The 57,671-nt window shown below is 43.8% G+C and carries 43 protein-coding genes, 3 tRNA genes and 2 other RNA genes (1 of these 48 running past the window's edge); 25 read left to right on the top strand and 23 right to left on the bottom strand.

Going from position 1 to position 57,671, the window contains the following annotated elements; translation table 11 throughout:
- Window positions 1-181 precede the first annotated feature (181 nt).
- The 5 genes from JMA39_RS08975 to JMA39_RS08955 form a co-directional block, all read right to left on the bottom strand.
- Window positions 182-2,641: an OmcA/MtrC family decaheme c-type cytochrome gene (locus JMA39_RS08975; RefSeq protein WP_237732741.1), complete on the bottom strand. Its 2,460-nt coding sequence runs from the start codon at window positions 2,639-2,641 to the stop codon at window positions 182-184.
- 519 nt (window positions 2,642-3,160) lie between these two features.
- On the bottom strand, window positions 3,161-5,320 hold the full coding sequence (locus JMA39_RS08970; RefSeq protein ID WP_202721538.1) for an OmcA/MtrC family decaheme c-type cytochrome: 2,160 nt from the start codon (window positions 5,318-5,320) through the stop codon (window positions 3,161-3,163).
- 87 nt (window positions 5,321-5,407) lie between these two features.
- The gene (locus JMA39_RS08965) at window positions 5,408-7,333 is read right to left on the bottom strand and encodes an OmcA/MtrC family decaheme c-type cytochrome (protein WP_202721537.1); all 1,926 of its coding nucleotides are present in this window, start codon (window positions 7,331-7,333) and stop codon (window positions 5,408-5,410) included.
- Window positions 7,334-7,462: 129 nt separating this feature from the next.
- A complete protein-coding gene (locus tag JMA39_RS08960) occupies window positions 7,463-9,583 on the bottom strand; it encodes an MtrB/PioB family decaheme-associated outer membrane protein (protein WP_202721536.1) in 2,121 nt (706 codons plus the stop codon).
- 15 nt (window positions 9,584-9,598) lie between these two features.
- A complete protein-coding gene (locus JMA39_RS08955; RefSeq protein ID WP_373316314.1) occupies window positions 9,599-10,561 on the bottom strand; it encodes a DmsE family decaheme c-type cytochrome in 963 nt (320 codons plus the stop codon).
- Window positions 10,562-10,981: 420 nt separating this feature from the next.
- On the opposite strand from JMA39_RS08955, the gene JMA39_RS08950 reads away from it, so the two are divergent.
- The 3 genes from JMA39_RS08950 (at window position 10,982) to glnS (ending at window position 15,351) form a co-directional block, all read left to right on the top strand.
- Window positions 10,982-11,221, top strand: coding sequence for a FeoA family protein (locus JMA39_RS08950; RefSeq protein WP_202721535.1), 240 nt, complete (start codon window positions 10,982-10,984; stop codon window positions 11,219-11,221).
- Window positions 11,214-13,508, top strand: a complete 2,295-nt coding sequence (gene feoB / locus JMA39_RS08945; RefSeq protein ID WP_202721534.1) for a Fe(2+) transporter permease subunit FeoB — start codon at window positions 11,214-11,216, stop codon at window positions 13,506-13,508. Before JMA39_RS08950 ends, feoB begins: the two co-directional genes overlap by 8 nt.
- Before the next feature lie 172 nt (window positions 13,509-13,680).
- Entirely contained in the window at window positions 13,681-15,351 is a 1,671-nt protein-coding gene (glnS, locus tag JMA39_RS08940) for a glutamine--tRNA ligase (protein ID WP_202721533.1), read from the top strand.
- 109 nt (window positions 15,352-15,460) lie between these two features.
- Here the strand turns inward: glnS and JMA39_RS08935 are convergent, their stop codons facing one another.
- A complete protein-coding gene (locus JMA39_RS08935) occupies window positions 15,461-16,057 on the bottom strand; it encodes a Yip1 family protein (RefSeq protein ID WP_202721532.1) in 597 nt (198 codons plus the stop codon).
- Window positions 16,058-16,263: 206 nt separating this feature from the next.
- Here JMA39_RS08935 and miaE point away from each other — a divergent pair, with 206 nt between their 5' ends.
- Complete coding sequence (miaE, locus tag JMA39_RS08930; RefSeq protein WP_202721531.1) at window positions 16,264-17,052, top strand: tRNA isopentenyl-2-thiomethyl-A-37 hydroxylase MiaE; 789 nt, start codon at window positions 16,264-16,266, stop codon at window positions 17,050-17,052.
- Window positions 17,053-17,081: 29 nt separating this feature from the next.
- Here miaE and JMA39_RS08925 read toward each other — a convergent pair whose 3' ends face one another.
- Window positions 17,082-17,798: a UDP-2,3-diacylglucosamine diphosphatase gene (locus JMA39_RS08925; protein WP_202721530.1), complete on the bottom strand. Its 717-nt coding sequence runs from the start codon at window positions 17,796-17,798 to the stop codon at window positions 17,082-17,084.
- Window positions 17,799-17,808: 10 nt separating this feature from the next.
- Window positions 17,809-18,303 carry a peptidylprolyl isomerase gene (locus JMA39_RS08920; RefSeq protein WP_202721529.1) on the bottom strand — a complete coding sequence of 165 codons (495 nt, stop codon included), beginning with the start codon at window positions 18,301-18,303 and terminating at the stop codon, window positions 17,809-17,811.
- A gap of 319 nt (window positions 18,304-18,622) precedes the next feature.
- Here JMA39_RS08920 and cysS point away from each other — a divergent pair, with 319 nt between their 5' ends.
- On the top strand, window positions 18,623-20,002 hold the full coding sequence (gene cysS / locus JMA39_RS08915) for a cysteine--tRNA ligase (protein ID WP_202721528.1): 1,380 nt from the start codon (window positions 18,623-18,625) through the stop codon (window positions 20,000-20,002).
- An 89-nt stretch (window positions 20,003-20,091) separates the two neighbouring features.
- Here the strand turns inward: cysS and folD are convergent, their stop codons facing one another.
- On the bottom strand, window positions 20,092-20,946 hold the full coding sequence (gene folD, locus JMA39_RS08910) for a bifunctional methylenetetrahydrofolate dehydrogenase/methenyltetrahydrofolate cyclohydrolase FolD (RefSeq protein ID WP_202721527.1): 855 nt from the start codon (window positions 20,944-20,946) through the stop codon (window positions 20,092-20,094).
- A 463-nt stretch (window positions 20,947-21,409) separates the two neighbouring features.
- Between folD and JMA39_RS08905 the strand changes: the two genes are divergently transcribed.
- The 9 genes from JMA39_RS08905 (at window position 21,410) to JMA39_RS08865 (ending at window position 30,450) form a co-directional block, all read left to right on the top strand.
- A tRNA-Pro gene (locus JMA39_RS08905) sits at window positions 21,410-21,486 on the top strand.
- 62 nt (window positions 21,487-21,548) lie between these two features.
- A tRNA-Arg gene (locus tag JMA39_RS08900) sits at window positions 21,549-21,625 on the top strand.
- Window positions 21,626-21,633: 8 nt separating this feature from the next.
- Window positions 21,634-21,709: transfer RNA gene (locus tag JMA39_RS08895), tRNA-His, on the top strand.
- A gap of 256 nt (window positions 21,710-21,965) precedes the next feature.
- Window positions 21,966-23,270 carry a trigger factor gene (gene tig / locus JMA39_RS08890; RefSeq protein WP_202721526.1) on the top strand — a complete coding sequence of 435 codons (1,305 nt, stop codon included), beginning with the start codon at window positions 21,966-21,968 and terminating at the stop codon, window positions 23,268-23,270.
- 89 nt (window positions 23,271-23,359) lie between these two features.
- Window positions 23,360-23,971, top strand: coding sequence for an ATP-dependent Clp endopeptidase proteolytic subunit ClpP (clpP, locus tag JMA39_RS08885; protein ID WP_012155907.1), 612 nt, complete (start codon window positions 23,360-23,362; stop codon window positions 23,969-23,971).
- An 84-nt stretch (window positions 23,972-24,055) separates the two neighbouring features.
- Window positions 24,056-25,333: an ATP-dependent protease ATP-binding subunit ClpX gene (gene clpX / locus JMA39_RS08880; protein WP_202721525.1), complete on the top strand. Its 1,278-nt coding sequence runs from the start codon at window positions 24,056-24,058 to the stop codon at window positions 25,331-25,333.
- A 149-nt stretch (window positions 25,334-25,482) separates the two neighbouring features.
- Window positions 25,483-27,828: an endopeptidase La gene (lon, locus tag JMA39_RS08875; RefSeq protein ID WP_202721524.1), complete on the top strand. Its 2,346-nt coding sequence runs from the start codon at window positions 25,483-25,485 to the stop codon at window positions 27,826-27,828.
- A gap of 269 nt (window positions 27,829-28,097) precedes the next feature.
- The gene (gene hupB, locus JMA39_RS08870; RefSeq protein ID WP_012155904.1) at window positions 28,098-28,370 is read left to right on the top strand and encodes a nucleoid-associated protein HU-beta; all 273 of its coding nucleotides are present in this window, start codon (window positions 28,098-28,100) and stop codon (window positions 28,368-28,370) included.
- Window positions 28,371-28,584: 214 nt separating this feature from the next.
- Complete coding sequence (locus JMA39_RS08865; protein ID WP_202721523.1) at window positions 28,585-30,450, top strand: SurA N-terminal domain-containing protein; 1,866 nt, start codon at window positions 28,585-28,587, stop codon at window positions 30,448-30,450.
- A 535-nt stretch (window positions 30,451-30,985) separates the two neighbouring features.
- Here the strand turns inward: JMA39_RS08865 and fabV are convergent.
- From fabV to pspF, 7 genes are all read right to left on the bottom strand, one after another.
- Entirely contained in the window at window positions 30,986-32,188 is a 1,203-nt protein-coding gene (fabV, locus tag JMA39_RS08860; protein ID WP_202721522.1) for an enoyl-ACP reductase FabV, read from the bottom strand.
- 222 nt (window positions 32,189-32,410) lie between these two features.
- Window positions 32,411-33,196: a peptide ABC transporter ATP-binding protein gene (locus JMA39_RS08855; protein ID WP_202721521.1), complete on the bottom strand. Its 786-nt coding sequence runs from the start codon at window positions 33,194-33,196 to the stop codon at window positions 32,411-32,413.
- Window positions 33,177-34,184 (bottom strand): peptide ABC transporter ATP-binding protein, encoded by a 1,008-nt coding sequence (locus JMA39_RS08850; RefSeq protein ID WP_202721520.1) that lies wholly within the window; start codon window positions 34,182-34,184, stop codon window positions 33,177-33,179. Before JMA39_RS08850 ends, JMA39_RS08855 begins: the two co-directional genes overlap by 20 nt.
- 4 nt (window positions 34,185-34,188) lie before the next feature.
- Entirely contained in the window at window positions 34,189-35,079 is an 891-nt protein-coding gene (locus JMA39_RS08845; protein ID WP_202721519.1) for an ABC transporter permease subunit, read from the bottom strand.
- Window positions 35,066-36,097 carry an ABC transporter permease gene (locus JMA39_RS08840; RefSeq protein WP_202721518.1) on the bottom strand — a complete coding sequence of 344 codons (1,032 nt, stop codon included), beginning with the start codon at window positions 36,095-36,097 and terminating at the stop codon, window positions 35,066-35,068. The genes JMA39_RS08845 and JMA39_RS08840 overlap by 14 nt, the downstream gene beginning before the upstream one ends.
- The gene (locus JMA39_RS08835; protein ID WP_202721517.1) at window positions 36,097-37,725 is read right to left on the bottom strand and encodes an ABC transporter substrate-binding protein; all 1,629 of its coding nucleotides are present in this window, start codon (window positions 37,723-37,725) and stop codon (window positions 36,097-36,099) included. Before JMA39_RS08835 ends, JMA39_RS08840 begins: the two co-directional genes overlap by 1 nt.
- Window positions 37,726-37,789: 64 nt before the next feature.
- Window positions 37,790-38,866 carry a phage shock protein operon transcriptional activator gene (gene pspF, locus JMA39_RS08830; RefSeq protein WP_202721516.1) on the bottom strand — a complete coding sequence of 359 codons (1,077 nt, stop codon included), beginning with the start codon at window positions 38,864-38,866 and terminating at the stop codon, window positions 37,790-37,792.
- 177 nt (window positions 38,867-39,043) lie between these two features.
- Here pspF and pspA point away from each other — a divergent pair, with 177 nt between their 5' ends.
- The 6 genes from pspA (at window position 39,044) to JMA39_RS08800 (ending at window position 44,631) form a co-directional block, all read left to right on the top strand.
- Entirely contained in the window at window positions 39,044-39,721 is a 678-nt protein-coding gene (pspA, locus tag JMA39_RS08825; RefSeq protein ID WP_202721515.1) for a phage shock protein PspA, read from the top strand.
- A gap of 22 nt (window positions 39,722-39,743) precedes the next feature.
- On the top strand, window positions 39,744-39,977 hold the full coding sequence (pspB, locus tag JMA39_RS08820; protein WP_202721514.1) for an envelope stress response membrane protein PspB: 234 nt from the start codon (window positions 39,744-39,746) through the stop codon (window positions 39,975-39,977).
- Between the two features lie 62 nt (window positions 39,978-40,039).
- Window positions 40,040-40,432 carry an envelope stress response membrane protein PspC gene (pspC, locus tag JMA39_RS08815; protein ID WP_202721513.1) on the top strand — a complete coding sequence of 131 codons (393 nt, stop codon included), beginning with the start codon at window positions 40,040-40,042 and terminating at the stop codon, window positions 40,430-40,432.
- A gap of 75 nt (window positions 40,433-40,507) precedes the next feature.
- A complete protein-coding gene (locus JMA39_RS08810; RefSeq protein ID WP_202721512.1) occupies window positions 40,508-41,953 on the top strand; it encodes a YcjX family GTP-binding protein in 1,446 nt (481 codons plus the stop codon).
- 20 nt (window positions 41,954-41,973) lie between these two features.
- A complete protein-coding gene (locus tag JMA39_RS08805; protein ID WP_202721511.1) occupies window positions 41,974-43,074 on the top strand; it encodes a TIGR01620 family protein in 1,101 nt (366 codons plus the stop codon).
- Window positions 43,075-43,449: 375 nt separating this feature from the next.
- Window positions 43,450-44,631 carry a trans-sulfuration enzyme family protein gene (locus tag JMA39_RS08800; RefSeq protein WP_202721510.1) on the top strand — a complete coding sequence of 394 codons (1,182 nt, stop codon included), beginning with the start codon at window positions 43,450-43,452 and terminating at the stop codon, window positions 44,629-44,631.
- 78 nt (window positions 44,632-44,709) lie between these two features.
- On the opposite strand, the gene JMA39_RS08795 is transcribed toward JMA39_RS08800, so the two are convergent.
- The gene (locus JMA39_RS08795; RefSeq protein WP_202721509.1) at window positions 44,710-46,104 is read right to left on the bottom strand and encodes an SLC13 family permease; all 1,395 of its coding nucleotides are present in this window, start codon (window positions 46,102-46,104) and stop codon (window positions 44,710-44,712) included.
- A gap of 387 nt (window positions 46,105-46,491) precedes the next feature.
- Here JMA39_RS08795 and JMA39_RS08790 point away from each other — a divergent pair, with 387 nt between their 5' ends.
- The 3 genes from JMA39_RS08790 (at window position 46,492) to JMA39_RS08780 (ending at window position 48,407) form a co-directional block, all read left to right on the top strand.
- On the top strand, window positions 46,492-46,809 hold the full coding sequence (locus JMA39_RS08790; protein WP_202721508.1) for a ComEA family DNA-binding protein: 318 nt from the start codon (window positions 46,492-46,494) through the stop codon (window positions 46,807-46,809).
- Between the two features lie 177 nt (window positions 46,810-46,986).
- Window positions 46,987-47,083, top strand: an RNA gene (ffs, locus tag JMA39_RS08785) — signal recognition particle sRNA small type.
- Between the two features lie 73 nt (window positions 47,084-47,156).
- A complete protein-coding gene (locus tag JMA39_RS08780) occupies window positions 47,157-48,407 on the top strand; it encodes a site-specific integrase (protein ID WP_202721507.1) in 1,251 nt (416 codons plus the stop codon).
- Window positions 48,408-48,445: 38 nt separating this feature from the next.
- Here the strand turns inward: JMA39_RS08780 and JMA39_RS08775 are convergent, their stop codons facing one another.
- Both JMA39_RS08775 and JMA39_RS08770 read right to left on the bottom strand, forming a co-directional pair.
- On the bottom strand, window positions 48,446-49,711 hold the full coding sequence (locus JMA39_RS08775; protein ID WP_202721506.1) for a DEAD/DEAH box helicase family protein: 1,266 nt from the start codon (window positions 49,709-49,711) through the stop codon (window positions 48,446-48,448).
- A gap of 847 nt (window positions 49,712-50,558) precedes the next feature.
- Window positions 50,559-51,140 carry a recombinase family protein gene (locus tag JMA39_RS08770; RefSeq protein WP_202721505.1) on the bottom strand — a complete coding sequence of 194 codons (582 nt, stop codon included), beginning with the start codon at window positions 51,138-51,140 and terminating at the stop codon, window positions 50,559-50,561.
- Between the two features lie 359 nt (window positions 51,141-51,499).
- Between JMA39_RS08770 and JMA39_RS08765 the strand changes: the two genes are divergently transcribed.
- Window positions 51,500-52,711, top strand: coding sequence for a hypothetical protein (locus JMA39_RS08765; protein WP_202721504.1), 1,212 nt, complete (start codon window positions 51,500-51,502; stop codon window positions 52,709-52,711).
- 852 nt (window positions 52,712-53,563) lie between these two features.
- On the opposite strand, the gene JMA39_RS08760 is transcribed toward JMA39_RS08765, so the two are convergent.
- From JMA39_RS08760 to JMA39_RS08750, 3 genes are all read right to left on the bottom strand, one after another.
- Complete coding sequence (locus tag JMA39_RS08760; RefSeq protein ID WP_202721503.1) at window positions 53,564-54,001, bottom strand: GIY-YIG nuclease family protein; 438 nt, start codon at window positions 53,999-54,001, stop codon at window positions 53,564-53,566.
- Window positions 54,002-54,016: 15 nt separating this feature from the next.
- Window positions 54,017-54,814: a DUF6602 domain-containing protein gene (locus JMA39_RS08755; protein WP_202721502.1), complete on the bottom strand. Its 798-nt coding sequence runs from the start codon at window positions 54,812-54,814 to the stop codon at window positions 54,017-54,019.
- A 124-nt stretch (window positions 54,815-54,938) separates the two neighbouring features.
- On the bottom strand, window positions 54,939-55,100 hold the full coding sequence (locus JMA39_RS08750) for a hypothetical protein (RefSeq protein ID WP_202721501.1): 162 nt from the start codon (window positions 55,098-55,100) through the stop codon (window positions 54,939-54,941).
- Window positions 55,101-55,365: 265 nt separating this feature from the next.
- Between JMA39_RS08750 and ffs (JMA39_RS08745) the strand changes: the two genes are divergently transcribed.
- Window positions 55,366-55,456, top strand: an RNA gene (gene ffs / locus JMA39_RS08745) — signal recognition particle sRNA small type.
- A gap of 652 nt (window positions 55,457-56,108) precedes the next feature.
- Here the strand turns inward: ffs (JMA39_RS08745) and JMA39_RS08740 are convergent.
- Window positions 56,109-57,671, bottom strand: partial view of a M4 family metallopeptidase gene (locus JMA39_RS08740; protein WP_202721500.1) — the 3' portion only. It continues 657 nt past the right edge of the window; only the last 1,563 of its 2,220 coding nucleotides appear in the window; its start codon lies off the right edge, out of view; it ends in the stop codon at window positions 56,109-56,111.

The following is a 57,671-nucleotide window of genomic DNA, read 5'->3' as shown; positions in this document are numbered from 1 at the left end:
GTTTTGTGCTCAGGTTTAAGCTCCTTTATTTAGATGTTTTTTCTTTATGCAGTACATACATAGTCGCTGCACTATTGACAAAAAACTCTAGCTTACTAGAGGCAAAAAAAGCGAGAAGATAATCTTCTCGCTTTTTTAAGTATCGCAAGGTGTAGCCGAGGTTTCCGACTAAAGTTTACACTTATTTGTAGTTAGTCGGATGCACCTTATCGACTCCGAAAGATTTACCTTCTGCGTGACAAGTTGCACAGCTTTCTGTGCCGTCATAAGTGCCAATAGGTGCACCGAAAACACCACCATTACTTTCTACATGGCCTCTCAGTGAATGACTATTTTTGGTATGACAGCCTGCACAGGTAGCAGCAATAGGTGAAAACTCGACGGCATCACCGCGCTCAGTCGCACCTTCTCTTGCTGTGATTGTTGCCGGTAAGCTATGCAGCTCATTCATCTCCAGCTGACCTTTATCATGACAAGTAGAGCAGTCACCATAGTGGTTAGGGAAAGTAATTGAGTCGACATCTTTATTACCATAAGATTTTGTACGCTTACTTGCATGCAGTGTATGTACAAGGTTGCGATAATCAAGGGTATTATTTAGCTGACGGAATGGCTGAATATCACCAGGCGTGTGCTTCGATGTTGCGTTTAGGTACATCGTCATATTGCTGTTATGACAGCTTGCACAATTTCCATCAGTAAAGCTGGTTGCTGTCACTGGTGAATGACATGCACCACACCCAGAATCTGATGGGTTGCTATTACGGTTATGAACGGCTTTGATATCGAATTCACCTTCGTGACAGCTAATACATTTAGCTTCAGAGGCTGCATCTCGACGAGTTTCAGTAGTACCAAACACGGTTCCTTCGGCAACTAAAGTGACCTCTAATAGCTCAATTTCACCTTCTTCACCAGCAGCCACTTCACAAGCTGTGAGTATTTGGCTCATTTTGTCGGTACATACCATCGCTTTCGCCATAAGCATGCCTGAATGAGCTACACCAAAGTCATTGGCATTGATATTAGCGATAGTGAAATCGGTAGCGAATGCAGACTCCTGTGCTGAAACATTGGCATTAGATATTAGATCCCAAACTTTGCGAGACTGGTTATTTGCTACCTCACTAGTGAAATCATTATCAACTTCACCTGCTGCTGTTAACCAAATACTGCTAACACTGTCGGCAAACACACTTTCCAAACCTTTATGGCTTAGTGTAAATGTCATAGAAGCTGTGTCGTCTTCAACTATCAGTGACGCATTGCTCAACTCTAACTCGATATCTGAAAGGATTTGGTCACGAGTGTTGGTATGTGCCATATGGAATAGAGCAGCGCCTTGTGGGTTACTATCGTCAGCATGGCAGCTTGAGCAAGATTGGTTTTCAAACACGCCACGTACATCTGCACCGGTAACGCCATCGATTTCAGGATCGGCATAATAGTGGAAGTAGTTGCCGACAAAGCCGCGATCTTTGCTTTCTCCTGGAGGGGTTAACCACTCAGCTTGATCGACAGGATTGAAGTCAGCCATGTGACAAGATGCACAAGCTTCTTGACGATGGAACTGGAAGTTCTCGGCTTGTGCTGGAGAGTGCTCTTCATTGATGTGACAGGTTTGGCAATTCCCCATATCGGTAGGGAAGGTGGTCTCTGTGTAATCATGTACACTGCCGCCGTATCCGGCCATTAGGTAAGTGCCGTCATGGATGCGATGAAGCATTGAACCGAAATCAATGGTTGCACCGGTTTCAGGATCGCCAGAGTAGGTTGTATGACAAACTACGCAGTTCTCAATTTCGATGCGTTTGCTGCCATGCATCATTAACTTAGGTGCCCAAGCGTGTCCGTAGTCATCGCTATGACAGCGAATACATGACTCTTGCAGGTCAACGAGATTACGAGTTTCATCAGCTCTGGCTGCACGATCGAGTGCTGGCACAAAATCATAGTGGGTGTTAATAAGAGTGGCGGCGCTAAATGTACTCGTTGGCTTAAGCTCTAATGTGACACGGTGTGTCAGCTCTGCATTAAACTCAGTATTAACCGCTTCTAACTGTTCATATTCTGACAGTGCTTTTGAGAAGGTATAGCGATAGGTGCCATGCTCTAGTCGTTCAATACATTCTGTTTTACAGCTTGTCTCAATATTAGCTTGGATCTGGTCGCCAGCTAGATGATTGAAGCCCTCAGGAATATGCTCTAAGTTGGCGCTTTTCACCGTATTGATATAACTGGTCCATTGAGTAGGCTTAGTGCCTTTATACTGTTCTGGCGTTGCAGGTTGCCCTACAGCATGCATGTCACGCTTTTGTAGTGCATCAAGCTTAGCGATACCAAAGCCTAAGGTATTAATGTCATCGAATGACTCTAAGCCCGATACGGCTACACCATTGGCGTTCTCTAGCTTAAAGTCAACGGCAACAATACCGTCGGTCACAGTGGCATGGAGTATATTGGCTTGCAAACTAGTGGCTTGCTGGATATCGACACCGATATTGCCATTTTCGCCGTCTTCACCATCTTTACCGTCGCTGCCACAACCCACAAGGGCAAAGGAAAGTGCACCAATGCCGATTGCTGATTTTACAGCGCTTGTTAGTTTATACCGATTCATCATCATTTTTATTCCCTGCATAGGTTAGCTGCTATCTGCTATGAGGTTTTTACCTCTTATTTAGCATGAGGGGGTTCCTCAACACGATCTTACCCAAAAGAGGTAGTCATCTTTGAGGCGGTAGAGGTTAATGTGACTTAGACCGTTACGCTGAGGTTATAGTGTTAATCTATGTTAAATTGCTTATATATTAGCTATTTGAGTTGAGTGACTGTCGTTATTTAAGCTTGTGTTAATTTTGAGCGGTTAAAACTTAAAGTAAGCTTAATTGGCGGGGCAAATTTGAGTGGCTACTTGATTTAAATCAAATCTTTTGCGCCATAAAACACTAGTTAGTTAACTAGAATTTTACATTTTGAGTGGTGAAATGTTGCTCAGATCGTGGTCGGTGTTTATAAGCTGTTAGCGTTTGTTTGTTTTGATGTTGTCTCAACTGAGCTGATACAACATCTGCAGTTATCGAAGCTATTGAGTAGACAATAAAAAAGAGGCCGTAGCCTCTTTTAGTCGTATTTTCGCGAGAACTTATTGCATTCGGTGTTAGTTGCCGTGTAACTCCATTAACTGCGTTGGATTGTGGCAAGTGGCACAAGCTTCTGCTGCACGGCCTCGGGCATCATCAGCACTCATGCCATCTAAAATACCGCCATTAGCCACGATATGGTTTGCCCCAGAGTCGCTTAAGTATTTCTGGTGACAGCTTAAGCAAGCTCCTGCATCTGAAGATACCCAAATATCAGCTCCAGTTTCAGTATCACCGTAGCGCCAAACTCGATCGCTAGCTCGACCTAATTGAATACCTTCAGAGGTATGACAGGTTGAGCAATCAGTTTTTAGCACTGTGCCTGATTGAACTCCGGCGTATTTGAGGTAGTGGCCATCAGCTTCGTGGGCTTTAAATGCATAGCTTGTTGCTTTCTTACCACCCGGATAACTGCTGTCACTCTTAGTTGTCTTGTCTGATGTATGACAGGTCTGGCAGTTATAACCGTTGTTGTAGTGGTAGTTTTCTTGGTTGTGGCAGCTCTGACACTTTGCCGCATCAATAATAGAGCGGCGCATCGCGGCTTGCATTGTGTCATCGACACCTGTACCTGACCAAACAAACTGATAAGGAGCTTCTTTGACGGCAACAGAGCGTGTTCTGTCCGAACATTCAGTCATCTTGATCTCTGCGACTGCATAACCGCCGTTGTTAAAGCAAACTTCCACTGCAGACCAAAGCTCAAATGTTTTACCATCAGCATCGGTTGGCATATCGAAGGTTGTGCCAATAATAGTAAAGGTCTTGGTTGCTGCATCATAGCTACCGTCTGATAGCTTGAATCGACGTTGACTGTATGAGGCGTCACTATATGCAGGGAAGTCTTTATCTGTGTCCCAAGCCACGACAACGCGGGTACCCGTTTCGATAAACTCTGAGCCTACAGCAGCGCCACTACTATCTTGGATTTGTACGTCAAACTTAAGCTTACCATTACCATCAAGGCCAACATTGCTAAACATCACTCCCATGGCCTCTGCTTCAACAAATGCTTTTAATACATCACCATGCCGCTTCTCTGCATTACCGGTTCCTGGGTAAGTATCGGTTGCGTTATGGCATGCCATGCAGTTTGTATTGCTATGGTTTTGCGAAGGCTTTTCGGTATGACAGCTAATACAAGCTGTATTACTTAAATCAGCTTTGAACAAGTCGGCGTTGGCTGGTGCACCTTCTCCCTCAACATGGCAAGAGGCGCAGTTTGCTGCAGGCTTTTGCGGAAACATTACCTTGCCATAATCATGTACGCTACCACCGTAGCCGACAATTTTATATGGCGCAGGTACCATACCATCAGGCGTACTGGTTTCTCTATCTTGGCCCTTATGGATTGCGTGGATCATGTAAGTGAAATCGACACTGTTGCCGCTTTCAGGATCGCCAGAAGTCGATGTATGACAACTAGCACAGTTTGCTAATGCAATACGTCGACCGCCATGAAGCTCAAGGCTCTCAGGTTGGTGACAGGTATAACAGGTTTCGATAGTCACAACATTGCGAGTTTGAATGTCGTTAGTTGCACCTGTAGAGGGCTGCCAGTCGTAATGTGCATTTGCTGTGGCCTGTGGTAGTTTCAGCTCCATTGTCGCTCTATGGGTGTTGTCTTCGCCATAGCTAATCATTAGTGGCTCTGTCACATTGGCGATGTTTTGTTGGAAGGTATAGCTATAGCTACCATCACCATTATCGACTAAGCAGTCATTACAGTCCGCAGCTTTCTCTACATTTGCTTGATATTGCGGGGAAGGATTAAGGTCGCTGACACCGTCTGGTGGTGTGCCGGGTTCTTTTAACGTATTAATATAAGCTTGCCACTGATAGCCCCGGTCGTATTCGACTTCGTCGATGGTTTCGCTGACTTTGGCAAGCTGAGCAATACCAAAGCGCAAGTCATAGTCTTTATCGAGACCAAGCACGGCAACACCGTTTGCGTTTTCTAAATTGAAGTTTACGATAACAGTTCCATCTGTAACTGTTGCTTCTGTAAACTGCGCCTGGACACTAGTGGCTGAATCAATATTGACTCCAACTACACCATCTTTTCCGTCAGCACCGTCGTTACCATCGCTACAGCCAAAAAGCAGGGCTGAGGCGGTGAGCGCAAGTAAACTCAGTTTTAAGTGTCGAATTTTGTTATCCATAATTATGCGTTCCATTCTCTATGTCGCTAATTGTTTTACATCACAAACTGTTTTGAACTCAGATGAATCAGGCCTAAAACCCCAGTTCTAGGCCTATGACTTTTATTGTATAGGGTGAACTTTTAACACATCGACCGTAGCCCCTTGTCCATGACAGGTGGCGCAACTTTCGGTGCCAGCTGTAGCATCAGCCTCAGTGCCTTTAAATACTCCCCCTTGCTGAGTCATATGGCTTATAGCTGTGTCACTCAAGTGACAGTCACTACAAATGGCGGATGTTGCACTGGTAAATGTGCCATCACTAAAGGCGAGGGGTTGCACGGCTTTATTAAGGGGGAGGGCGGCGGTTAATACTCCAGCTGCATCAGTCGTGTGGCACTGTGCGCAATTACCAATTTTGCCGGGGTAGTTAATGTTAGGGTAGCTTTCACGAGAACCTGCATGTAGCGTATGAGCGAGATGCTTATAATCAGCCGTTGACGCGCCAGGGTTTGTTGCGCTCGCATCGGCTAGCATGTTTGGGTTATGACAAAGCTGACACTGCTGTTCAAGATCGTTGCGCGAACCATGGTAGTTCAGCTGTTGATCGCCGTGACAACTACCACAGGTTTCATTGGTCACAACCACTCTACGGCCAAGATCTGTTACTGCTGTAGCGCTAAAGAATTGGTGACTTGACTTGATTATTGTCGTTGAGTCGGTTTCTGCGCAGTCGACCAACATAGCATTATCGTTACATAACTTACCTTGAAGGGCGAGTGCACCTTTATCTGTTGCAGGATCGGCACTTAGGGTGAGGCCGGCAATTCGATAATGGTAAACGCCATTACTGCCCGATATTGGCGTCGCATCTTGTAGCTTTATTGATTTAGCACTACGTGTTGTGTAATCGACACTTATGCCCCAGTTGGCATATACGCGAAGGTCGTTGATAAAGTTGAGTTTGTCAGCACTGCTTGAGTAGACTTCGTTGGTAGCAGGATTTGACAGTCTTACTGCGAAGTTAACAGTATCACCATTAAGCTCAGCGCTAACGATTTCAGCCTTGAAATGTCCAAGTACGGCATCGGTTGCTTCCTGGCTGTGAGCATTTATGGTCCAGTCAGGGTTATGACAGGCGACACAGCTGCTGTTATCGACTTGAGTTGGGTGCCCCTGGCCCGCTGGAAAGTCGATATTGGTATGACAACTACCACATGCTTCCATCGTTGGCACTCGAGCCCAGTTCATATTTTGTGCTAGCTCTTCATCGGGAGCGTGGCAGGTTTGGCAGTCAGCCAGTGATACCGGAAATCCTGTTAAGTGCTTAGTGTGTACCATTGGGGCAAACACATTGCCGGGGTTGCTAACTTTAGCGAGGTTGTGACAAGTCACACAGGCTTGTACTTCGTTGTACTTTCCTTTGCCAGCTGGGCCGTGAAAAGCTAGATCATCATGACAAGTGTTACAGCTCTGTATGTCTAGAATATCTCTTGTGTAAGCCGGTTCACTGCCTTCATCTTGCCAGTCTAAGTATTGATTAGTGATAGGCAGAGCTGTGCCGTCAGGTAAACTGTCGCCACCAACTTTGATGACTACACGTTGTGTTGCACCGTCAATATAAGTAATGTCGTTCATGCCATCAAATGGACCGCTAAATGTGTAGCTGTACTTACCATTTTTATGATCAACAAATTCGCCGTCACAACTGCTAGAGCAAGACTCCGCGGTAAAGTACTGCCACTCACTGGCATTGCCTGCATTGGTATAACCTTGAGGCAGTAGCTGCGCCGCAATATAGGTGGCTGATGGGATACCAACAACAGGTTCATCGGCCTCATTGGTGATACGATAGTTAACCGTTGCTACACCTGAATCGAATAGCACTTCATTGACCGTAATATCTAAGCTATTAATTTCGCTTGCTGGTGGGCCTCCAGGCTCACCAGGATTGCCAGGGTTTCCATCGTCGCCACTACAGCCTGCTAACATGGCTATTAGCATTAGTGGAATGCTTTTTATTGCGAGTGATTGAGTGACTCGTTTCATATTAATGTCCTTGAATTCCTTTTAATTGACATGGCTTTTTTTAGTAGCTCATGGCTATTACTGGTCGCTCATGGCGGTCATTGACAGCTTATGTGTTAGTCGTTAATGGCTAACATTATTCGCTTATGGCTATAGCTGATAACTGAACGTTAGGCCGAGGTAGTGAGCGTTATAATCATGGCTAAGATCGCCAAAAATTAACACGTTCGGTATTGAATCAACGGTCAGCCCTTGGTTTAGCCAGTCTGAATCTTTGTAGTGCTCAAATATCCAATCAAAACGTAATGCCATTTGCTCGCCTAGTTGATAGGTAGCGAATGCATTAATATTATGTTTTTCAGCAAAATAATCGCCGTAAGGGGAGGTTAGGCCTTGGGTTATTTCGGTATCACTTTGTCCATCTGAATAGGTGTAATCGAATCCTAGATCGAGCTTTTTATCTAACAGATGTATGTAGTCGATACCAGCGCCAACGAGCGTGGACTTTTCATCGGTATTGGCATACCAATTTGGAAGGCTAAAGTTACTGCTACCGGCTTGGTCGCTATCACGCCAATCTTGGTTGAGGTAGGCGTTAATACTGAGTTCGTCGCTGAACATATAGTTAGCTGAAATATCATAACCTTGAGCGTCGACTTTAGTGAGTCCCACCAAGGTGTCGTCGTAGTCGTCCTGGCTTATACGGACATTGGCACTAGCCGAGAAGGGGGATGTAGGACTATAGCTAACACTGAGTTGATACTCTTGGCGTTTTCTGTCTGCTAGATACGACTTTCTTAAGTAAGGATTGCTTGGACTATTAGTGGTGCTGACTGCGTTGTAAGCACTGCCGGTTCTGTCGCTGAAGTCGGCTTTGATCCAGGTAGACCAAGCAGGCGAAATGCTATAGCTTAATCTGGCGAATAGGCTATTTTGTTGTAATGAATCCCTGTCTAAATCGCTAAAGTCGTTGTGATCATACTGGTATCCCGAATCAAGATATATCGCGCGTGAAAAGCGGTATTTTGCGCCTAACTTTGCTTGTTGTTTAGTTCTATCATATTCAGGGTTGATTGCCGTACCGGCATAATAGCTATCAGTGATGACTTGAGGGTAGGGGTTACGTGCGGTCTTATTATCTCTATCTGAATAGTCATAGCTGGCTCTAACACTGAGGCCACGAATAACTCGTCCAGTATATTTGAGTTTCATATCGGTAGTATCGACTTTACCATCGAGGTTTGTAACGGGTAATGCAGGGCTGGGTCCGTTAATGGTGGCGGGGAGGAAGGCTTCGTCTTGAGTGAAGCTTGCTAGCCCCATATGCACTAATATTTGGTGACCATTACCACTAAGTTGAGCGTTAGCGCCAATACGGTAAGCTTTGTTATCTGGTGAAACTGCACTTTGCCCAGTATAGGCTGCTCCGAAGGTTGGAGAAAATGCATTTTGCCAGGTTAAGCTGTTATGGTCGTTCTTGTACTGGCTAAAGCTCGAGTCGATACCTGCGAGCCAGCCTTTACCGTTAAAGTAGATTTTCGCACCGAACTCATCGGTAGTGTCATCAATAGCCTCTGCAAGCATGGCACTGTTGGTGAGGAAGTTGCCAGAAAATACTCGTTTACCTTCACGTTTTTCATGCTGGTAGTTAATATCAGCTTGATAAAATGTCCCTTTATATTGCGCATCCAATAAGAACAGATCCCTTTGGCTCTTTAATTCAACATAGTTAATATCATCAAATAAGCTTGGCATTTGTGAGGTGATGGCTCCAGTTTGCCAGTTGCTTGGCAAATAAAGGTCATCACCACTATTAAGGTAAGGCGTTAGGGCTGCATTGGTGTCATAATTTGCTAGGCCTCGGTAGCCTAACGCAATTTGATAATGACCAGGCATCCCCGTTTCTACTTTGGCGCTGCCGGTATCATAACCGAGCTTGTTGGCAGTAAAGCTTGTCTCATAGCCAGATTCAGACTTATTAATTAGATCCGCTTCTAAGTGACCAACTGCACCATCTGTATCGGTTCCTGTTGTATTGCCGAAATGTATATCCGATGCATCGTTATAAGCGGCTCCTATGCCGATGCTTCCTTTAAAACCCGACTCGCTAGTACAACGTTTACATTCCCACTTACTGGTATCAGCCTTGCCTCTGTTGGCATTTTGCAGCCCATAGCCATCAGCTAACGCGGGAGAGATGCCGGCACTTATTGCTAGCGCTAGTACAGAGAGTCGCTGCCCTGTTTTGATATTTTTATGTATTGCAAACATAACTGCCACTCCTTGTTAGCGCTGTAATAACTTGCCAGATGGATGATTAGAGCCATGAACCTGCGAATGACAGTTCATGCAACTTTGTCCGGCATTGAAAGCATTAGGTTTACCGCCAAAGACAGCATTAGATGTATGACCTACAGATGCATGACACTGCTGGCAGAGCATAGGGGGCTTGCTGTTTAACATGGCTTCATTCACGCTACCGTGGGGGTTATGGCAGGTGGCACAGTTATCTGTTACTGGTGCGTGCTCCCAAAGCTTGGGGCCGCGTTTTTCGGCATGACAGGAATAGCAGTTTTCATTCACGCTCATCTGTTTAAGGTTGGCATCAGATAAACTACCGTGGGGATTATGGCAATCAGTGCATACCATCTGTTGCCACTTCAATGGGTGAGATGAGCGCTTATTGATGTCTGCTTTTTGCTGGGTATGGCAGCTCGTGCACACTTCAACTTCGGTGCTTCTATCGGCGATGGGGTCATGCCGAGTATGAACTTGGTGACAGTCTGCACAGCTCACATCAGCATTATCATGATGATTACCTTCCCAAGCCATGCGTTGGTCATCGTTATGGCAACTCATGCAAACGCTATTTTGTTTGGCGGCGGGAACTGGCGAGTCTGAACCGAAAGTGATCATCGGCTCTTTACCACCTCGATTGTGTTTACCCATGGGGCCATGGCAGGCTTCACATTGAAGATCGGCCATCGGTGAGGCTTGAATATCACTACCATGCACACCGTCAAATAACGCCATTACTTTAGGGCTCTTTCGGTGGCACATTAAACAGGAGTCAGCGCCTTTGGGGGAGTACTTTCCCTCTGCAAATTTCTTATCTAGTATTGCTTCAACTTCCTGAGGATCTTTGTCATCCCAAGGCGTTGCCATAGTGGTAAAACTCGCCACCACAAAGGTAAGCAATAATAGTTGCACAAGTTTACCCGTGAACCATCCCATGTTCTCGCTCATCATCTCACTCCACTCGCTTTTAAAAGCGATATTTTTAATTATGTCAATCACTCATCTTAATGTTAGTAATTCCATAAATTACTAATGTTGAATGATAGAATAAAATCGTGACAATTCCATAACATATTTAGGGGTTTATTTGGTGAATAGACTGATTTGTAAAGGAATAACCATTTTGGTGTGATCCGTGTCACATTTGTGGTGAGGTGATAGGACAATTTTTGCTTAGCTAAATAATAACCATTCTTAATTAAAGCGTTTATTAGTTGAGATATTTGTCACATAATAGCGAACACAATTGAAAATTATTATCGTTTACAGTTCTAAATGTTGATCTAGGTAAAGTTATTGCGCGTTTGTGTCCTTTAGAATAAATACCAATTTCAAAGAGAGTCGAGCCCCGTTAATTAGGTGGAATGCAGAATGAAGCTAAGTGAATTAAGTCCAGGCGATATCGCCAGAATTTCTCAAGTGGGTCAGATAGACCTGCCTGCTGTAGTAAAGCGTAAGCTGCTATCTATGGGAATAACCCCAAATACTCGATTCTCATTGATCCGTAGGGCACCTATGGGCTCTGGTGTTGAGTTGGATATCCGCGGCAGTAAGTTGTGTATGCGTCGCGATTTGGCAGATATTATTGAGGTTGAAAAAGCGAATGGATAAACAATTTAACTGCGTTACTGTTGGTAACCCGAATGCGGGTAAGTCGACGTTATTTAATGCATTAACAGGATCCAATCAGCAAGTTGGTAACTGGTCAGGCGTAACGGTTGAGAAAAAGACTGGGCAGTTTGCATTGCAAGGTAGTGATGTTTACTTAACAGACCTTCCAGGTATTTATGATCTTCTCCCAGCGGGTAATAGCTGTGACTGTTCTTTAGATGAGCAAATTGCGCAGCAATACCTAGCAGAGCAGCCTATTGACGGTATCATCAACTTAGTTGATGCCACTAATATTGAACGTCATCTTTATTTAACTGTACAGCTACGTGAATTGGGCATTCCAATGGTGGTTGTATTGAACAAGATTGATGCAGCAGTTGAGCGCGGTATTCATATCGATGTCGCTAAGATGACTGCAGAGTTGGGTTGTCCAGTTGTCGCCGTGTGTTCACGTGAACCTAAAGATATCGAAAAAGTTAAGCAGCAGTTTGTTGCATTGCTTGATGGTAAGGTATCTGAAGCCCCATTAGTGCTTGAATATGATAAAGAGATTGAGTCTGTCGTATCGAATCTTTTGTCTCAGGATCAAGAGTTAAGTCGCGGCCGTGCTTTGGCAATGCTTGCAAATGGTTTAGGTTGTGGCAAGTGTAAAAACAGCCAAGTAGCGAGTGAGGTTGAGCAATATTCTCAAACACTCTCTAGCCAAGGCAAAGATATCGAAATCATGGTAGCAACGACTCGCTTTAACTTCGTTGAGCAAGTCTTTACTGGTTCTGTGCAGAGCGATAATGCTGAAACCTTCACCGATAAACTCGATAAGTTGGTGTTACACCCGATTGCGGGGATCCCTGTTTTTCTATTCGTGATGTATTTGATGTTCATGTTTAGTATTAACGTGGGCAGCTCTTTTATTGATTTCTTCGATATTACCGCAGGTGCAATTTTTGTTGACCATTTAGGCGCGTTTATGACAAGCCTAGGCTCTCCAACTTGGTTAATCACCATTGTTGCGGGGGGCATTGGCCAAGGTATTCAAACTGTTGCGACCTTTATCCCGGTTATTGCTGCACTTTTCTTGGCGCTTTCAGTTCTTGAAGGCTCTGGTTATATGGCACGAGCAGCGTTTGTGGTTGATGGTTTGATGCGCCGTATTGGCCTTCCAGGGCGTGCATTTGTGCCTATGATTGTCGGTTTTGGTTGCTCGGTACCAGCAATTATGGCGACACGTACGCTCGGTAGTGAGCGTGAGCGTATTGTTACTGGTATGATGGCGCCGTTTATGTCTTGTGGCGCGAGACTGCCTGTATATGCACTGTTTGCTGCAGCCTTCTTCCCTGAGTCGGGCCAAAACCTAGTATTCTTGCTTTATATTATCGGTATCTTTGCCGCTATTGGTACAGGTCTGTTATTACGTTCAACACTACTACCAGGTTCTAGCAGCGCGGTTGTTATGGAACTACCAAGTTACGAAAAGCCAAAGTTTAAGACGGTAATGGCACGTACAGGCAAGCGCACTAAGAGCTTTATCATGGGCGCGGGTAAAACCATTGTTATCGTTGTGACCTTGCTAAATTTCGTAAACGCAATCGGTGTTGATGGTTCATTTGGCCATGAAGATAGCTCAGAATCAGTATTGAGTGTGGCGAGTCAAAAAGTGACACCGCTATTTTCTCCTATGGGTGTTGAGCAAGATAACTGGCCTGCAACAGTAGGTATCATTACAGGTATCTTCGCAAAAGAAGCGGTTGTGGGTACACTAAACAGCTTATACTCAGACGGCGGCGCTGGTGATGAAGAGTTGGCACCATTTAGCGACACCTTTAGTGAAGCATTAGCAACCATTCCAGCTAACTTGTTTGGTATTTCTCCAGAAGATCCGCTTTCAATTTCTGTCGGTGACGTGTCGTCTGTAGAGTCTGCATCTGAAGAGCTAGAAGTTGATACTTCGACATTTAGCGCGCTACAAGCTGGCTTTGCGGGTGTTACAGCAGCATTTGCTTACCTATTATTTGTTCTTTTGTATACACCGTGTGTGGCTGCTATGGGAGCATTAGTGAATGAGTTTGGTGGACGCTGGGCTGCATTTGCAGGGCTTTGGACATTTGGTTTGGCGTATGGTACCGCAACCGTGTTTTACCAAGCTGCGACATTTGCTCAGCATCCATTGCAATCGAGCCTATGGATTGGATTCTTCGCAATTGCTTTAGTTGTGTTCTATATTTGGCTGAAGAATAAGGGTAAGAAAACCCAAACTATCATCCCAGGCATTAAAGTGATTACTGAATAACGCGAATAGCGTATACTGTTATCAAAGAATAAAAAGCAGCGATGATTCGCTGCTTTTTGCGCTATAAATATAGCCATCAAAGAGGTTTTTAAATCTCAGTCGTTGATCCTTTACAGAATCTGTAGGATTATGCGTTTTTAGTCTTTAATCATCGTTCGCAAAGAGGAATTCCATGAGTCATGTGGACACTGAAGTACGTCCAAGTAACTTCATACGTAACATCATAGATGAAGATCTCGCTAGTGGTAAGCACACGAGTGTACATACTCGTTTTCCACCAGAGCCTAACGGCTTTCTTCATATAGGCCACGCTAAGTCTATCTGCCTAAACTTTGGTATTGCTCAAGACTATAAGGGTCAATGTAACTTACGTTTTGATGATACCAACCCTGAAAAAGAAGATATCGATTTTGTAAATTCTATTCAGGCCGATGTGCAGTGGCTCGGCTTTCAATGGTCTGGTGACATCCGTTACTCATCGAACTATTTCGATAAGCTTCATCAGTATGCCGTTGAGTTAATCAGCAAAGGCTTAGCTTATGTTTGCTTCCTTAATGCCGAAGAGACCCGTGAATACCGTGGAACGCTAAAAGAGCCGGGTAAGAACAGCCCTTATCGCGATACGTCTGTTGAAGAGAACCTCGAGCTATTTGAAAAAATGCGTAAAGGTGAATTCAAAGAAGGCGAGTGCGCGCTGCGCGCTAAGATCGATATGGCGTCACCATTCATCTGTATGCGTGATCCTATTATCTATCGTATTCGTTTCGCACATCATCACCAAACGGGTGATAAGTGGTGCATTTACCCAATGTACGACTTCACTCACTGTATCTCTGATGCGATCGAAAACATTAGTCACTCTTTGTGTACACTTGAGTTCCAAGACAACCGTAGACTTTACGATTGGGTATTGGATCAATTAGATGATTTCCAAGCGCCAAACAGAACGCGTCAGTATGAGTTTTCGAGACTGAATCTTGAATACACCTTGATGTCAAAGCGTAAGCTTAATGACTTAGTCGTTCGTAACCTAGTAACAGGTTGGGACGATGCGCGTATGCCTACGATTGCCGGTTACCGTCGCCGTGGTTATACACCAGCGTCTATCCGTGAATTCTGTAAGCGTATCGGTGTGACTAAGCAAGACAACATGGTTGAAGTTGCCATGCTAGATGCTTGTATTCGTGAAGAACTTAACGAGTTTGCACCACGTGCAATGGCAGTGATTAACCCGGTTAAAGTGATTATCGAGAACTACCCAGAAGGTCAGGTTGAGATAATCAAAGCCGCAAATCATCCTAGTAATGAGGAGATGGGTAAACGCGAGTTGTCTTTTGGCCGTGAACTGTTTATCGATGCTGACGACTTCCGTGAAGAAGCAAACAAGAAGTACAAGCGTCTAGTGCAGGGTAAAGAAGTCCGCCTACGTAATGCTTATGTGATTAAGGCAGAGCGTTGTGAAAAAGATGCTGATGGCAACATCACGACTATTTTCTGTACTTACGACGATGAAACTCTGGGTAAGAACCCAAGTGATGGTCGTAAAGTGAAAGGCGTGATCCATTGGGTTGAAGCGACAACGGCAAAGCCTGCTGAATTCCGTCTTTATGAAAGACTATTCAACGATCCTAATCCTGCAGCTGCAGAATCTGTTGATGAAGTGCTAAACCCACATTCACTGACAGTTAAGCATGGTTTAGTTGAAGCGAGTCTTGCAGATGCTGAGGCAGAAAAAGCGTACCAGTTTGAGCGTGAAGGTTATTTCTGTGCCGATAATAAAGACTCAAGCAAAGATAACTTAGTGTTTAACTTGACGGTTCCGCTAAGAGACTCTTTCGAGTAGAACTTTTTGAGCTGTTCGTTAAAACAGAAAAAGCCGACATATGTCGGCTTTTTTATTGCGCTAATCTGAATTTGTTTCTGAGTTAGTCACAATAGGGCCTTCTGCTTTATTACTGGTACATAGGACCAAAACCTATACTCCAAAGGATCACACTTGAAGCCATCAATCCGACTAAAAGCACTAAGCCTGCAGTCACCATTGAGCTTGCATAGATAAAGCCTTTCTCCTCTGGGATATTCATTATAATAGGCACGCCCGTATAAAGGAGGTAAACAGAATAAGCGAGTCCGGCGAGGCCAACCACCATGATAAACCAGAGTGTTGGATATAGCGCCGCGAGTCCGACCATAAATAGCGGTGTGGCAGTGTATGCTGCAAGCTCTAGTGCTTGGGTATAACTTGGTTTGGCATCAAATGTTTTTGCCATCCAAAATGCCAGGTAGGCGAGGGCAAAGACGCCTGCGATGAGCCCTAAATACATGCCAGTGGACATGATAAGTGCACTTTGGGCGGTTAAGAACTGGCGGTCACCGACACCTAAATCCCAACCTATTTGTGATGTACCAATAAATGCACAGATTGCTGGAATGAGCGCGATGATAACGATGTGGCTCAAACTGCTACGCAATGCTTCGTGGTTTTTCTCAATTGTTTGCCACTCTTCTTTTGGATGAGTGTATAGCCCCAATAAGTGATTCAATATCATTATAATAATCCTCGTTTAGCATTTAACTTTTAGATTAAATTGGCTCGCCAAACTGCAGACGAACTTATTACAGCTCTAAGGTTATTTATTGAACAAAATCTGCTAGGAGTCAAGCCTATCGAATTAAGCATAGGTGCAAACCTAGGATTGTGCAGGAAATAGCTGGTAAAATAATATGCTACTAATTCCTTCACAAAGAGTTGAGTATGCAGCAGCTATTAGCTCCCATTTATGCCTTTTTAAAATGTGAAACGCCGGACCGTTGGATTGAAGAGGCAAAGAAACCTGAACACTTAAAAGGCTTGTTGATAGACCATTGCAACTGCGAGCTGAAAGCGGCGCAGACGGCAATGTTTTTGATCCGTAAATACGCTATCGATAAGCAAAGTAGACAGGTGCTTCTTGACTGGGCTAAACCTTATGAAGAGTTTGTTTACATCAAAGATCGCGATATCGCTTCTTTTTTGGCAATGAATAGCAAGAAAAATGAGCTTACAACGGAGCTAGTTGCAAAAAAAGACTTTGCTCATAGTACTGATTTGATCGTTAAGATGGTACGGCTTATTAAAGAGGAGTTTCATCATTTCGAACAGGTACTCTCGATAATGCATAGTCGCGGCATTGAATATCAAAACGTACGTGCAGGTCGCTACGCTAAAGGGATGATGAAGCAGGTACGAACCCATGAGCCTGCGACCTTAATCGATAAGTTAATCGTAGGGGCCTTTATAGAGGCGCGCTCTTGTGAACGCTTCGCCAAACTGGCACCTTTTTTAGATGAAGAGCTAAAGAAGTTCTATATCTCTTTGTTGCGATCTGAAGCTCGCCACTATCAAGATTATTTAACGCTTGCACAAGCTATTTCGGATCTTGATATTAGTGAGCGAGTGGCTCATTTTGCCGCGGTAGAAGCCGAGCTTATCTCATCAGACGATGAGGACTTTAAGTTTCATAGTGGCGCACCGATTTCGGTGCAAGCAACTGGTGTTGCTTAAATTACTGGAGTGGCAGGGCAAGCAGTAAACTACTTGCCGAAAGGGAGTTCGATAAGCTCGATCTTGTCTTGGCTAATGCTTAGCATGCTACCTTGCTCATACCAGTCACCAACAACGATACGGCGTTTACCGTTAGCGAGTTGATGAATTGCCGGGCGATGAGTGTGACCGTGGATCATCTGCTCGGTTTTCGTTGCATCAAGTAGCTCTAGCACCGCATCAGGCTCTACATCCATGATGGTATAACTTTTTTGCTGATTGCTGCTCTTGCTTTTGGTGCGCAGTTTGGCGGCGATATCGAGTCGCTTCGATTTAGGCAAATGCGCATAAAGCCATTTAGCCCAGCTCATATTACGAAACCTTCTAAAACGCTGATAAGGCTTGTCGAGTGTGCATAAGCTATCACCATGTAAAATAACACTCGGAACGCCATATAGGTCTAAGGTATAGACTTCGGGTAACAGTGTCATGCCACTGCGTTTTGCAAATGCATGACCAATTAAAAAGTCCCGATTGCCATGGATAAAATAGATCGGTAGTTTTTGTGAAGCCTGCTTTATGGCATCGGCCAGTTGATTGGCGAAAGGCTCAGCAATATCATCGCCAACCCAGACCTCAAAGAGATCGCCTAGGATATATAAAGCGTCAGTATCGTGAAGTTGAGTATCGAGGAATGTAAGGAAAGCTTGGGTGATATCGGGGCGATCTGCACTTAAGTGCAAATCGCCCACAAATAGAGTGCGCATCTAGGTAATATTACTCTTCGATGGTCACTTTTTCGATGATAACAGCTTCAAGAGGAACATCTTGATGCATGCCACGGTTGCCTGTGCTAACCGCTTTAATCTTGTTAACTACGTCCATGCCTTCAACAACTTCACCAAATACGCAGTAACCCCAACCTTGTGCTGACTCAGACTTAAAATCTAAGAAAGTGTTGTCGTTAACGTTGATGAAAAACTGTGCCGTAGCTGAATGTGGATCAGAAGTACGGGCCATGGCGATGGTGCCAGTTTTGTTTGATAAACCGTTGTTCGCTTCGTTTTCAATCGTTTCATTTGGACGCTTTTGGCCCATATCTTCAGTGAAACCACCACCTTGGACCATGAAACCGTCGATTACACGGTGGAAAACAGTACCATCGTAGAAGCCATCTTTAGCGTAGTTAATGAAGTTAGCAGCCGTTTTTGGTGCTTTCTCAGCATTTAGTGCTAGCTTGATGTCGCCGTGGTTAGTATGAAGTGTGATCATATTTAAACTCTCGTAATTTAACTTAACGTAAATAATGGCTGGATTCTAACGTAATTGCTTAATTGCATAAAGCATAGAGTGTTTACAGCTAACAAATATCGCCTTTTATGATAGCTGGATTACAGTTTTGCAGTGATTCACAGGATTATGGCTTAAGTTATCGTAACTAATAATCCGCTTGAGATCGCAATCTAGCCCAGTTGCAGCATATCTGTGCACCTTTGCAGACTTTAGCTAAGAAAACAGCTTGGAACAGCGACTTTTGCAGTGGTAGACTGGATAACTAATTTTTAATTCTAGCCGTTGAAGAGAATAATCAATGTTGAAGCTTTACAATAGTCTGACCCGCCAAAAAGAGCAGTTTGTGCCACTACAACCAGGAAAGGTTGGCATGTATGTGTGTGGGGTGACCATCTATGATTTATGTCATATTGGCCACGGACGCACTTTTGTATCTTTCGACATGATTGTTAGATACCTAAGATACAGCGGATACGACGTTAATTTTCAACGTAATATCACCGACGTCGACGATAAAATCATTAAGCGTGCTAATGAGAACAAAGAGAGCTGTGATTCATTAACTGAGCGCTTGATTGCCGAAATGCACAAAGATTTTGATGCATTGAATATGGCGCGTCCTGATAATGAGCCTCGTGCAACTATGCATATGCCTGAGATCATCGATATGGTTGAAAGACTTATCGAACGTGATCATGCCTATGTCGCTGCAAATGGTGACGTACTGTTTAGTGTATCGTCATTCCCTGAGTATGGTCGCTTGTCTGGTCAAAACCTTGAGCAGCTGCAAGCGGGTGCTCGTGTAGAAGTTGAAGACACTAAGCGTGATCCAATGGACTTTGTTCTTTGGAAGATGTCTAAGCCGGGCGAACCGACTTGGGAGTCACCTTGGGGGCCGGGTCGTCCAGGTTGGCATATCGAGTGTTCAGCAATGAACAGCAAGCATTTAGGGATCCATTTTGATATCCATGGCGGTGGCAGCGATCTGCAGTTCCCGCACCATGAAAATGAAATTGCTCAGTCTTGCTGTGCTCATGACACGCCGTATGTGAACTACTGGATGCATACTGGTATGGTGATGGTTGATAAAGAGAAGATGTCGAAGTCTTTGAACAACTTCTTCACTATCCGTGATGTACTTAATCATTACGATGCCGCGACTGTACGTTACTTCCTGTTATCGGGTCATTACCGTAGCCAGCTAAACTATTCAGAAGACAACCTAAAGCAAGCTAAGGCAGCATTAGAGCGTATTTACACGGCGCTAAAAGACTTAGACCTAAGCGTTGAAGCTGCACCAGCCGAAGAGTTTGTGGCTAAATTTAAGACGGCAATGGATGACGACTTTAATACGCCTGAAGCTTATTCGGTATTGTTTGATATGGTGCGTGAGATTAACCGCCTAAAAGCAACCGATATGGCCAAAGCTTCTGCTTTAGGTGTCGCGCTAAAAGAGCTAGCAGATGTGTTAGGTATTTTAGGCCAAGACGTTGATACCTTCTTTAAAGGTGAGGGCAGTGACGATGAAGTGGCTGAGATTGAAGCGCTGATCGCTGAACGTAATCGCGCTCGTGCTGAAAAAGACTGGCCTGCAGCCGATGTTGCGCGTGATGGTCTTAACGCCTTAGGTGTGATTTTAGAAGATGGTCCAGAAGGGACTACTTGGCGTAAGAAGTAATTCTTACATTTAAGTATAAAAAAGCCTGCTTATGCAGGCTTTTTTTATTATCTAGCTCTGGATACTTTGCTAGAACCTAGAACCTTGTTTTAATCGTGATACTGCTCGCAGGCATAGAGGGTATTTTCTAACAGGCTTGCAATGGTCATAGGCCCAACACCACCAGGGACTGGCGTGATAAAGCTTGCCCGCTCGGCCGCATCATCAAACTGTACATCGCCAACAAGCTTACCGCTTTCTAAACGGTTTATACCTACATCGATTACGATAGCACCTGGCTTGATCCAGTCTCCAGGAATGAAACCTGGCTTACCTACGGCAACGATGACGAGATCGGCTTGTCTTACTTTCTCTTCAAGGTTGCGAGTAAAGCGATGGCAAGTGGTGGTAGTGCAACCTGCTAATAGCAGCTCTAGCGACATTGGGCGACCGACGATGTTTGATGCGCCAACGACAACGGCATCTAAACCAAAGGTATCAACGCCAGTAGACTTTATAAGTGTCATGATCCCCATTGGCGTGCAAGAGCGCAGAACCGGAATGCGCTGAGCTAGACGGCCAACATTATAAGGGTGGAAACCGTCGACATCTTTGTCTGGACGGATACGCTCAATGACTTTTGACTCTTCGATATGCTCAGGTAGTGGCAGTTGAACTAATATACCGTCGATACTCGGATCTTCGTTACATTCATCAATCAATGATAAGAGTGCGTCTTCAGAAGTGCTGCTATCTAAATCATAAGAGCGAGAGATAAAGCCGACCTCTTCACAGGCTTTACGTTTACTGCCTACATAAACTTGTGACGCCGGATCGGCTCCAACAAGAATTACGGCTAAACCTGGGACTCTTTTTCCTGCCTCTTTGCGGGCGGTAACTTTGTCTTTGAGTTGCGTTCGAATGGACTGCGCTATAGCTTTACCATCGATGTTTTGGGCTGTCATTGGGGTAGGTGTCCTTTATACGGCGCGATAATGGAAAACGGCGACATTTTAACAGGACGGGTTAAAGGTGTCATTGATTTAGACTGTTAACAAACAATTCTAATATACGGATAATAACTTACAGCTTTTCTTGCTAACAAAAACGATTGCTCTATATAAAGAGTCTATGCCGAGAAGTTAATTATTAAAGTTGGCTATATAAGAAATATATGTGGAGTCAGCGGTTTATTTCGACTATATGGCTATCTTTGCTAGTTAATTCTCCAAAAAGGTTAAAACTAAATCTAACGGGCTGTTAAATAGCCAGCTGAACATCTTTTTTGAAAAAAGGCGTTGACGATTTTTAGAAGAGGGGATACTATGCGCTCCGTTCTCAACGAGCAGCAACGAGTTGTCCTTGAGAGCCAGAAACAGTAAAGGTTATCCCAACGTGAAAACGTACTTTACAATAGGTTTCAAGTTTCGGTGATTAGCGCAGCCCGGTAGCGCATCTGGTTTGGGACCAGAGGGTCAGAGGTTCGAATCCTCTATCACCGACCATATTTAAACTAACGTGAAACGTTAGTTGCCCAGTTCAGGAAATGAATTTATTTCATTACCGAGCGCCCGTAGCTCAGTTGGATAGAGCACCCGCCTTCTAAGCGGGTGGCCGCAGGTTCGAATCCTGCCGGGCGTACCATTTTTGTGGTGATTGTAGCTCAGTTGGTAGAGTCCCGGATTGTGATTCCGGTTGTCGTGGGTTCGAACCCCATCAGTCACCCCACTCTTTCTGTAAAGAAGTTGAAAAAGCGACCCTAGGTCGCTTTTTTTACACCTGTAAATCACGCTTTGAGGCTCGACTCTGGCGCATTCCATAGCTATAATGTCGCGTCTTGATAATTATCAACTAAAAGATACCTGTGCCGATCGTCAGTATTTATGGGCATTCTGGTGAAATTTACGGATCAAGAAACGAATACCTGAATAGTTGATTTTTCGACTATTGCAAAGGACGATAGACATATTTTCGAGGTAAAAAAATGCAAGTTTCTGTAGAAACCACACAAGGCCTAGAGCGTCGCCTAACAATTTCTGTACCTGCTGAGCAGATCGAAAACACTGTTAAAGAAGCATTAAAAAGCGAAGCTAAGCGTGCTCGTATCCCAGGTTTCCGCCCAGGAAAAGTACCTGTAAGCGTTATCAATAAGCGTTATGGAAAAGCTATTCGTCAAGACATCATGGGTGAAGTGATGCAGCGTAACTTCGTTGAAGCAATCATTGCTGAGAAGTTAAACCCTGCTGGCGCACCAACATTGACTCCAGGTTCAACCGAAGGCGAGAGCTTTGAGTTTGTTGCGACTTTTGAAATCTACCCAGAAGTAGAGCTAAAGGGTCTTGAGTCAATCACTGTTGAACAGCCAACTGCTGAAGTAACTGAAGCAGATGTTGATTCTATGATTGAAACGCTACGTAACCAACATGCGACTTTCGAAGTTGCAGACCGCGCAGCGGCTGAAGGCGACAAAGCTAAGATCAACTTCGTTGGTTCAATCGACGGTGAAGAGTTCGAAGGTGGCAAAGCTGAAGATTTCGAACTTCAACTAGGTAGCGGCCGTATGATCCCAGGTTTCGAGTCTGGTGTTGAAGGTCACAAAGCGGGTGAAGAGTTCAATATCGAAGTGACTTTCCCTGAAGATTACCACGCTGAAAACTTAAAGGGTAAAGTAGCAACTTTCGCTATCACTCTTAAAGAAGTTCAAGCGGCTAACCTTCCAGAAGTTAACGACGAGTTCGCTACACTATTCGGTATTACCGAAGGTGGCATCGACGCACTACGCGGCGAGATCAGCAAGAACATGAGCCGTGAACTTGAGCAAGCGCTTAAAGCTAACGTTAAAGAGCAAGTTCTTAACGGTCTTGTTGAGCAAAACGAAATCGATTTGCCAAAAGCACTAATCGACGGTGAAGTAGAAGTATTGCGTAAGCAAGCTATGCAACGTTTCGGCAACCAAGCTGCAAACATGCCTGAGCTACCAGCTGACCTATTCACTGAGCAAGCTGAGCGTCGCGTTAAAGTAGGCCTACTACTTGGCGAAGTTATCAAGACTAACGAGCTAAAAGCTGAAGACGAGCGTGTTCAAGGTTTGATCGCTTCTATGGCTTCTGCATACGAAGATCCAAGTGAAGTTGTAGCTTACTACAATGGTAACGAAGAGCTAATGCAGAACATGCGTAACGTTGCTCTAGAAGAGCAAGCGGTTGAAGCTTTGTTGAAAACTGCAACTTTGACTGAAAAAGCAGTCAACTTTGAAGAATTTATGAACAAGGCTACAGGTCGCGCGTAACCATCGCTTGACTTAAATGGCTATTAGCCATTTATAATGGCTCGTATGAGGTTCCTCATGCGGGCCATTTTTATTTAGGGAAGTTAATCATGCACAAAGCGCCAGAATCAGTACTTAACGCACTCGTTCCTATGGTTGTCGAACAGACGGCTAAAGGTGAACGTTCATATGATATTTATTCTCGCCTTTTGAAAGAGCGAGTGATCTTTCTCGTTGGCCAAGTTGAAGAACATATGGCTAACCTTATCGTTGCTCAGTTACTGTTTTTGGAGTCAGAGAGCCCAGATAAGGATATCTACCTATACATTAACTCGCCAGGTGGCAGCGTAACCGCTGGTATGGCGATCTATGACACGATGCAGTTTATTAAACCAAACGTCAGCACTGTGTGTATTGGTCAAGCGGCGAGCATGGGCGCATTTTTGTTAGCAGGCGGTGCAGAAGGTAAACGTCATTGCTTACCAAACTCTAGAGTGATGATCCATCAGCCTTTAGGTGGCTTCCAAGGTCAAGCATCAGATATCGCTATTCATGCTCAAGAGATCTTAGGTATTAAGAATAAGCTAAACACTATGCTAGCAGAGCATACTGGTCAGCCTCTTGAAGTGATTGAACGTGATACAGACCGTGATAACTTCATGAGTGCGACAGAAGCTGCTGAATACGGGTTAGTCGATTCCGTGATAGCAAAACGAGGCTGATTTTTACTTCGCTCTGAGCTATGCTCAAATATGAAGTAATGAAAAGATTTACGCAGTAGAATTACTGCAAACAGAGGTAGAGTAATGGGTGAAGACAAAGGTAACGGTGACGGCGGAAAACTGCTGTACTGCTCTTTTTGTGGCAAGAGCCAGCATGAAGTAAGAAAACTCATCGCTGGGCCTTCTGTATATGTTTGTGATGAGTGTGTTGAACTCTGCAATGACATTATCAGAGAAGAAATTAAAGAGATTTCACCAAAGCAAGAGCAAGACAAGTTGCCTACGCCTCATGAGCTAAGAGCACACTTGGATGATTATGTTATCGGTCAAGACAAGGCGAAGAAAGTCCTTTCTGTTGCGGTTTATAATCATTATAAGCGCCTTAGAAATGCCAGCCCTAAAGATGGCGTTGAATTAGGCAAGAGTAATATTTTACTTATTGGTCCGACTGGTAGTGGTAAAACGTTACTAGCAGAGACCCTAGCGCGCGTTCTTGATGTGCCATTTACGATGGCCGATGCGACCACGTTAACCGAAGCGGGTTACGTTGGTGAAGATGTTGAGAACATCATTCAGAAGCTACTGCAAAAGTGCGATTACGATGTCGATAAAGCGCAGCGCGGTATCGTGTATATTGATGAGATCGATAAAATCAGTCGTAAGTCTGACAATCCATCAATCACTCGCGATGTCTCGGGTGAGGGCGTACAGCAAGCACTATTGAAGCTTATTGAGGGTACGATTGCAGCGGTTCCGCCACAAGGTGGGCGTAAACATCCACAGCAGGAGTTCTTGCAAGTTGACACTTCTAAGATCTTGTTCGTCTGTGGTGGTGCATTCGCAGGGCTTGAAAAAGTCATTGAGCAGCGTGCTCATGTGGGCACTGGTATTGGTTTCGGTGCTGAAGTCAAAGGCGAAGCCGATAAGAAGACTATTTCTGACACGCTACTGCAAGTCGAGCCAGAAGATTTAGTTAAATTTGGTCTTATCCCTGAGTTTATTGGCCGTCTACCAGTATTGGCAACGCTTGCCGAGCTGGATGATGAAGCGCTGATTCAGATTCTGTCACAACCGAAGAATGCGATTACTAAGCAGTATGCCGCACTATTCGAGATGGAAGGCGTTGAGCTTGAGTTTAGAGAAGATGCACTTAAGGCGATTGCCCTTAAGGCACAAACTCGTAAGACGGGTGCTCGTGGCCTTCGTTCAATCGTTGAGGGGATCTTACTTGATATCATGTACGATCTGCCTTCGACGGACGATGTGGCTAAAGTGGTTATCGACGAGTCAGTGGTTAAAGGCGAGTCTAGCCCAATCCTGATCTACGCGAATAACGAAGCACAAACCGCAACAGCCGAATAAAATTTTTACTACAATCGTGTAGTGAGTTTAAAAAGGAGCCTATTTGGCTCCTTTTTTATACACTTTTTTAAATAATTTTTTTTCGCCATTGAAACCTATCTAATCATCCCAATATACTCATAAGTAATCATAAAAAACGGAATCGAGCTATGACCCTAGAGCGTGATGCGCGAATCGAACTACCCGTACTACCACTAAGAGATGTGGTGGTCTATCCCCACATGGTAATTCCGTTATTCGTCGGTCGAGAAAAATCTATTCGTTGCTTAGAAAAAGCGATGGATCAAGGTAAACAAATTATTTTAGTCGCCCAGCGTGATGCTGAGCTAGACGACCCAACAAGCGATGACATTTTTGATGTCGGCACCGTTGCATCAATCTTACAGCTACTAAAGCTGCCTGATGGCACGGTAAAGGTGTTAGTCGAAGGTGGACAACGTGTCTGCATCGATAGTTATTCAGAGCAGGAAGAGATCTTCCAAGCAACTGCGCATTACCTCGAGTCAGAGCCTTTATCAGAGAAAGAAGAGGAAGTCCTCATTCGTTCTGCTGTTGGTCAGTTTGAAGGTTACATCAAGCTAAATAAGAAGATCCCACCAGAGGTACTGACCTCTCTATCTGGGATTGACGAAGCTGCAAGACTTGCCGACACCATGGCTGCACATATGCCACTTAAGCTAGAAGACAAACAGTCTGTGCTTGAGATGGTCAATGTTAGCGAGCGCATCGAATACTTAATGGCAATGATGGAAGCGGAGATTGACCTACTACAGGTTGAGAAACGTATTCGTAGCCGTGTTAAGAAGCAGATGGAAAAGAGTCAGCGCGAGTACTATTTGAATGAGCAGATGAAAGCTATTCAAAAAGAGCTTGGTGATATTGATGAATCTCATGATGAATTCGAAAGCTTAGCGAAGAAGATCGAAGAGGCGCAGATGCCTACTGAGGCGAAAGAAAAGGCCTCTGCTGAGCTGAACAAATTAAAGATGATGTCACCTATGTCTGCCGAAGCGACAGTGGTGAGAAGTTACGTAGAGTGGATGGTATCAGTACCTTGGCACAAGCGTTCTAAAATCAAGCGTGATTTAGCTAAGGCGCAGGACGTACTCGATACCGATCACTTCGGTCTTGAAAAAGTTAAAGAACGCATTCTTGAGTACCTAGCGGTTCAAAGCCGAGTCAAGCAGCTTAAGGGACCGATCCTTTGTTTAGTTGGACCTCCAGGTGTGGGTAAGACTTCTCTGGGTCAGTCAATCGCAAAGGCTACGGGTCGTAAGTATGTTCGTGTTGCTCTAGGCGGCGTACGTGATGAGGCGGAGATCCGTGGTCACCGTCGTACTTATATTGGCTCTATGCCGGGCAAGGTCATTCAGAAAATGTCTAAAGTTGGGGTTAAGAACCCACTATTCCTACTGGATGAAATCGACAAGATGAGTAGTGACATGCGTGGCGATCCCGCTTCGGCATTGCTTGAGGTATTAGATCCTGAGCAAAACTCAGCATTTAGCGATCATTACATGGAGGTCGATTACGATCTATCTGATGTTATGTTTGTGGCAACCTCAAACTCGATGAATATTCCTGGTCCGTTACTAGACCGTATGGAAGTGATCCGTTTATCTGGTTATACCGAAGATGAGAAGCTCAATATTGCCAAGCAACATTTATTGCCAAAGCAGATTGAGCGTAACGGCCTAAAAGCAAAAGAAGTGACTGTTGATGATAGCGCCATCATTGGCATTATTCGTTATTACACTCGTGAAGCGGGCGTACGTGCGCTTGAGCGTGAACTATCGAAGATTTGCCGTAAGGTGGTTAAACAGATCCTGCTTGATAAGAGTATTAAGCATGTTGAAGTTAACCAAGATAACCTCAAATCTTTCTTAGGTGTGCAGCGTTGTGACTACGGTAAGGCTGAGTCTAATAACCAAATCGGTCAAGTTACCGGTCTGGCATGGACAGAGGTCGGTGGCGACTTGCTGACTATCGAGGCAACATCTGTACCAGGTAAAGGCAAGCTGACCTATACCGGCTCACTTGGCGATGTGATGCAAGAGTCGATTCAAGCGGCGATGACGGTTGTACGTGCACGCGCTGAGCAGCTTGGTATTAACCCTGATTTCTATGAGAAGCGCGATATTCATGTACACGTACCAGAAGGCGCAACACCAAAAGATGGTCCATCTGCGGGTGCGGCAATGTGTACTGCACTTGTTTCAAGCTTAACGGGTAATCCGGTTCGCGCCGATGTGGCGATGACGGGTGAAATTACCCTGCGTGGTGAAGTTTTACCGATTGGTGGATTGAAAGAAAAACTATTGGCCGCACATCGTGGCGGTACGAAAGTTGTTCTAATTCCAAAAGAAAATGAGCGTGATTTGGAAGAAATTCCACAAAACGTCATTGCTGATCTAAAAATTCACCCAGTGAAATGGGTAGACGAAGTATTGAAATTGGCGCTTGAGCGACCAGTTGAAGGCTTCGAAGTAGTTTAAAACGTGGACTAATGCAATAAAATGCAGGATAGCTCTAAAAAAACAGTAAAAAAGGGCTTACCAAAGTTTGAAGCTGTGGTAGCCTAAGTCTGTGGAGAGTCAGTCGCTCCAGCCCTTGGAGTGACTGGTTTTGAGTAGTATCCTAATTTATTTCTTTGGTTTTCCTATAAGGCTTGAACTTTGGTTCTAAGCTTGTTATAAAAAGCCTCCGCAGACCGCTCTAGACAAGGATTTGGGTGCGGCGCACAAATTACATTCAAGGGGATGACATGAACAAATCTGAACTAATCGAGAAAATCGCTTCTGGTGCTGACATTTCTAAAGCTGCTGCTGGCCGCGCATTAGACTCTTTCATTGGCGCAGTTACTGAAGGCCTAAAAGAAGGCGATAAGATTGCTCTTGTTGGTTTCGGTACTTTCGAAGTGCGTCAACGTGCAGAGCGCACTGGTCGTAACCCACAGACGGGTAAAGAGATCAAAATCGCTGCAGCAAATATTCCAGCATTTAAAGCTGGTAAAGCTCTAAAAGACGCTGTTAACTAAGAAAGTTAGCAATGCAGCCTTTGTAAGGCTATTGTAAGAAGGCACTGCTTGGCAGTGCTTTTTACAAATAGAGAGGGCATTAATTGAGGTAACCCTTAATTTTGTCAGCAGGAGCCTGAAGATATTAATTTTCATCTCCTTTAAATTACAAAAAGGCGCATCCAAACAGTGATGCGCCTTTTTATTTTATCAATCGCAACCAGCGAGAAGTCTGATGTTAGAAAAGATTCGCGAAGGCTCACAAGGTGTCATTGCAAAAGGCATTCTAATCCTTGTGATACTTTCATTTGCATTTACAGGTGTGAGTAGTTATTTAGGTTCTTCAACTGAGGTTGCTGCTGCTACCGTAAATGGTGAAGAGATCAGCAACTCTGCTTTAGAACAAGCCTATCAAAATGAGCGTAGCCGCTTAGAGCAACAGTTAGGCGATATGTTTGCTACATTGGCTGCCGATGACAACTATATGCAGAGTGTTAAGCAAAGCGTATTAGAGCGTTTAGTGGCCGAAAAGTTACTTGACCAAAACGCCGCAGAGCTTGGATTGCGCGTATCTGACGCGCAGGTTATCGCTGCAATCAAGGCTGAGCCAGCATTCCAAACTGATGGCCACTTTGATAATGACCGTTATCAGGCTATCTTGCGTCAGTTAGGCTATCAAGCGAACTCTTTCCGTGACATGATGCGTACCGATATGACCCGCCGTCAGCTTGTTGCGACCCTAGTAGGTTCTGAATTCGTTCTTCCTGGTGAAGCCAAGTATTTGGCTGATATTCAAGGTCAGACCCGTGATATCGACTACAAGGTTATTGATGCGACTCCGTTCCTTGCTGACATTAGCGTTACTGATGAGCAGATCAAAACTTATTACGACTCTAATCTAGACCAATTTATTCGTCCAGAAGTGGTTAGTCTTGACTACATCGAGCTTGATGCAAACAAGTTAGCTAAAGATGTAAAAGTGACCGATGCTGAAGCGCAAGCTTACTACGACGAGCACAAAGCTAATTACACACAAGCTGAGAAGCGCTTAGCTGCGCATATCCTCGTTCAAGCTGGTGACGATGACGCCGCGGCTAAAGCAAAAGCAGAAGCCATCTATAAGCAACTTCAAGACGGTGCTGATTTTGCGGAAGTCGCTAAGACTGAATCTGAAGATACCTTTAGCGGTGAGCAGGGGGGACAACTAGATTGGTTTGAAGCGGGCGTTATGGAGCCTGAGTTCGACACTGCACTGTTTGCGCTTAATAAGGGTGAATACTCAAATGTGGTGAAAACTAACTTCGGTTACCACATCATTAAGGCTCTTGATATTCAAGCCGGTGCTCAAGCGCCATTTGCTGATGTTAAAGAAAAAATCGTTGCTCAGCTTCAAGATAAGCAAGCTGTAGATAAGTTCTACGAGCTACAGCAAGTTCTTGCTGATACCAGCTACGAAGTGCCTGATACGCTATCTGAAGCGGCCAAAGACTTAGGCGTTGATGTTAAGACTACGGTTGAGTTCACTCGCGCTAATCCACCAGAGCTGTTCCAAAATCCTGAGCTACTAAAAGAAGCGTTTTCTTCTAACGTATTGCTTGATGGTATGAACAGTGATGTATTAGAAGTTGCGCCTAACCACGTTGTTGTGATCCGTGTTAACACCCATAAGGCTGCTGGCACGATGGAGCTAGCTGACGTTCGTAATGCGATTGCTAATCGCTTAAAGCAAGAGCAGGCTAATGAAGCTGCACGTAAGCAAGCACAAGAAGCGATGACTGCAGTAGAAGCTTCAGGTGTGACCGCTGACTATCTAGTTAAAGATAAGCTTGCACGTTTTGAGCAAGATATTGATAGCGCGATTGTGAATAAAGCCTTTGCTATGGCTCAGCCTGCAGGTAAGCCTTCTGTTGATACTGTAGCGCTAGCAAACGGATATGCTGTTGTCGTATTGAAGCAAGTTAATCCAGCTGAAGGCGTTGATGCAAGTCTTCTAGATGCACTTAAGCAGCGTTTAAGCTCTCAATACAGTGAAAACGATTACCGCGCCGTGATCGCTTCTCTAAAAGCTAAGGGTGAAGTACTTTACCCTGTTGCTGAGTAAGAGCTACTGAGTTAGCACTGCTGAGTCAGTGCGACTGAATAAATAGAAGTTAGTCTCATATGAGGCATAAAAAAACCGGCTAAGGCCGGTTTTTTTTATGGGGGAAAAGAGGCGCCTAAAACTTTTTAGTTAGTCGGGCTCAAGGGCACATGACTCATCACCAAGCGTTTCGCTTGCACAAAGGCCACGACGTAGAGTAAAAAAGTAAAGCTATTATTATATTGCCGATGTTTTCTTCGTGTAGCGCAGCGCTCTGTGTCATTAGTGGTGTATCGCATTGGCTTTTACTTTAGAACTTATTTACCACGAAGCGCTCCGCTTTCACGAAGAACACGAAAGCAGAGATAAAAGCTTACTGCTTTTCTTGCGGTCCTCGCTGTTCTTCCTGATGAATCAGTATTAAATTTCTACGACTCTCAGTGGTAGGCCTGACGACAAAGCTAGCTAGGCACGCGGTGGGAGTGATGGAGCAATAAAAAACGCCGCAATATAATATTGCGGCGTTTTCATATTTGGCCAAGCTAGCTGTTGATGATTAGATTGAAACTACATCAAACTCAACATGTGGATTCACATCGGCATCATAATCGATACCTTCGATACCGAAACCGAACAGTTTCAGGAACTCTTCTTTATATTCGCGGTAATCGGTTAGCTCAGAAAGGTTCTCTGTGGTGACTTGTGGCCACATATCACGGCAATGTTGCTGGATCTCTTCACGAAGTTCCCAGTCATCTAAACGTAGGCGGTTTGAATCATCAACATCTGCCGCAGTGCCATCAGCCTTATATAGACGCTCGCTAAACATACGGTTAATCTGCTCGATACAACCTTCATGTAGGCCTTCTTCGCGCATCTTCTTAAATACCATGGCGATATAAAGTGGCATTACCGGGATAGCAGAGCTTGCTTGGGTCACTACACTCTTAAGTACAGCAACGTTAGCACTACCGCCTGTTGCTGAAAGCTTAGCATCTAACGCATGAGCAGCACGGTCTAAGTCCATCTTGGCTTTACCAAGAGCACCATGCCAGTAGATAGGCCAAGTTAGCTCGGTACCAATGTAGCTGTAAGCAACGGTTTTACAGTTGTCGCTTAGCACACCAGCTTCAGACAGGGCTTGCATCCACAGTTCCCAATCTTCGCCACCCATTACGGTAACGGTATCGGCAATTTCTTGTTCAGTAGCAGGCTCAACTGTAGCTTCGATGATGATGTCTTTATTGGTGTCTACAGCCGTAGCTGTGTAAGTTTCACCGATAGGCTTTAGTGAAGAACGCACAAGCTCACCACTGTCAGGCATTTTACGCACTGGTGATGCTAATGAGTAAACCACCATATCCACTTGACCTAGATCTTGCTTAATAAGCTCAATCGCTTTTTGCTTTGCTTCGTGGCTGAATGCATCGCAGTTGATGCTTTTAGAGTAAAGGCCTTCTGCTTTAGCAAACTTGTCGAATGCTGCTGAGTTGTACCAGCCAGCTGTGCCAGGCTTAGTTTCGGTACTTGGCTTTTCAAAAAACACACCTAACGTGGCGGCATCGCAACCAAAAGCTGCAGTAATGCGTGAAGAAAGACCGTATCCACTCGATGAGCCAATGACTAATACCTTCTTAGGGCCGTTAGCGATTTTACCTTTAGCTTTGGTAAAGTTGATTTGCTCAAGAACATTAGCTTCACAGCCAACAGGATGGGTCGTAGTACAAATAAAACCACGGATTCTAGGTTTGATGATCATATTTTTTGATTCTCTTAAAAAATTGTCTCTAGGATAATTAAACCGACATCAAATGGCACTCGTTTTTCTTAAAAATCGGCTTTTTTAGCAGTGGTTGGAGCAGTTTACTTGTTAACAAGCTTAAACCTAGTTCAACTATGCTCTTCACTCGTTGCAATCAATGGACTTGCCTCAAAAGCGATATACTCTCGCTGAGCGATCAAACCTTTATATTGACTGGTATTACTTCTTACGTGTAAACAAACTTTGCTCTTGGATTAACCTTTGTGTGTACTCATGTTGAGGCTGGTTAAATAGTTGCTCTGTCGTAGCCTTCTCAACCATGACCCCTTTTTTCAGTACCATAATTTTATCGCTTACATGGCGGATGATATTCATATTATGGGATACAAAAATATAAGACAGTCCCATATCTTGCTGCAATTCAAGCAGTAGATTAAGAATTTGCGACCTAACCGAGAGATCTAGAGCGGTTAAAGCCTCATCGGCAATGATGATTTTAGGATCAAGCATCAAGGCGCGAGCCACTGCAACGCGCTGTTTCTGCCCTTCAGAGATCATATGAGGATAGAAGTCTGCGTGCTCCGGCAACAGGCCAACTTTTCTCAGCTTATCGATGACTTGAGCCTTTCGTTCGCTGCTGTCTAAATTGGTATTAAACTTCAAAGGTTCATCTAATAGCTCACCAATGGTCAACCTTGGGTTGAGTGAGGTATTCGGATCTTGGAAAATCATTCGAATCAGACGACAGCGTTGCTTAAGATCATGTTTATCTAAAGGTTCACCTTCAAAGAAGATCTCGCCGCCACTTCTAATCTCTGCGCCCACCAAAATACGAGCTATGGTGGTTTTTCCAGAACCTGCTTCGCCCACGATCGCTAGGGTTTCACCGCGGTTTAGCTCAAATGACACTGGCGATAAGGCGTGGTTATATTGGCGCTTAAAGCGTTTATAGCCTGCGTAATAGCTTTTACTGAGATCATTAACTTTAAGAAGTGGTATCGTCATTACATGGCTCACTGTGATAAGGGAAATGACAGGCAAAATAGCGGTCTTTTTTGTGACACAAGCTGGGTTTGCTAACACAGCGCTTTTGCGCCTGTGGACAGCGTGGACCAAGACGACAGCCGATAGGCAGATGCTGCAGCGCTGGGGCAGAGCCTGGTAAGGTTTGCATCATCGATTTATGCGCAAGGGCACCTGAATAGTCAGGCATATTATCCAGTAGGGCTTTGGTATATGGATGAAACGGTTGCTCCAGCACTTCGACAGTCGGGCCTGACTCCATAACCTGACCACTGTATAAGACCGTGAGTCGATCACACCATCCGGACAAGGTATCTAGCTCGTGACTAATAAGAAGAATAGATACATTGTGTAGTTGATTGAGCTTACTCAGTAATCTAAATATCTGTGCTTGAGTGCTGAGCTCCATTGAATCTGTTGGCTCATCGGCAATTAACAAACGTGGCTGATTGGCAATCGCCATCGCAATCATCACTTTCTGACATTCACCTGCCGAGAGCTCCCATGCATAACTGCTCATAACCTCTTCAGTATTTTTAATGCCCACTTTATGTAGCCATTTCTGTGCGGTAGCTTTACGTGCCTTATTGCGTTTCCAGAAGGAGACTTGCTTATCTTTTGGCATGGCTTCAATAAGTTGACTACCCACCGAGATCGCCGGATCTAAGCTGCCTGTCGGATCTTGGAAAATAACCGCAATCTCACTACCCATTAAATTACGTCGCTGCTTAGCCGACATATCCATCAGGTTCAGGCCATCCCACATCATGCGGTCGGCGGTAATTGTCCAGTTATGGCCAGGAACACCTAAAATGGCGCGCGCCAGTAGGGTACGGCCTGAGCCAGACTCTCCCACAAGGCCATGCAACTCACCGGGGTTAATGGTTAAGCTGACACGCTCCAAAGCTTTGACTCGCCCGTGGGGCGTATCGAGTTCGATGGTAAGATTTCGAATATCGAGTAATGGCATAATATTAGTTTCTGATGGGCGATAACGCCGATCTCAATCCGTCACCAACTAAGTTGATAGCCAATACGCTACATAATATGGCGACACCTGGAATCGTTACCGTCCAGGGGGCGGTCAATAAGTTATCGAGTCCTTGTGACACCATTGCTCCCCATTCTGGGCTAGGAGCCTGAGCACCAAGGTTTAAAAATCCTAGAGCGGCAATATCCAAAATGGCGGCAGAGATAGCGAGTGTGGTTTGAATAATCACGGTTTCCCAAACGTTAGGCATAATGACGTACCAGAAGATCTGTATCGAGTTGGCACCGTCGAGTTTTGCCGCAGTCACATAATCTTTTTGTAGTTCTTCATGTACCGCTTGATGAATGGCTCTGACAAATTGCGGAGTCAATGCGATACCTACAGCCCAAAATACATTATCTAGGCCTGGCCCCATGACGGCGACGACTAAAATGGCTAACAATAATGATGGGATCGATAATAAAGCGTCGAGTAAGTGACTCAATATCGAGGACTTAAGGCCTTTCATCATGCCGGAAATCGAACCAATGATAAAACCGACCACTAATGAGGCCAGTACGATTCCCAGTGCCATACCAAAAGTTAAGTGAGCACCGTGAAGCAGGCGACTGAAGATATCTCTGCCTAAATCATCGGTGCCAAGGAAGTGTTCAACCGTACCGCTAGCATCCCAAGATGGCGGTAGCAAAAGTGCTAATGGATCTTGTTGCTCTGGTGAGTACGGGGCTATCCAAGGACCAAAAATCGCAAGCGTTAGCATGCAACAAACCGCCCAAAGGCCCATGAGTGCGAAAGGGTTGTCGGAAAACGCCTGCCATACTTTTTGTGTCGGAGATAGAATATGGTCTTCTTGGTAAATTCTAATTCGCGGCATAGAGCTCTTTCCTGCTTAGCGGATTATACGCATTATGTATGACTTCAATTAAGATACTCAGGAATATAATGGTTAATGCTACCCCTAATACACCACCTTGAATAACCGTGTAATCACGCTGATAAATGCCTGATACTAACCAACTCCCCACACCTGGCCATGAAAATATCACCTCAACAATCATGGCATAACTGGCAAAGGTACCTAACATTAGGCCCATATTTTTTAAAACTGGGATCAGCGCATTTGGCAGCGCATGACGCAACACGATTGTGCTGGTATGCAAGCCTCTAGCTTCAGCGGCTTTAATATATGGTTGCTCCATGATGTTTAGCATAGCCGCACGTGTGATACGTACAACGACAGTAAAAGGCAGCACAGCCAAAGTTATCGAGGGTAAGATGATATGAAACAGTGCATCTTTAAACGCTGAGAACCGATAGACCGATTCCCAAAGTATGGTATCGGTAAGCATAAAACCTGTTACAGGTTCAACTTCGTAGAGCTGGTTAAGTCTCCCTGAAACCGGAAGCCAGCCAAGTTTAACTCCGAACCATAAAGACAATGTTAGCCCAAGCCAAAAAACAGGAATGGAGTAGCCAGTTAAGGTTATCGCCATAATACTGTGTTGGGTAACCTTGTTTTTACTCAAAGACGCAAACACCCCCAGTGGTACTCCGAGCAGCACAGCAATTAAACCTGATACGATGGCTAACTCAAATGAAGCCGGAAGCGCTTGGGTTAACTCTTCAATAACGGGGCGTTGAGATGTAATCGATACACCTAAGTCGCCGCTTAACCGGGCTTTAGCATAGGCGAAGAACTGTTCCAGTTGGTTACCATTTAACTGGTAAGTCGTTTCAATATTTTGAAGTTGCTCAGCAGTTGGCTCGGTTATGCCCGTCAAGGCAACAACCTTACTCGTTGGAAAATAACTCGTCGTAATGAACAAAACGGCTATCAAGACAAAACTTGTAGCCAAAAACAGATTTAATCTGCGAAGAAGATAACGACCCATTATTGCGCTTCCTCTACTGTAATTTTCTTAGCACGTTCAAATGAGATCCCACCAAAAGGCGTAAGCTGAGTTTGTTTAATATCTTTACTCTTAAAAGTAAGCTGTGTGGCGTGGGCAAAAGGCATCATAGGAACATGCTCGATAAACAGAGACTCGGCTTGTTGATACAGGGCTTTTCGCTCCAACTCAGATGTTGTTGCTTTAGCCTGAGCTAAGATCCTGTCCATCTCAAGGTTGCACCACTGGGCACGGTTACTCGATGAATTAAGTGCATCGCAACTTATCATAGGCGAGAAAAAGTTATCGGGATCACTGTTATCGGCATTCCAACCGATCAATACCGAATCATAATCATTACGACTGAGCTTTTGGTTAAATACACTCCAATCATAGGTGATGATGTTGACCTCCACCCCTATGTTCGCCAAATCAGCTTGGATAAGCTCGGCAGTTTTAAGGGCGTTGGGGTTATAAATACGCGCCACAGGCATCGCCCAAATATCGATACTTAAGTTCTCGATGCCTGCTTCATCTAATAATTCCCGTGCTTTTTCTGGGTTATATTGATAGCTGCTCTCGTTGTATTGATAAGCCCAAGATTGCGGTGGTAGCATGCCTGTCGCTGCAATTGCAGTCTGTTGATATACCGCGCGCAGAATATTTTGCTTATCAACCGCATAGGCTAATGCTTGACGTACTCTTACATCGTCGAAAGGTTTCTTCTTGGTATTGAAGGCCCAAAATGCAACGTTGAACCCCAGCTGAGTGTCCAGCTCTAGGTTGGGATGCTGCTTGATAACGGGCAACTCGCCAGCCTTTGGCAGTGCAGATACATTGCAGTCTCCGGTAATTAACTTGGTTAATCTTGCACTACTTTGCGGCGTGATATTAAAGACTAATTGCTCAAATTCAGGAAGAGTACGCCAAAAGTTATCATTGCGGTGGTAGCGAATGAGTTCATTCTTTACGTACTTAACCAACTGAAAGGGGCCCGTGCCGACGGGATCTCTATCCAATAGCTCAGGTGTACCTTGAGCTAACAGATTATCGGCGTACTCTTTAGAGAGAATTACAGAGAATCCGGTTGCCAAGTTAGAAAGGAATGAGGCGTCAGCTTGATTTAAGTGAAATACCACTTCATCATCGGCGATTTTTTCAATTTCAGTGACACTTTGGTCAAAGCCTATACTCTGAAAAAAAGGATAACCCGTTTTAGAGATTGCATGATAGGGGTTATCACTATCGATAATTCGGTTAAAAGAGAACAGCACATCATCGGCGTCAAAGTGACGAGTTGGCGTAAATCGTGGTGTTTGATGAAACTGTACTCCATGGCGCAGCTTAAAGCGGTAGCTTAGGCCGTCCTCTGAGGTTTCCCAAGATGTAGCAAGCGCCGGTACAATTTCACCAGAAACAGGATCGTAATCAACCAGACTGTCGTAGAGTTGTTGCGATGTCGCATCAATCGTGGTTCCAGAGGTCACCAGTTGAGGATTGAAGGTTTCTGGGTTGCCTTCAGAGCAATAGACTAACCCTGCTGGAACTTGCTGTGGGCCACAGGCGGTGAGTAACAAGTTAATCGCAGAGATCCCAGTGATTAACTTTATTCTCTTTAGCAGCTGTTTCATTAAGCCATCATTTTTGAGCTGAACGTTATTAGCTATTTTAACAGTGCCCGCTAGCTAACAGCAATTATTTATCCAGTAAGTTGTATTTCTTTAAGATCCCGCGCAGTTGGTGGTAACTCAGGCCCAGCAGTTCAGCGGTTTTCTTTTGATTGAATTGCCCGGCTTCTAACGCTTGCTTCAAGATGCGTACCTCACCTTGTTCGCAATGGGTTTTAAAGTCGATAGGAAAGCTTAACGAGGCCTCTGTTTGTGGGCTGTTGTTAGCACTCACTTCACTATTACAATCGGCTGCAGTTGGACTTGCATCGGTTGATGGCGCTTGTCGGCGCTCTTTAGTCTTAACGCGTTTTGTCGGGCGATAAGGCGAGGCGAATGGGTCGATAATGATCTGCTCTATCGCTGCATTGGTATCGGCGTTTCGATAGACACTACGCTCGACCACGTTTTTAAGCTCGCGAATATTGCCAGGCCACGGATACTCCATTAACTGCTCGACAGCATTGCTAGTAAAGCCCTCAAACAGCTCAAGTTTTAACTGCCTTGCCATACCTACTGCAAAGTATTCAGCTAACGGCATGATATCTTCAGATCTGTGTCTTAATGGTGGCAGGGTGATCACATCGAAAGCCAGTCTGTCGAGCAGATCCGGTCTAAACTCACCAGCCTCAGCTAAAGAGGGCAGATCTTCGTTTGCGGCGCAGATAAGGCGAACATCTGTTTGCACTGTTTTGCTGCCGCCGACCCGCTCGAACTCACCGTATTCAATCACACGGAGTAACTTCTCTTGAATAAGGCCAGAGGTATTGGCTAGCTCATCTAAAAATAGGGTACCGCCATCGGCACGTTCAAAACGGCCTTCGTGTTTCTTATTGGCTCCGGTAAATGCACCAGCATCATGGCCAAACAGTTCACTTTCTAGTAAGTTTTCACTCAAGGATGAACAATTGAGCTTGATAAAGCTCTGATCCCAGCGCTTAGATAAGTAGTGTAGTCGCTCGGCGATAAGTTCCTTACCTGTGCCGCGCTCACCAATAATTAGTACTGGCTTAGATAAAGGCGCCACTTGTGAAATATGTTCAAGGACTTCCAAAAGAGCATTGGATTGTCCGATAAGATTATCTTGCTGAAATTGATTGCTCACAGTAAGTTTTAGTCTTTCACGCTAATTATTGGTGAAAATAATAATATGATGCTCAGTTTATAAATGAAAGAAAAAGTTAAAAATTTGTTTAAGTGTCTGTATAATAGATAAAAGTTAAAGTTGGCACGGAATATGGATTGTAATTATCGAATCCAACGTTAATTAGAGGAAATCATTATGGGAATCTTTTCACGCTTTGCAGACATCATTAACTCGAATATCAGTGCATTACTAGATAAGGCCGAAGATCCAGAGAAAATGGTTCGTCTGATCATCCAAGAGATGGAAGATACGTTAGTTGAAGTGCGCTCTACCTCTGCAAAAGTTTTAGCTGAGAAAAAAGAGATCATTCGTCGTATCGCTAAAGTGCAAGAGCAGGTACAAGATTGGGAAAGCAAAGCTGAGCTTGCCTTATCCAAAGACCGTGAAGATCTTGCTAAGGCAGCTTTAGTTGAAAAGCAAAAAGCCAACGACCTGGCGCAAAGTCTTGCCGACGAGTTGATTGTGGTTGAAGAGCACATTTTACGTCTAAAAGACGAAGTGAACTTACTGCAAGAGAAACTAGCCGATGCTAAGGCGCGTCAGAAAACCATTATCATGCGTAAGCAGACTGCTTCATCTCGTTTAGAAGTGAAAAAGCAGCTTGATTCTAGCAAGATTGATAATGCGATGAATAAGTTTGAGCAATATGAGCGCCGTGTAGAGAGCCTTGAGTCTCAGGTTGATTCTTATGATTTAGGCAATAAAAAGACGCTTAATGATGAGTTTGCAGCATTAGAAGCTGAAGATTCAGTTAATGCAGAGCTTGAAGCGCTTAAAGCGAAAATGAAGGGAAGCAAAACAAAAGCTAAGTAATAAACGAGATCAGAGGTGAGTTATGGACATGGATATTTTGATGGCCCCAATTATTGTTTTTATGGTAATCGTGGCTCCGATATGGCTGATACTTCATTACCGCAGTAAGCGACAGGTTAGCCAGGGACTTACTGAAGAAGAGTTTAATCAGCTAAATGAACTAATCGCTAAGGCGGATAAGATGTCGCAGCGCATTGAAACCTTAGAAGCCATCTTAGATAGTGAGGCGCCGCAGTGGAGGAGTCGTAATGATTAAATATAATCGACTCACAGTAGGTAAGCGTCACTATTTAATTAATTAACAAGGAGGAAGCAGAGATGAACGAAGGCAATAGAACGTTATATCGAATTCCTCAGTCGGGTAAAATTGCGGGTGTTTGCGCAGGTATTGCAGATTACTTTAATTTTGAGACTTGGCTAGTCAGAGTGTTAGCCGCTTCTATCTTCCTATTAGGTGGCTCGGGGATTGTACTGATTATCTATGTGCTGCTTTGGATGATATTAGATATCAAACCTGGTACAGGAAAGAACGAGTCTTTAAATAAAGAAATTGGACTAAAGAAGAAGGTTTGGCAGTCTGGCGAGCCTGCTAAAATGGCATTAAGGGATGTAAATAGCCAGTTTAGATCGTTAGAGGTGCGTCTACAGAACCTAGAACGTCATGTGACTTCTGATAACTACGATCTTAAAGATCAAATCAACAATCTATAGTCAATCATCTATAGTTCAATGACGGGGCAGGCTATACTGCCCTAGAACTATCTCATACGGGTTTCACTTCATTTTATGGCGAGTCTTAAACAGTCACTTCGAAAACTCGGTAAGAATACTCAAGCCGTTGCGCTAAGAACCACAGATAGAAATTTACGATTAGCGGTCACGGGACTAGCCGGAGCGGGTAAAACAGCTTTTATTACAGGTTTAGTCAATCAGCTGCTTCATTCCGGTATTGCCGAGACAAGCTCACAACTGCCTTTATGGCAAGTTGCTAGAGATGGCAGGCTCTATGGCGTTAAGCGAGATATGCAGCCAGACTTGACCATTCCAAGCTTTAATTATGACGCAGCGATAAAGTCTTTAACCACTGAGCCTAAATCTTGGCCAGTTTCCACCCGTAATATTAGTGAGCTACGACTTGCCATTAAGTACCGTCCAGCAAAAGGCTTGTTAGCTAAAGTCACCGATAGTGCGACCCTGTATTTAGACATCGTCGACTATCCTGGAGAGTGGTTACTGGATCTGCCGATGCTAAAGCTGTCATTTCAGCAGTGGTCTAATGCACAACTCGAGCGAAAATCAGTCTTTGAACGCTCGGAATATTTTAGTGCATTCTCAGTTACGCTAAGTAGCGTAAATCTTGCAAGCCCTGCCGATGAACTTAAGCTGCAAGAGATTGCAGACCTATACCAAAAAGTATTACAAGACTGCGTGAGTCAGCATGGTTTCTATTACGCACAGCCCGGTCGGTTATTATTACCAGGTGAGTTAGATGGCACACCCGTTTTGGCTCTGTTCCCTTTGATTCATATCGGTGATGCAGAGCTTCAAGCACTGGAGCAGTCAGAGTCTAATAGTTTTTATCACACCTTAAAGCGGCGTTATAAAGAGTATGTCAGCCGTGTAGTTAAACCATTCTATCAGGATTACTTTGCAAAGTTTGATCGGCAACTGGTGCTGGTTGATTGTTTTACGCCGCTCAATCGGGGGCGTGCCCAGTTTGATGATATGAAGTCGGCGATTCATGCAGTGATGGAGAGTTTTCACTTCGGCCAATCGAGTCTGCTGAAACGTCTATTTGCACCCAAAATCGACAAGTTACTGTTTGCCGCAAGTAAGGTTGACCATGTGACGCGAGATCAGCAGGGCAATGTATTGTCGCTCCTGACTCAGCTTGTGCATCAGAGTCAACAGTATGCCAAGTTTGAAGGTTGTGAAGTCGAGACTATGGCGATCAGTGCCATTAAATCAACCAGCCACGGCATGGTGAAACAAGATGGCAAAGAAATTGAAGTGGTTCGTGGCTGTGAGCTTGGGCAACGTCAATCTGTGACGCTGTTTCCCGGAGAGGTGCCTAAGTCTCTACCCGCCTCCGATTTTTGGGATAAGCAGGGGTTTGAGTTTATCAATTTTGCCCCCGCTATCAATCAAAATACCCAGCGCAGTAATGCCGATTTTGAACACATACGGTTAGACCATGTGTTGCAGTATCTGCTGGGTGATAAGTTAAAGTGATTTTGAGTAAGTGAGCCGTTATGTCACAAGGTGATAATTCCATTAGAAAGCAGCAGCGATTTGATAGCGATGCTAAAGAGCCTGAATCAAAGCTTGCTCACGGCGTCAGCTTCGAGTCCAAAGTTGAATTTATTGAAACTGAAACAATGGCCGAACCTGAGCTTAACAACCTTGTCGATGAGCATTTTTCTGGTTTTGAACCCGTTGATTTAGAACAAGATAAGCCTGCTATGGGTAAACGCAGTTGGTTAGGCAAATTGTGTTTAGCGGGCGTTACAGTGGTGATTTTAGTAGAAGCCTTTTTAGGGCTACAAGCCGCTTTTATGCAGAGTAGTTGGTTATTCGGCTTATATGCTGGTGTCACGGCATTAGTCATGCTTTGGGCGGGTAAAGTAACCTTTGTGGAGTGGCGTAAGCTTAAAGCGCTTAAGCATGTCGAAGATAGCCAGTCAATCGGTAACCGTTTAGTGCACAGTATGCAGATGGGAGAGGCGGACTCATTTATCGATGGGATTGTTGCTAAGCTGCCAAAAACTACTGAACTGGTCAAATTTGAACAAAGTATCACGCCCGAGCATAACGATGCCGAGAAGTTGATGTTGTTCGACTCCATTGTGTTAACCGAACGAGATTTAGTCGCTAAGAAAATCGTGCGTCGATTCGCTCAGGAGTCGGCACTGCTCCTCGCAGCTAGCCCGCTAGCGGCATTGGATATGGCAATCATTCTTTGGCGCAATCAGAGCATGATTAATAAGCTCGCCGCTTGCTATGGGGTAGAGCTAGGCTATTGGAGCCGAATAAAGCTGATCCGCAGTATTATCGGTAATATTATCTATGCTGGCTCAAGTGAGATAATTACTGACTTAGGCACACAGTTATTGTCGGTTGAGATGTCAGGTAAACTCTCTGCGAGACTCGGTCAAGGCTTAGGGGGCGGACTATTAACCGCACGACTGGGTTATCAAGCCATGGCACTGTGTCGTCCGCTTGAGTTTAATGTGCAGTCTAAACCAAAGTTATCTGGGATCCATAAAGAGTTGCTACTGAGTTTAAAAGAGCTATCGGCGAGCGTGCTGTCTAAAACCGTTAAAGCCGAGAAGAGTAAAGTTTATAAGGACTAATTCTCATTAAAAGCTAAACCGCTTTCGCAGCGGCTCTTTTATGTTTACTCAAGCTAGAGCTAATCACACATAGACTCGTTCAGTAGTCTAGAACAATAGTCTTGTTCATCATAGGCCGCTAGATGCGGCCTAATCATTCGATATCCCCCTCCGCTATATGTTGGTATGTAACAATCCCTTTACAAGCTAAGTGTGGCAAATTGTATTTAAATAGTATGATCTTTACTCAGACTCGTTCATCTTGATTTGATACCAACTTTTGTTCAATTGCTTTTTTGAACTGGTTGGCAAATTCGGCCAAGAATTTTCGGCAAAGAAAAGAACTGATATCAACAACTATTAAAAGATCAGTCGTCATCAAGTTGGGAGAATACTATGCAAGACAGATGGCAGCTTGCCACAAAAGTGATCCACGCAGGGCGTGAAAGTAACGAGTCCGGCGCCCTAGTGACGCCTCTGTGCCAGAGCGCAACGTTTGTGTTTGACAGCGCAGAGCAGGGAGCTGCGAGGTTTTCGGGAAGTGAGCAAGGTTATATTTATACTCGATTAGGCAATCCGACAACGGCGGAGCTTGAGCGTAAAATTGCCGCCCTAGAGGGCAGTGATGCCGCCGCTGCAACCGCTTCAGGGATGGCAGCGGTATCGGCAGCCTTATTAGCTAACTTAAGTCATGGCGATCACTTAGTGGCATCCCATGCCGTCTATGGCTGTACCTTCGCCTTAATGACTTCACAACTGGCTAAGTTTGGCATAGAGGTGACTCTGGTTAACTTTATCGATGAAGCCGCCATTGAAGCCGCGATAAAGCCCAACACTAAAGTGATATTTTGTGAGACGCCAGTTAACCCACATCTCAATGTCTTCAACCTCGATGTAATCGCACAAATCGCTAAGGAGCATAATCTCGTCAGCATAGTGGATAACACCTTTATGACGCCTCTGCTGCAGCAACCGATTAAACATGGCATCGACATTGTTGTTCATAGTGCCACTAAATACCTCAATGGTCATGGTGATGTGATAGCTGGGATTGTATGTGCCAGTTATGAGCAGATGGAAGTGATTAAGTTCGAGGTGCTTAAAGATGTTGGCGCGGTGATATCTCCCCACGATGCTTGGTTGATTTTGCGAGGGCTAAAAACCTTAGATGTGCGTCTCGCACGTCACTGTGATAATGCGGAGGCCGTGGCAAACTACCTTGAGCATCATCCAAAAGTGTCAAATGTGTATTACCCAGGGCTTGAAAGCCATGGGGGACATAAGTTACTAGGCTCACAGATGCGCAGAGCGGGCGGTGTTATCGCCTTTGAGTTAGATGCGAGTCTTGAGCAGTCAATCAACTTCATTAATCAGATTTCACTATTTTCTATTGCGGTCAGCCTTGGGGATGCGGAATCATTAATTCAGCATCCAGCATCAATGACCCATTCACCCTATACCGAAGAGGAGCGTATTGCCGCCGGGATCACCGATAATCTATTAAGGATCTCTGTCGGCCTAGAATCCATTGAAGATATTATTCAGGCACTTGAAGATGGATTGGTAAATTTAAAATAATAGTGAGAGTTATGCCGGTGCTATGTCAGTCGATTACGAGAAACTAGCCCTGCCAAAGATAGGCAGGGCGATTATGTTTTAGATTTCCCAGAAAGTATGGGCGATGATATAGAGTACGACCATGCTGATAAAGTTGATGATCACACCTGCCTTCATCATCTCCGACTGTTTGATATAGCCAGAGCCATAAACGATAGCGTTAGGAGGCGTCGCAACGGGCAACATAAAGGCGCAAGAGGCGGCGATACCTATCAACACTGAAAGCATGACAGGAGAGAGGCCAAGAGCTTCGGCGATGGCGGCAAACACCGGAACTAACAATGCTGCACTGGCGGTATTACTGGCAAATTCAGTTAGCATCACTACGAAAGCAATGACAGCAAAGGTGAATAGCGCCATATGGGTATTACCGAAAATATCGGTGATCCAGTGAGCTAAGAACACGCTAGTCCCCGTTGCCTTTAACACTGCACTTAAGGTTAATCCACCGCCGAACAGGATAAGTACACCCCAGTCAGTCGTCGTTTCGATTTTCTTCCAGTTTACTAAGCCAAGGCCCGCTAAAAGAACCACCGCACTGAGTGCCACAATGGTGTCGAATTTAGCTATTCCGCCTAAGGCTTGTGAAATCGGCTTACTGAAGATCCAGCAACATACTGTTGTGATGAAGATCAGTAGCGTGAGTTGGGCTTGAAAAGTAAGAGAGTGTTTCTCTGTCTTTACTTCGCAGATCATAGATAGATCTGGCTTAAGGTACATGTAGAGTGCAATAAGCATCATAGGAAGCATAATGGCAACAGTTACTAGACCAAACTCGAGCCAATCAGCGAATGACAAGCCAACCTGAGCCGCAGCAATCGCGTTAGGCGGGCTACCGACTAAGGTACCAATACCGCCGATGTTTGCCGAATAGGCGATACCTAGTAGCATAAATAGGTAGGTGCTCTTGTGCTTCTTAATATCAATTTGATGCAAGATCCCAAGTGCGAGTGGTAGCATCATCGCGGTTGTTGCCGTGTTGCTGATCCACATAGATAGACCCGCTGTGATCCCAAATAGCATCAGACAGGCAACAGATAAGCGCCCCTTAGAGGCCCCCAGAACCTTCTGGGCAATCACTTTATCTATTCCTTGATGGTTAAGGGCAGCTGCTAGCACAAATCCACCAAAGAACAGATAGATAATGGGGTTTGCAAAGTGACTCATTGCAGCTTGGGTTTCGAATACGCCAAATAGAACCGCTAAGATAGGAATGAGAATCGCTGTGACACTGATATGAATTGCTTCAGTTAGCCACAATATTGCGGCAAACACGAGTAAGGATAGCCCTGTATTGACGCCTTGTTCGAAGGGAAGAAAATTATACATACAAAATAACAGCAGAATATCTGCAGCGAGAATGACAAGCTTTTTCTGCTGTTTTGACATTTTGCCATCAGTATTATCGGGTACTTTTGTTGATTCAAATGACATTAGAATGTCCATTATTATTTTAGGTTGGCTCACTCTAGTCTAGGTTTACTTAAGTTCAAAATTTTAAAATAGGTTAAAAACTTTCAAGTTTGACCCGTTGTAAGCGTGCTGTCTGTCACGCTTTTGCTGAATGCAAGGTGTTAATCACTTTAGCTTGTTTTGTTATTTCGAAATTTATGTGTCAAAGAGGCATTTAACACTGAAGAGGTACAAGTTACTGAAAGTTAGATATTATGTCGCGGCTGTGATCATGATCACCTTAACTCTGGGTGTCATGTGATGGTTGTCTGCTATTGGCTAAAACCGAGGCCATGATCTACATTAACCTTGTGGCCAAGGAAAAGGGATTAAGGCTACACCTTTAAGGATAAACAAAAGGAGAAGTTTATGAAAAAAGTATTTTTGTCTGTTTTATGCCTATCTAGTGCATTAATCTTCCCCGCCGCGGCGGAAACCAAAGTTGTAGAAAAGCCAACGTCCCAGCAGCAAGCCAAACAATCAGTCACTAAGTCAGAATTGATTAAGATTAATAGTGCAACGGCGGAAGAGTTATCAACGCTCAATGGTATTGGTGAGTCAAAAGCTGCCGCAATCGTGGAGTACCGTAAAACCCATGGTAATTTCAGTTCTGTCGAACAGTTAACTAACGTAAAGGGGATTGGTGAGAAATTGATTGAGAAAAACCGCAGTCAATTAAGTTTATAACGACTGTCACTCGTTAATGCCCTAAAAGCCCTTTTTTAAAAGGGCTTTTGTTTATAGAATCATCGATTGAACCAAAACAAGGCCAAGTTAGACGATAATCACTTGATTGATAGTGATGCATGATAGATAATGCAGCCGTTCTTTGGAGTTACACTCCTAAAGAAATCAGTGGTGACCCTAGGGTCCCCCCGCAATGATAACTTGTGAACTCGGCCAGGCCTGGAAGGGAGCAACCGCAGCAAGTGACTCATGTGCCGGGGTGCGGCTCTAGGGGAGCCTCCAAACTAAAGTCTAATCAAAGACTTATCTCAGAAAGACCTCAGGTGATACACTTGGTGGTACACTCGATGAGAAATGGTTTACATAAAACTCCCCCATATTTGTTTCAATCTCGTCATGGCATTTGGTATGCGCGTATAGTCGTACCCGAAGCTCAACAAAGCTCCCTTGGTAAACGTGAAATCAGAAAGTCGTTAGCGACTAGAGACCGTCTTGAAGCCGTTCGTAAGTCTTGGCAAGTGTTAAGTCAGTTACGTAGTGTTGCTGATGGTAATACTCAAGGCACTACTGAGACGGTTGATACTCAAGCCTGTACGCAAGAAGTCTTAAGACCTGCCAAGGTTGCTGCTCCCACTATTACTACTCAAAGAAACAACATTCATTCTAAGCTCCCAAGACTTAGTCAAGTTGTAGAAGAGTTTTGCCAAGAGAAACGTAAGCAAGGCGCATGGTCACCACACAGTGAGCAGGTTAACCGTCAGACCTATAAAGATATGATTGGTCTTCTAGGCGATATAAGTCTTGAAAAGTTCACACTGGCTAAGGCATTAGAATACAAACGACACTTCTCATCTAAAGCTGACCTTGCAGTATCTACGGTCAATAAGCGGCTGACTCGAGTCTCGGCACTATTACAGTGGGCAGCTCTTCATTACGGCATTAACAATCCGATGGTAGGCCTAAGTATTAAAGTGTCGGCAAAGGTTAAAGCCTCTAAGGCTCGAGATGCCTTGAGCGAGACCAAAATCAAACAGCTATTTAGGGAAATCCCATCGACTACTGAGCATAAGATGCCTTATCGTGCATGGTTACCAAGGCTTGCTGCTTATACTGGCGCGAGGCTAGGGGAGTTAGCTCAACTATATATAGATGACTTTAGTGTTATTGATGGTTATCCCTGCATTCACATTAGAGCGACACATTCAGATCAGTCCATTAAGACTGCGACCAGTGAACGTGTCATCCCTATTCACCCTAAGCTAATCGCTATGGGCTTCCTTCAGTTTGTTGATAAGCTACAGGCTAGCGGCCACGAGCGACTATTCCCAGAACTCAGGAAGATATCGACTCGTGGTTATTCACATCAGGTCTCTAAATGGTTCTACACCTTTAAGCCTAAGTTAGGTTGGGGTGAGCGAGACACCTTACACGGCATTCGTCATGCTGTGGCTACTCAGCTCAAACATAAAGAGTTTAGCTCTGATATGGTCGCAGGTTTGCTTGGTCATTCTCATGGCTCGATTACTTTTGACCGCTATGGCAAAGAGTACAAGATAGAGAACATGTTGAAGTTGGTTAAGGCGTTGGATTGGGAGTAAAGAAAGGTTTGAGTATTGATTTAAGGTTACTAGTCTATTTAAGCCAGCACTTTAATATCAGACTCATTTAACCAACACTTAAACAACTTTCGCATGCGAGGGCATACAATAAACAAGTGCATAGGTTCACCTTTTCGTATACAACCACGCCATATGAGCTGGAGCATTTCTGCTAAGGCATATCTGTCTTTGTCGAAAGCAACTCCTTTGTTTTTACAGTGGTTATAAATAGCAGGGTTTTCAAATTTGCTCAGTGCATAGATTACAGCTGTCTTGTCAGCATAATCGTTAGTCGCTCTGCAAGTTGAAGCGACCCAAAGTGCTTTGGTGTACTTTGCTCCTTTGGCTTGTGCTTTTCCTGACTTGATATGTTGACCATTTTTATCCTTATAATCCCAGTTTGCCTTTGGGCAAGTAATGAGAATATTTTCAGACGTTAGCTTTCTGTTGGTCACAAAGCTTGTAACCATAGCGGAAAGAGGCTTGATGACTGCCGGTCGTGCTTTACTCCACCATGTTTGAGTTAGAGAGGCTCGAGTATCCTTTTGGGGTTCAAATAGCTTGATGTTGTCACGGGCTATCTGTTTGAGTTCACTTTCATTGCGCATTAAAGCAAGCTCATGGGTAATATTCTTTGGCTTGATGTTATGAATATGACAATAGTGGGCAAAAATGGTGCCATCCCATAGGTAGGTCATACAGATAACTTCTTCAAAGGAAGATAGGATACTGATTGGATACTGGTGTATGAGGGTTTCACCACCGATCAAGTACAAGCTTTGGTTACAACAGTCCTCTGCAAGTGCTTTCTCTCTTGCGTCATCAATAGCAGCAATAGGGAAGCTCGCACAGTTCCAAGTTATAAGGCCGTCAGCCGCTACAGATAAGGCTTCCGACTCTATCAAGGTTCTAAGTCGATGGCGTCCAAGAGGCGGAGGAACTTTGATTGCCTCCACTGCTTCATCTATGACAAGGATGTAGCCCGCAGCATTAATCTCGTCAGCATCAGAGTGACTGAGATTTTGGAGTGTTGCATGTGTAGTGACCACATTATATCCATTGAGTATTAGATCCATGAACGAGTCCTTTTTGCTTCGACCCATAGATGTTGGTTGTTTAAAGTTTAGCTCTGGGCAGTCTTGTTGAAAGCGTTCGAGTTCAGATAGAAGAGGGGAGACATACACAAACTTTGAGGCTAGTGCGTTGTCCTTCATGTATTGCTGAATGGCAGTGCTCTTTCCTGCGCCCATCATCGCATCTACGACTTTTAAATTGACTGTATGTTGCGTGGTATTAGTTTTCATATGGTTGTATCCATTAAGTTTAAGTAAGGGCACTCATCAAGTCCCATCCACACAAAGGCCAAACAGCAAAGGATACTTCCTAAGTGTGGTCTCGAGTGAATGCGCTTAATTAAATGCTGTTTGGGTTATAGGTCTTGGGTTACCTTGGTGTTGGTTGAGGTTGCCGTGATTTGAAGGCACGACAACAGGGATTAAATTGACTCTGGTAAGACAGAGCGACTCTTGTCCTTTAGTCCGCTTTGAGGGTGTATTTTCGTTTCGCAATCTCTATGGCTATCTAGGAAAGAGCACCATTAGAGTACAGGTTAATTAGGTGTTGCTGATATTGGCCGCACCGCTAAGTAATATCCTTTAGTTGTCAGACCAAAGTTTCAAGTTTCTTAACGGAGACCTACTTTTAGTTATTTACAAACAGTCACTTACGAAGTCGTTATGCTGGTTGTCGCAATAAAGCAGCATACAAGGCTAAAGACCACTAAGTAATGGACTTAAGTTAAGGTGACTCAGGAAAAGGAAATAATAAAATTGCTTAGGATAGTATTTCACTTAGCTAGACTTAAGACATTGGTTATTAGATATGTAGACTCATCTAACTGGGACAAGTCTGTTAGCTGGTTTATATTCTTCTACCTATAGTCGTACTGGAGGTGTGCTTTTAGTTCTATCTATAGTCCGTAAACATCTACAAAATACTGAACTTTAGAGGCTTATTATTGCTGTAGACACGACTAAAACAGGTAGCCACAGACAGATAAGCATTTAAAGATCTTAAAGGATCTTGAGTGGCTCATTATGCCTTATGGCTACCATTGTACTAAGCGAGGTCTAACGTGCCTCTACGGATCATTTAGAGGGCTTGTAGTTCCTTATTCCAGTGCCTCTTGATGGTTGCTAATGATAGACCTAGCACTTGAGCTGCCTTGGCTTGGGATAGACCATCGGCTCTAGCTTTGAGCACTGATTGAGTCGTACCTTTTGCTACTGGGCGGCCTAAGGTTTTACCCTCGGCTTTAGCTCTCGCAAGACCCTCTTGTGTTCTCTCGATAATCCTAGACTTCTCGAACTCAGCAAAGGCAGTCATAAGGCTAAGCATGAGCTTTCCCTCTGGAGTGCTTAGGTCTGATACAGGCAGGTCTAACGATTGTACTGAGACCCCTTTCTCTGTCAGCATCTTAATGGTTTGAAGCACATCAATAGCGTCTCGTCCTAAGCGGTCAAGCTTCAAGACTACCAGTCTGTCACCAGCCTCAAGCTTGTGGTCGACTAGTTCCTTAAAGGCTGGACGAGCCATAGCTGCGACACCACCAGATATAGATTCACTTATGATGCGAGTATCCAGTAGGTCAGCGACTCTCTCCTTAAGCTGGTGGGCTTGTGTTTCAGCGTTCTGCTCAACGGTAGATACACGACAGTATGCAAAGGTTCTCATTAGGTTAGTCTCAGTGGGTGGTGTCATAAACGGTGTCAACAATAATCTTGAGTGTCATTAATGTCAACGGGTAATTTGTTGATACCTGCTGGCGGTCACTTATGATGGTGTCATCTAACGATGGTTTGTTGAGCCTAGTGATTCTGATGTCTGAGCCTTGGTGCTCTAGTGTTTATGTCTACAGGTTAAATAAAGCTAAATATTGGCTTTGTGTTGTATTCGGAGAGGGGGCAGGGGGGGAAACTAGCTGAGGCCTTCTATTAAAAGACCTCTGACAATTTTGCGATATTTTGAGTGGCTATTGCTATGTATTTAAAGTACTTTACTTTCAGTAAACTAAATTTTTCAGGGATAGTAAAATGGCAAGAAGTGAAACAGTCATAAGTGTATTTGTAGCGTCACCGGGAGATGTTGCAGACGAAAGAAGTGCTCTAGAGACAATAATTTCAGAGTTAAATAGAACTTGGAGTAAAACTCTAAATTTACGTCTGGAGTTGATTCGGTGGGAAACTGACATTCACCCTAGTTTTGGAGCGTATCCTCAAGACGTTATTAATAAGCAAGTTGCTGATGATTATGATGTATTTATTGCATTGTTTTGGAGTAAAGTCGGCACGCCTACTGCAGTTGCTGAGTCCGGAACTATCGAAGAATTTCAAAGAGCATACGAAAAACATAAAGCATCTCCTAACTCTATTGATATTATGGTTTACTTTAAAGATCAGGCCATTCCGCCATCAAAAATGGATTTTGAGCAATTACAAAAACTTCAGTCATTAAAGAAGCAGTTAGGTGAGAAGGGAGGATTATATTGGGACTTTGAGAGTACTGAAGACTTCGAGAATATGGTTAGAGGGCATTTGAGTCGAGTTGCACAAGCTTGGTCACAGAAACTTATTTCTTCAGAGAAAAATAACGAGCCTAACTTAGAAAACAAACTCATTGTAGTAGATGAAGCGCACGAAGATGAAGATGAATATGGGTTATTTGATTACGTAGAGATATATGAGGATCGCTTGTCAGATATGAACTCTGCATTCGAACTCATGAGTGATGCGACAGTTAAAATCGGTTCTCAATTTAACAAGCGGATGTTAGATATATCTAATTTACCAAAACTGGAAGATGGTTCTTATGCTCAAGCTGATACCAGAAAAATTATTAAGCTTACTAGTGACGATCTTACTAGATATTCAGAAATCCTAGAGCCTCAAGTAAGTATTGCAACTTCATCTCGCACTGAAGCTTTTGATGCTTTAAGTAAGGGCATATCAATTTCTATCGAGCTTAATCACGATCATGAAGCTGTAGAGGACTTAAAATCTAATCTTACGGGGCTCTTATCATCAGCAACGAGTGCACAAGACGGTCTAATAGGTTTTCGTGAGAGTGTTTTAAACCTCCCTAAGCTTACACTTCAGTTAAATAAGGCCAAAAGAGTTGCTATAAAATCTCTTGATCGTGTTTTGGCTGAAATTAGGAAAACTATTCGATCGACGGAAGATGTTCTAGACACAATTTATAAAATCGAGCTCGCAAAGTGTAATGATACTTTGGAAAATGTTAGCTAATTTTAGGTTCCAATGGCCAGCACCTAAGGCGAGTATGATAAGAGTCCTGAATGTATTCGTCTTTTAAGCCAACTGTAATCACGCCGCAGTCTATGTAGGTACTTAATGTTTCATAACTATCGGCAAGAAATCCTTGGTGGGATGTGAAAGCTTTTGCTGCAATGATGGCTTGTTTGAGTGGTCTCTATCTATTGTTCTCCTACGTGAAATCTGAAATAGCTACCAAGGTGTTGACTACTAGATTTCACGTAGCTTCAAGCTATAACGCATGATATGTTAGTCGATAGCCTCAGAGAGCGAAGCAGCTAGCAATTCGATGGCCTCCTTGTACGGTCTCAGGTCTGGATTCTGCTTGGCATAGTAGGCGTATGACATGGTCTGTTCGTCTTTCGTTAGGCTCTAGAGTCGTGTGCTTAGAGAGAACACTGATTTCGCTTGCCTATACGCCGTCTAATGGTTTGGGTGATGAGACTAAAGAGTAGGAACTGAAGGGGGCTGGGGGAGCTAGCTGAGGCCTTCTTATTAAAAGACCTCAGACAAATTTGTGATATTTTGAGAAGCGATTAATAGGTTTTAGCTTACTGTATCTGGTCATAATTAATATGGGAAAACAATGAAGAACTCTATTTATTTGTACTGACTCATATATAAACAGATACTTTGGGTGATGCGACTCGACCTTACCATGCAATTGTCCCTTCAGTACAAGCTAAGTCGTTATTGGGCATAAATGGGCTAGAGCTTTGACTCTAGCTCATGAGTTGTTGGTTAGGAAAAGTATGGTGCCATATGTGCGGTAACGATCCACTTAGCCGGACTGGCTGAAATTCGCCTACAGCGACTTGTTATAACTCAATCATCTTCGGTTAATATTGACTTAGGCCAAGCACCATTTCCAACAGGTATAGAGCCATAAGTATCGTAAAAATCAGTAATCATTTTTGATTCATATTTACCTAAATCATCAAAGTCCTTTAGGTAAAATACAGCTGTGTCTGCACCAAATGCAGCGCCATACTGATTCTTGGGGCGAAAATATTTAGAGTTATGGTCTTCAGCTGCTTGTAATATACCTTTACGATGACTCCTTAATCTTTTTATTAAATTGACACTCTTACCAATATAGAAGATAGGGGACGAACCCCAAGGGTAAGTGAACATCGTATTATCACTACTACCTAAAACATAAACTCCATCTTGATTTTCGAACTTTGACTTCCACTCTTCATCATATAAATCAAATATTTCATCAGGCCATTCCTCAGCCCACCGCAGATGATATTTTCTCATGACTATCCTTATTTGTTAGCTGTGAGCCTCAAATTGGGCAATTGAACTTTCTCCTAAGAAAGCATAATGGGACCTTAATTGTTCTTTTCCAAATTCACCTCGTAATGGAAACAGTGTTTGAGCCCGATGATCATCTATAGTTTCGGAGCATTGCTCTATGATATTACTGATGAAATACGAATGAGCTAAAGAGTTCAGCTCATAAGAATGCCAAATAGGTCTCTGTTCTAATCTACTCTGCCTGTGCCCATTTTCCCAAAAACGAATAAATTTATTTTCACCAATGGCAACACAATTTATAGCGCCAGCAGGATCATTAGCAGTAACAGACTGTAATACAGCTAAAACGTCAGAACCTTTTAGTCTCCCTTTGTCATATATAAATAACCCTGCCCAACAATCAGGATTTGTAGCTCGGATAGATTTAATTTGCTGGCTTAACTTTGAAATTACAGAAATTAATTTCTTACCCTTTGATATTTTGGTTTTGACTTCAATAATAGCTCTAACACTACTAGCTGTTACGAAGTGTAAGGCACCTTTTTTATATAGGGTTGGTGAAGACTTTGAAGTAATCAGTATGTCTAGCTGACCAGAACTTGTTTCATTAGATGGATAACAAACAAAACCAGTCCCTACTCTATATACTTCAGGTAAAACATTATCAAGGGCATCTCTGAGTAATTGCTCTTTATGCTCTCCATCAGTAAGCCAATGCTCTTTTCCTATCAGCTCTCTTATTCGATTTTCTTCAACCTTTAAGCTTTTACCTATTGAGCGTTGATAGCTCATGAAATCTTGGCTAATAGTCATCGTATCTCAATTTATATTCTAAACAGCTAACGCCGCGTTTAGCGGTGCAATGAGCTTACTAAAATCCTGTGAGGGACGAACAGCAGCAAGCCCTAAATTTATGTGTGAAGCCTAACTAATACACCTATTTGTCCTTAAATTCTTCGTATGACTTAGGTTCTCTTTGTTTAGCTATATCCAAAATACTCTTAAATGCCTTTGGTAACTCTTCATCGTCTGGATTTTCCCGCTTTCTCTTAGCAAGATCTCGTAGCGTCAGCCAAATAGTTGAAAATACATTCGCCATTTCATACCTCCCGTATCTAATGGATTTAATGGTGATTTTTGCCTTGGTTGGCAATCTAGAGAATACATCATCGATAATCTGTATAGTGTGATAAAGGCACAAAGTACGCTAATTCTTAGAGTGTATAGCAGCTTTGGGGCAAATCCGATTTAGGGCGACCAGTCATATCTTGTCATAGGGTTAAATGAGTGGTACAAAGAGTGCGACATTAACGACTTAACCCAACTTGAGTCATTTCTGAATCAGTTAATGGGTGCTTACCTCGTACCCCCCCCGCAATGATAACTTGTGAACTCGGCCAGGCCTGGAAGGGAGCAACCGCAGCAAGTGACTCATGTGCCGGGGTGCGGCTCTAGGGGAGCCTCCAAAAACTCCCCTCTAAAGTGATAACCTACTGATTTTGCTAGATATTTTAACTTACCATTTTAGTTTTAATGCGTAAATCGACCTACTTGTACAATTCGTGTGTACCACTTGTCATTATGAAAGCGTTATCTCGCACTATATTATCTTTAACTCTTTAACTCTTTAACTCTTTAACTCTTTAACTCTTTAACTCTTTAACTCTTGAGCTCGGTCATTCGGCCTAGAAGCGAGCAACCGCAGCAAGTGACTCATGTGGCTTATATAATCAATGTGCGGCTCTAGGGGCCTCAAAAACTCCCCTTTAAACTAATAAGTTACTGATTTTACTAGATTATCCAGCTTTCCTTTTCAGTTGTAACCTGTAAATCGACCTACTTGTACAATTCGTGTGTACCACTTGTCATTATGAAAGCATTATCTCGCACTATATTATCTTTAACCCTTTAGCTCGGTCATTCGCCTTAGAAGGGAGCTGCCGCAGCAAGTGTGGCATTTGCTATATGTAAATAGTGTATCTGAAGGTCAGCAAAGCTCCCAAACGTAAAATAGAATGTCCTTAGCCACGAGAACGATTTAAGGCAGTTCCTGTGTGGCTAACTTTAACTAAGGGTTAAAAAGATTGGACTTAGGTTTGATCTGTGGTCATTTTTCAAAGTAAATGCTCCATGGCATTATCCTACCATTATCTGAAGGTCTTGTATCTAATGCACTTAAAGACCAGATCCCACGTACTTTACTATCGTTCAACTTAATTCTATAAGTTCTTTTTATCCTACTTGGACGGTACATGACTCTGTTATGTAAGAGGTATGACTCTCCGACTGGCGGTATTAGTTTTACAATTAGATCTGAGGTATCACTATGTTCTATGTTGACTGAGACTATAGCTGTTTTATAGTCTTGAACGGACGTGACCCAATTGGGAGAGTAAGCACCACTAGGGTTATTATCTGGTATTATGTAGCTTTTACTGGTTCTGTATACCCCACCGTCTTTTTCATAATCTGCAACCATTGTTATTCCGCTAAACTTACTTGCTCCATATAAAGTGAAGTAGTAACGACCTATTTTCGGATTAGCGATTCGGCACAGCTCTTCATTCCCTGATTGAAACGAGCCACATTCTTGGCTTGCAGAAGAAGGCTTTTTACTTATGTAAATGTCTACGTCACCGTTGCCATTGCTAGTTTTAAATGTGAGGTTTTTCGCGCCGCGAGGCACATTAAGATAAAATAAATGCTTACTATTCTTTGCTCCTGACATACCTTGAACGATACGGCCAACTTGGATTTCTGTTCCATTGCTGCATGTTGCATTTACTCCTACCTTTGAAAATACTGTGACGACATCTAAAGGGTTAAAGCCTTTATCTTTAGCTGAATGGTTGATATAACATGCAGCGTCTTCAAAATTGGTATCCATCCTCCAATAGATTATATTAGCGTGAACCATTAAGGCGAATGCTTTACGGATATTCCAGCCGGGTTTGTTAGCGAGTAAATAAAAAGCATAGTTAAAAATACCTGATGCCTTATATTTATCCATATTTTGTTTATAATGCTTGTAGTGCTTAATTCCCTTACCATCTTTATCTGGAGCCTTCATACTACGTAAAGGTTCGCTTCCTTTAGTTGATTCATATCCAATCAACCAGTCATTTTTCTTTTTTACAAAATATTCAGCCGTCTCGCCTGTCATATCAGCGAAGGCCTCGTCAATGGCGCCACTTTCACCGGAGGATAATAAACTTGAGTGACGACCTGTAAATGCGTGGCCTATCTCATGCGCGACAATGTCAAGAACAATCATTGGGTAGCTATTTTGATCCCCATCTCCGAACGTAATCTCTTTCCCGTCCCAAAATGCACCATCATAATTAATGCCGTAATGTACCTTTACAGGCAGCTTTTTCGGTATAGATTTTACCCCATACCAATCTTGAAACATTTTCATTGTTTCGGTTGCAAAGAAGTGAGCATCATTGAGTGGGGAGTATGCACCATTAATTGACATAACAGTATTATTAGGACATGTATAACTAAATGGTTTGTTACCTGTTTTTTTGTTTTCAAGATTAATGGTCTTGATATAATCATTTTCCATTGTACAAATATTATTATCAGATTTTGTAACTAATAATTTTTCATATTTAGTGCCATAGAAATATTTACTTGTTTTTTTATTGCCGCCAGGACCTGTACCAAC

Source organism: Shewanella schlegeliana (assembly GCF_016765635.1).
Lineage (GTDB): Bacteria > Pseudomonadota > Gammaproteobacteria > Enterobacterales > Shewanellaceae > Shewanella > Shewanella schlegeliana.
Note: the sequence above shows the minus strand (reverse complement) of the source record. Positions and strands in the feature narration are given on the sequence as shown.

Coding starts and splice junctions, on each gene's coding strand:
- JMA39_RS08975 (WP_237732741.1), bottom strand. CDS start 2,641: ATGCAGGGAATAAAAATGATGATGAATCGGTATAAACTAACAAGCGCT.
- JMA39_RS08970 (WP_202721538.1), bottom strand. CDS start 5,320: ATGGAACGCATAATTATGGATAACAAAATTCGACACTTAAAACTGAGT.
- JMA39_RS08965 (WP_202721537.1), bottom strand. CDS start 7,333: ATGAAACGAGTCACTCAATCACTCGCAATAAAAAGCATTCCACTAATG.
- JMA39_RS08960 (WP_202721536.1), bottom strand. CDS start 9,583: ATGTTTGCAATACATAAAAATATCAAAACAGGGCAGCGACTCTCTGTA.
- JMA39_RS08955 (WP_373316314.1), bottom strand. CDS start 10,561: ATGATGAGCGAGAACATGGGATGGTTCACGGGTAAACTTGTGCAACTA.
- JMA39_RS08950 (WP_202721535.1), top strand. CDS start 10,982: ATGAAGCTAAGTGAATTAAGTCCAGGCGATATCGCCAGAATTTCTCAA.
- feoB (WP_202721534.1), top strand. CDS start 11,214: ATGGATAAACAATTTAACTGCGTTACTGTTGGTAACCCGAATGCGGGT.
- glnS (WP_202721533.1), top strand. CDS start 13,681: ATGAGTCATGTGGACACTGAAGTACGTCCAAGTAACTTCATACGTAAC.
- JMA39_RS08935 (WP_202721532.1), bottom strand. CDS start 16,057: ATGATATTGAATCACTTATTGGGGCTATACACTCATCCAAAAGAAGAG.
- miaE (WP_202721531.1), top strand. CDS start 16,264: ATGCAGCAGCTATTAGCTCCCATTTATGCCTTTTTAAAATGTGAAACG.
- JMA39_RS08925 (WP_202721530.1), bottom strand. CDS start 17,798: ATGCGCACTCTATTTGTGGGCGATTTGCACTTAAGTGCAGATCGCCCC.
- JMA39_RS08920 (WP_202721529.1), bottom strand. CDS start 18,303: ATGATCACACTTCATACTAACCACGGCGACATCAAGCTAGCACTAAAT.
- cysS (WP_202721528.1), top strand. CDS start 18,623: ATGTTGAAGCTTTACAATAGTCTGACCCGCCAAAAAGAGCAGTTTGTG.
- folD (WP_202721527.1), bottom strand. CDS start 20,946: ATGACAGCCCAAAACATCGATGGTAAAGCTATAGCGCAGTCCATTCGA.
- tig (WP_202721526.1), top strand. CDS start 21,966: ATGCAAGTTTCTGTAGAAACCACACAAGGCCTAGAGCGTCGCCTAACA.
- clpP (WP_012155907.1), top strand. CDS start 23,360: ATGCACAAAGCGCCAGAATCAGTACTTAACGCACTCGTTCCTATGGTT.
- clpX (WP_202721525.1), top strand. CDS start 24,056: ATGGGTGAAGACAAAGGTAACGGTGACGGCGGAAAACTGCTGTACTGC.
- lon (WP_202721524.1), top strand. CDS start 25,483: ATGACCCTAGAGCGTGATGCGCGAATCGAACTACCCGTACTACCACTA.
- hupB (WP_012155904.1), top strand. CDS start 28,098: ATGAACAAATCTGAACTAATCGAGAAAATCGCTTCTGGTGCTGACATT.
- JMA39_RS08865 (WP_202721523.1), top strand. CDS start 28,585: ATGTTAGAAAAGATTCGCGAAGGCTCACAAGGTGTCATTGCAAAAGGC.
- fabV (WP_202721522.1), bottom strand. CDS start 32,188: ATGATCATCAAACCTAGAATCCGTGGTTTTATTTGTACTACGACCCAT.
- JMA39_RS08855 (WP_202721521.1), bottom strand. CDS start 33,196: ATGACGATACCACTTCTTAAAGTTAATGATCTCAGTAAAAGCTATTAC.
- JMA39_RS08850 (WP_202721520.1), bottom strand. CDS start 34,184: ATGCCATTACTCGATATTCGAAATCTTACCATCGAACTCGATACGCCC.
- JMA39_RS08845 (WP_202721519.1), bottom strand. CDS start 35,079: ATGCCGCGAATTAGAATTTACCAAGAAGACCATATTCTATCTCCGACA.
- JMA39_RS08840 (WP_202721518.1), bottom strand. CDS start 36,097: ATGGGTCGTTATCTTCTTCGCAGATTAAATCTGTTTTTGGCTACAAGT.
- JMA39_RS08835 (WP_202721517.1), bottom strand. CDS start 37,725: ATGAAACAGCTGCTAAAGAGAATAAAGTTAATCACTGGGATCTCTGCG.
- pspA (WP_202721515.1), top strand. CDS start 39,044: ATGGGAATCTTTTCACGCTTTGCAGACATCATTAACTCGAATATCAGT.
- pspB (WP_202721514.1), top strand. CDS start 39,744: ATGGACATGGATATTTTGATGGCCCCAATTATTGTTTTTATGGTAATC.
- pspC (WP_202721513.1), top strand. CDS start 40,040: ATGAACGAAGGCAATAGAACGTTATATCGAATTCCTCAGTCGGGTAAA.
- JMA39_RS08810 (WP_202721512.1), top strand. CDS start 40,508: ATGGCGAGTCTTAAACAGTCACTTCGAAAACTCGGTAAGAATACTCAA.
- JMA39_RS08805 (WP_202721511.1), top strand. CDS start 41,974: ATGTCACAAGGTGATAATTCCATTAGAAAGCAGCAGCGATTTGATAGC.
- JMA39_RS08800 (WP_202721510.1), top strand. CDS start 43,450: ATGCAAGACAGATGGCAGCTTGCCACAAAAGTGATCCACGCAGGGCGT.
- JMA39_RS08795 (WP_202721509.1), bottom strand. CDS start 46,104: ATGTCATTTGAATCAACAAAAGTACCCGATAATACTGATGGCAAAATG.
- JMA39_RS08790 (WP_202721508.1), top strand. CDS start 46,492: ATGAAAAAAGTATTTTTGTCTGTTTTATGCCTATCTAGTGCATTAATC.
- JMA39_RS08780 (WP_202721507.1), top strand. CDS start 47,157: ATGAGAAATGGTTTACATAAAACTCCCCCATATTTGTTTCAATCTCGT.
- JMA39_RS08775 (WP_202721506.1), bottom strand. CDS start 49,711: ATGAAAACTAATACCACGCAACATACAGTCAATTTAAAAGTCGTAGAT.
- JMA39_RS08770 (WP_202721505.1), bottom strand. CDS start 51,140: ATGAGAACCTTTGCATACTGTCGTGTATCTACCGTTGAGCAGAACGCT.
- JMA39_RS08765 (WP_202721504.1), top strand. CDS start 51,500: ATGGCAAGAAGTGAAACAGTCATAAGTGTATTTGTAGCGTCACCGGGA.
- JMA39_RS08760 (WP_202721503.1), bottom strand. CDS start 54,001: ATGAGAAAATATCATCTGCGGTGGGCTGAGGAATGGCCTGATGAAATA.
- JMA39_RS08755 (WP_202721502.1), bottom strand. CDS start 54,814: ATGACTATTAGCCAAGATTTCATGAGCTATCAACGCTCAATAGGTAAA.
- JMA39_RS08750 (WP_202721501.1), bottom strand. CDS start 55,100: ATGGCGAATGTATTTTCAACTATTTGGCTGACGCTACGAGATCTTGCT.